The sequence below is a fragment of the Azospirillum sp. BE72 genome, from assembly GCF_031455875.1.
Taxonomy (GTDB): domain Bacteria; phylum Pseudomonadota; class Alphaproteobacteria; order Azospirillales; family Azospirillaceae; genus Azospirillum.
This window is the reverse complement of record NZ_JAVDTO010000001.1, coordinates 165132-221488: the sequence shown is the minus strand read 5'-3', so window position 1 is coordinate 221488 and position 56357 is coordinate 165132. Positions and strand designations below refer to the sequence as shown.

Annotated in this window: 50 protein-coding genes and 1 tRNA gene (2 of these 51 cut by a window edge); 25 read left to right on the top strand and 26 right to left on the bottom strand. The window is 69.5% G+C overall.

Features of this window, described 5'->3' with window-relative positions; translation table 11 throughout:
* Positions 1–508, top strand: partial view of an AraC family transcriptional regulator gene (locus J2Y49_RS01105; protein WP_310111130.1) — the 3' portion only. Its footprint begins 344 nt before the window's first position; only the last 508 of its 852 coding nucleotides appear in the window; its start codon lies off the left edge, out of view; the stop codon is at positions 506–508.
* Between the two features lie 42 nt (positions 509–550).
* A complete protein-coding gene (locus J2Y49_RS01100; RefSeq protein WP_310111128.1) occupies positions 551–1024 on the top strand; it encodes a DUF2000 domain-containing protein in 474 nt (157 codons plus the stop codon).
* A gap of 22 nt (positions 1025–1046) precedes the next feature.
* On the opposite strand, the gene J2Y49_RS01095 is transcribed toward J2Y49_RS01100, so the two are convergent.
* Positions 1047–2243: a cyclic nucleotide-binding domain-containing protein gene (locus J2Y49_RS01095; protein ID WP_310111125.1), complete on the bottom strand. Its 1197-nt coding sequence runs from the start codon at positions 2241–2243 to the stop codon at positions 1047–1049.
* Positions 2244–2311: 68 nt separating this feature from the next.
* Positions 2312–2809 (bottom strand): low molecular weight protein-tyrosine-phosphatase, encoded by a 498-nt coding sequence (locus tag J2Y49_RS01090; protein ID WP_310111123.1) that lies wholly within the window; start codon positions 2807–2809, stop codon positions 2312–2314.
* Positions 2810–2917: 108 nt separating this feature from the next.
* Between J2Y49_RS01090 and J2Y49_RS01085 the strand changes: the two genes are divergently transcribed.
* Complete coding sequence (locus J2Y49_RS01085; protein ID WP_310111121.1) at positions 2918–3658, top strand: NAD-dependent deacylase; 741 nt, start codon at positions 2918–2920, stop codon at positions 3656–3658.
* A 4-nt stretch (positions 3659–3662) separates the two neighbouring features.
* A complete protein-coding gene (locus tag J2Y49_RS01080; RefSeq protein ID WP_409017794.1) occupies positions 3663–4262 on the top strand; it encodes a uracil-DNA glycosylase family protein in 600 nt (199 codons plus the stop codon).
* A 38-nt stretch (positions 4263–4300) separates the two neighbouring features.
* On the opposite strand, the gene J2Y49_RS01075 is transcribed toward J2Y49_RS01080, so the two are convergent.
* On the bottom strand, positions 4301–4651 hold the full coding sequence (locus J2Y49_RS01075; protein WP_014249055.1) for a metallopeptidase family protein: 351 nt from the start codon (positions 4649–4651) through the stop codon (positions 4301–4303).
* A gap of 142 nt (positions 4652–4793) precedes the next feature.
* Between J2Y49_RS01075 and J2Y49_RS01070 the strand changes: the two genes are divergently transcribed.
* Positions 4794–5096, top strand: coding sequence for a 4a-hydroxytetrahydrobiopterin dehydratase (locus J2Y49_RS01070; RefSeq protein WP_194910044.1), 303 nt, complete (start codon positions 4794–4796; stop codon positions 5094–5096).
* 69 nt (positions 5097–5165) lie between these two features.
* On the opposite strand, the gene J2Y49_RS01065 is transcribed toward J2Y49_RS01070, so the two are convergent.
* On the bottom strand, positions 5166–7169 hold the full coding sequence (locus tag J2Y49_RS01065) for a HAMP domain-containing methyl-accepting chemotaxis protein (protein ID WP_310111112.1): 2004 nt from the start codon (positions 7167–7169) through the stop codon (positions 5166–5168).
* Positions 7170–7378: 209 nt separating this feature from the next.
* Positions 7379–9226 (bottom strand): extracellular solute-binding protein, encoded by a 1848-nt coding sequence (locus J2Y49_RS01060; RefSeq protein ID WP_310111110.1) that lies wholly within the window; start codon positions 9224–9226, stop codon positions 7379–7381.
* A 164-nt stretch (positions 9227–9390) separates the two neighbouring features.
* Between J2Y49_RS01060 and ppa the strand changes: the two genes are divergently transcribed.
* The gene (ppa, locus tag J2Y49_RS01055) at positions 9391–9948 is read left to right on the top strand and encodes an inorganic diphosphatase (protein WP_310111108.1); all 558 of its coding nucleotides are present in this window, start codon (positions 9391–9393) and stop codon (positions 9946–9948) included.
* Between the two features lie 23 nt (positions 9949–9971).
* Here ppa and J2Y49_RS01050 read toward each other — a convergent pair whose 3' ends face one another.
* Positions 9972–11039 carry an NAD(P)H-binding protein gene (locus J2Y49_RS01050; protein WP_310111106.1) on the bottom strand — a complete coding sequence of 356 codons (1068 nt, stop codon included), beginning with the start codon at positions 11037–11039 and terminating at the stop codon, positions 9972–9974.
* Positions 11040–11127: 88 nt separating this feature from the next.
* Between J2Y49_RS01050 and J2Y49_RS01045 the strand changes: the two genes are divergently transcribed.
* On the top strand, positions 11128–12033 hold the full coding sequence (locus J2Y49_RS01045) for a LysR family transcriptional regulator (RefSeq protein WP_310111105.1): 906 nt from the start codon (positions 11128–11130) through the stop codon (positions 12031–12033).
* Positions 12034–12035: 2 nt separating this feature from the next.
* On the opposite strand, the gene J2Y49_RS01040 is transcribed toward J2Y49_RS01045, so the two are convergent.
* Entirely contained in the window at positions 12036–12986 is a 951-nt protein-coding gene (locus J2Y49_RS01040; protein WP_310111103.1) for an L-lactate dehydrogenase, read from the bottom strand.
* 267 nt (positions 12987–13253) lie between these two features.
* Between J2Y49_RS01040 and J2Y49_RS01035 the strand changes: the two genes are divergently transcribed.
* Positions 13254–15950 (top strand): bifunctional acetate--CoA ligase family protein/GNAT family N-acetyltransferase, encoded by a 2697-nt coding sequence (locus tag J2Y49_RS01035; RefSeq protein WP_310111101.1) that lies wholly within the window; start codon positions 13254–13256, stop codon positions 15948–15950.
* A gap of 363 nt (positions 15951–16313) precedes the next feature.
* On the opposite strand, the gene J2Y49_RS01030 is transcribed toward J2Y49_RS01035, so the two are convergent.
* Genes J2Y49_RS01030 through J2Y49_RS01015 form a run of 4 tightly spaced genes read right to left on the bottom strand, consistent with a single transcriptional unit; the run spans position 16314 to position 18841 of the window.
* Positions 16314–17309 carry a magnesium transporter CorA family protein gene (locus tag J2Y49_RS01030; protein WP_310111099.1) on the bottom strand — a complete coding sequence of 332 codons (996 nt, stop codon included), beginning with the start codon at positions 17307–17309 and terminating at the stop codon, positions 16314–16316.
* A complete protein-coding gene (gene folD, locus J2Y49_RS01025) occupies positions 17306–18211 on the bottom strand; it encodes a bifunctional methylenetetrahydrofolate dehydrogenase/methenyltetrahydrofolate cyclohydrolase FolD (RefSeq protein WP_310111096.1) in 906 nt (301 codons plus the stop codon). The genes J2Y49_RS01030 and folD overlap by 4 nt, the downstream gene beginning before the upstream one ends.
* A 1-nt stretch (position 18212) precedes the next feature.
* Positions 18213–18554, bottom strand: coding sequence for a DUF167 family protein (locus J2Y49_RS01020; RefSeq protein WP_310111093.1), 342 nt, complete (start codon positions 18552–18554; stop codon positions 18213–18215).
* A 2-nt stretch (positions 18555–18556) separates the two neighbouring features.
* Positions 18557–18841, bottom strand: coding sequence for a YggT family protein (locus J2Y49_RS01015; protein WP_149223829.1), 285 nt, complete (start codon positions 18839–18841; stop codon positions 18557–18559).
* Between the two features lie 294 nt (positions 18842–19135).
* Between J2Y49_RS01015 and J2Y49_RS01010 the strand changes: the two genes are divergently transcribed.
* Positions 19136–19211 (top strand) — tRNA-Ala (locus J2Y49_RS01010).
* A 180-nt stretch (positions 19212–19391) separates the two neighbouring features.
* Here J2Y49_RS01010 and J2Y49_RS01005 read toward each other — a convergent pair.
* The 5 genes from J2Y49_RS01005 to trpB all read right to left on the bottom strand — a co-directional run bounded on the left by J2Y49_RS01005 (position 19392) and on the right by trpB (position 25138).
* On the bottom strand, positions 19392–20450 hold the full coding sequence (locus J2Y49_RS01005; RefSeq protein ID WP_310111089.1) for a DMT family transporter: 1059 nt from the start codon (positions 20448–20450) through the stop codon (positions 19392–19394).
* A gap of 55 nt (positions 20451–20505) precedes the next feature.
* A complete protein-coding gene (locus tag J2Y49_RS01000) occupies positions 20506–21867 on the bottom strand; it encodes a folylpolyglutamate synthase/dihydrofolate synthase family protein (RefSeq protein ID WP_310111086.1) in 1362 nt (453 codons plus the stop codon).
* Between the two features lie 33 nt (positions 21868–21900).
* Complete coding sequence (gene accD / locus J2Y49_RS00995; RefSeq protein ID WP_310111083.1) at positions 21901–22926, bottom strand: acetyl-CoA carboxylase, carboxyltransferase subunit beta; 1026 nt, start codon at positions 22924–22926, stop codon at positions 21901–21903.
* A gap of 155 nt (positions 22927–23081) precedes the next feature.
* Positions 23082–23924, bottom strand: a complete 843-nt coding sequence (gene trpA, locus J2Y49_RS00990; protein ID WP_310111081.1) for a tryptophan synthase subunit alpha — start codon at positions 23922–23924, stop codon at positions 23082–23084.
* Positions 23921–25138: a tryptophan synthase subunit beta gene (trpB, locus tag J2Y49_RS00985; RefSeq protein WP_310111078.1), complete on the bottom strand. Its 1218-nt coding sequence runs from the start codon at positions 25136–25138 to the stop codon at positions 23921–23923. The genes trpA and trpB overlap by 4 nt, the downstream gene beginning before the upstream one ends.
* A 235-nt stretch (positions 25139–25373) precedes the next feature.
* On the opposite strand from trpB, the gene J2Y49_RS00980 reads away from it, so the two are divergent.
* Complete coding sequence (locus J2Y49_RS00980; RefSeq protein WP_310111076.1) at positions 25374–26249, top strand: response regulator; 876 nt, start codon at positions 25374–25376, stop codon at positions 26247–26249.
* Positions 26250–26264: 15 nt separating this feature from the next.
* On the opposite strand, the gene J2Y49_RS00975 is transcribed toward J2Y49_RS00980, so the two are convergent.
* Together J2Y49_RS00975 and J2Y49_RS00970 are read right to left on the bottom strand one after the other, a co-directional pair.
* Positions 26265–26474: a cold-shock protein gene (locus J2Y49_RS00975; RefSeq protein WP_109152670.1), complete on the bottom strand. Its 210-nt coding sequence runs from the start codon at positions 26472–26474 to the stop codon at positions 26265–26267.
* A 289-nt stretch (positions 26475–26763) separates the two neighbouring features.
* The gene (locus tag J2Y49_RS00970) at positions 26764–28185 is read right to left on the bottom strand and encodes a sigma-54 dependent transcriptional regulator (RefSeq protein WP_310111063.1); all 1422 of its coding nucleotides are present in this window, start codon (positions 28183–28185) and stop codon (positions 26764–26766) included.
* A 237-nt stretch (positions 28186–28422) separates the two neighbouring features.
* Here J2Y49_RS00970 and coaBC point away from each other — a divergent pair, with 237 nt between their 5' ends.
* The 5 genes from coaBC (at position 28423) to J2Y49_RS00945 (ending at position 36898) form a co-directional block, all read left to right on the top strand.
* Positions 28423–29646 (top strand): bifunctional phosphopantothenoylcysteine decarboxylase/phosphopantothenate--cysteine ligase CoaBC, encoded by a 1224-nt coding sequence (gene coaBC / locus J2Y49_RS00965; protein ID WP_310111060.1) that lies wholly within the window; start codon positions 28423–28425, stop codon positions 29644–29646.
* 158 nt (positions 29647–29804) lie between these two features.
* The gene (gene dut / locus J2Y49_RS00960; RefSeq protein ID WP_310111057.1) at positions 29805–30260 is read left to right on the top strand and encodes a dUTP diphosphatase; all 456 of its coding nucleotides are present in this window, start codon (positions 29805–29807) and stop codon (positions 30258–30260) included.
* Between the two features lie 131 nt (positions 30261–30391).
* Positions 30392–34066 (top strand): ATP-binding protein, encoded by a 3675-nt coding sequence (locus J2Y49_RS00955; protein ID WP_310111054.1) that lies wholly within the window; start codon positions 30392–30394, stop codon positions 34064–34066.
* Between the two features lie 173 nt (positions 34067–34239).
* Entirely contained in the window at positions 34240–36516 is a 2277-nt protein-coding gene (locus J2Y49_RS00950; protein WP_310111051.1) for a PAS-domain containing protein, read from the top strand.
* A 70-nt stretch (positions 36517–36586) separates the two neighbouring features.
* Entirely contained in the window at positions 36587–36898 is a 312-nt protein-coding gene (locus tag J2Y49_RS00945; protein WP_310111048.1) for a polyhydroxyalkanoic acid system family protein, read from the top strand.
* A gap of 230 nt (positions 36899–37128) precedes the next feature.
* Here J2Y49_RS00945 and J2Y49_RS00940 read toward each other — a convergent pair whose 3' ends face one another.
* Genes J2Y49_RS00940 through J2Y49_RS00930 form a run of 3 tightly spaced genes read right to left on the bottom strand, consistent with a single transcriptional unit; the run spans position 37129 to position 40253 of the window.
* Positions 37129–38133 carry a site-specific tyrosine recombinase XerD gene (locus J2Y49_RS00940; protein ID WP_310111045.1) on the bottom strand — a complete coding sequence of 335 codons (1005 nt, stop codon included), beginning with the start codon at positions 38131–38133 and terminating at the stop codon, positions 37129–37131.
* Between the two features lie 28 nt (positions 38134–38161).
* Positions 38162–40132, bottom strand: coding sequence for a hypothetical protein (locus J2Y49_RS00935; RefSeq protein ID WP_310111042.1), 1971 nt, complete (start codon positions 40130–40132; stop codon positions 38162–38164).
* Positions 40113–40253: a hypothetical protein gene (locus J2Y49_RS00930; protein ID WP_167331734.1), complete on the bottom strand. Its 141-nt coding sequence runs from the start codon at positions 40251–40253 to the stop codon at positions 40113–40115. The genes J2Y49_RS00935 and J2Y49_RS00930 overlap by 20 nt, the downstream gene beginning before the upstream one ends.
* Before the next feature lie 421 nt (positions 40254–40674).
* On the opposite strand from J2Y49_RS00930, the gene J2Y49_RS00925 reads away from it, so the two are divergent.
* From J2Y49_RS00925 to J2Y49_RS00905, 5 genes are all read left to right on the top strand, one after another.
* A complete protein-coding gene (locus J2Y49_RS00925; protein WP_310111038.1) occupies positions 40675–41322 on the top strand; it encodes a shikimate kinase in 648 nt (215 codons plus the stop codon).
* A 51-nt stretch (positions 41323–41373) separates the two neighbouring features.
* Positions 41374–42519: a 3-dehydroquinate synthase gene (gene aroB, locus J2Y49_RS00920; protein WP_310111035.1), complete on the top strand. Its 1146-nt coding sequence runs from the start codon at positions 41374–41376 to the stop codon at positions 42517–42519.
* Between the two features lie 132 nt (positions 42520–42651).
* Positions 42652–43143, top strand: coding sequence for an SRPBCC family protein (locus J2Y49_RS00915; RefSeq protein ID WP_310111032.1), 492 nt, complete (start codon positions 42652–42654; stop codon positions 43141–43143).
* 167 nt (positions 43144–43310) lie between these two features.
* A complete protein-coding gene (locus tag J2Y49_RS00910; protein WP_310111029.1) occupies positions 43311–43772 on the top strand; it encodes a CBS domain-containing protein in 462 nt (153 codons plus the stop codon).
* Between the two features lie 126 nt (positions 43773–43898).
* Positions 43899–44519 (top strand): DUF2889 domain-containing protein, encoded by a 621-nt coding sequence (locus J2Y49_RS00905; RefSeq protein ID WP_310111026.1) that lies wholly within the window; start codon positions 43899–43901, stop codon positions 44517–44519.
* Positions 44520–44588: 69 nt separating this feature from the next.
* Here J2Y49_RS00905 and J2Y49_RS00900 read toward each other — a convergent pair whose 3' ends face one another.
* Both J2Y49_RS00900 and J2Y49_RS00895 read right to left on the bottom strand, forming a co-directional pair.
* Positions 44589–45068, bottom strand: a complete 480-nt coding sequence (locus J2Y49_RS00900) for a ribbon-helix-helix domain-containing protein (RefSeq protein WP_310111023.1) — start codon at positions 45066–45068, stop codon at positions 44589–44591.
* 254 nt (positions 45069–45322) lie between these two features.
* Complete coding sequence (locus J2Y49_RS00895) at positions 45323–45598, bottom strand: BolA family transcriptional regulator (protein WP_085087049.1); 276 nt, start codon at positions 45596–45598, stop codon at positions 45323–45325.
* Between the two features lie 194 nt (positions 45599–45792).
* On the opposite strand from J2Y49_RS00895, the gene J2Y49_RS00890 reads away from it, so the two are divergent.
* The 4 genes from J2Y49_RS00890 (at position 45793) to cobT (ending at position 49917) form a co-directional block, all read left to right on the top strand.
* On the top strand, positions 45793–46377 hold the full coding sequence (locus J2Y49_RS00890; protein WP_149223810.1) for a DnaJ domain-containing protein: 585 nt from the start codon (positions 45793–45795) through the stop codon (positions 46375–46377).
* A gap of 74 nt (positions 46378–46451) precedes the next feature.
* The gene (gene cobS / locus J2Y49_RS00885; protein ID WP_310111015.1) at positions 46452–47456 is read left to right on the top strand and encodes a cobaltochelatase subunit CobS; all 1005 of its coding nucleotides are present in this window, start codon (positions 46452–46454) and stop codon (positions 47454–47456) included.
* Positions 47457–47568: 112 nt separating this feature from the next.
* Positions 47569–47964, top strand: coding sequence for a GxxExxY protein (locus tag J2Y49_RS00880; protein ID WP_310111013.1), 396 nt, complete (start codon positions 47569–47571; stop codon positions 47962–47964).
* Positions 47965–48045: 81 nt separating this feature from the next.
* Positions 48046–49917, top strand: coding sequence for a cobaltochelatase subunit CobT (cobT, locus tag J2Y49_RS00875; RefSeq protein ID WP_310111010.1), 1872 nt, complete (start codon positions 48046–48048; stop codon positions 49915–49917).
* A gap of 258 nt (positions 49918–50175) precedes the next feature.
* Here the strand turns inward: cobT and J2Y49_RS00870 are convergent, their stop codons facing one another.
* Positions 50176–52230, bottom strand: a complete 2055-nt coding sequence (locus J2Y49_RS00870) for an adenylate/guanylate cyclase domain-containing protein (RefSeq protein ID WP_310111006.1) — start codon at positions 52228–52230, stop codon at positions 50176–50178.
* Between the two features lie 106 nt (positions 52231–52336).
* Positions 52337–53809 carry a M48 family metalloprotease gene (locus J2Y49_RS00865; protein ID WP_310111003.1) on the bottom strand — a complete coding sequence of 491 codons (1473 nt, stop codon included), beginning with the start codon at positions 53807–53809 and terminating at the stop codon, positions 52337–52339.
* Positions 53810–53861: 52 nt separating this feature from the next.
* On the opposite strand from J2Y49_RS00865, the gene J2Y49_RS00860 reads away from it, so the two are divergent.
* On the top strand, positions 53862–54725 hold the full coding sequence (locus tag J2Y49_RS00860) for a thermonuclease family protein (protein WP_310111002.1): 864 nt from the start codon (positions 53862–53864) through the stop codon (positions 54723–54725).
* Between the two features lie 187 nt (positions 54726–54912).
* Here J2Y49_RS00860 and ptsP read toward each other — a convergent pair whose 3' ends face one another.
* On the bottom strand, positions 54913–56357 hold the 3' portion of the coding sequence (gene ptsP, locus J2Y49_RS00855) for a phosphoenolpyruvate--protein phosphotransferase (protein ID WP_310111000.1). Its footprint extends 415 nt past the window's final position; 1445 of the gene's 1860 nt are visible here — the last part of the coding sequence; its start codon lies off the right edge, out of view; its stop codon occupies positions 54913–54915.

Sequence of the window (56357 nt, the reverse complement as noted above, 5' to 3'; positions counted from 1 at the left end):
TTCATTGGGTTTCCGCGACACGCTGGCCGACGATCCCGGACTTGCCGCGACGATCCTGTCCGCCTTCCTGGCCCTTCACCGCGGGGAGGGGCGGCTTGCCCGCGACCTGTCGGTGGACCGTCTGGCGGCGAGGCTGGCCGGCCATCTCGCCCCGCCGCCGGACCGCCAGCGCCTGCGTCCCGACCGCGCCGCCGCACTGGCACGCGACCTGCTGCACGCCCGGATGGCCGAGGATGTCGGTCTGGACGTGCTGTCGGCCGCGGCCGGCGTCGACCGCTTCCGTCTGAACCGCGCCTTCCGCGCCGCCTTCGGCCTGTCGCCGCATGCCTATCTGGTCCGGCTGCGCCTGCGCGCCGCCCGCCGCCGGCTGGCCGACGGCGAGGCACCGGCCCTGGTCGCGGCAGAGGTCGGGTTCGCAGACCAGAGCCATCTCGGCCGCTGGTTCCGCCGCGCCTACGGCATGACGCCCGCCGCCTACCGCGATCTGTGCACGAACGTTCCAGACTGAGACGCGATCATCCGGCATCTGGATGGGCGAAGGAGACCTCCCATGATGCCCGACAGTTCGATGTTCGACAGCCTGATGACAGAAACCACGCCCCCCGACGCACCCGTCCGCTTCGACACCAAGGTCGCGCTGGTCATCCGCGCCGATTTGGCCGTATGGCAGAAGCTGAACGTCGCCGCCTTCCTGGCCACCGGCATCGCCGCCGCGGCCCCTGAAGCGCTGGGCGAGCCCTATGTCGACGGTGCCGACCGCCGCTATGGCCGGATGCTCGGCCAGCCGATCCTGATCTTCGCAGCCGATGGCGACCAACTCCGGGCCGTCCGCGACGGCGCCTTGGAACGGGGACTGACACTGGTGCCCTATGTCGCCGCGATGTTCGCCACGGGGCACGATGCCGCCAACCGCACCGCTTTCCGGGCCGAAGACCCGGCCGCCCCCGATCTGGTCGGGCTGGCCCTGCGCGGGCCGAAGAAGGCGATGGACAAGACGGTGAAGGGGCTCGCCCTGCACGGATAGGAGACGACGGCCTTTTCCGCCCTCACAGCTCCTGCGGCAGGGTGATCGTCACCGTCGTGCCGGCCCCCGGCGCGCTGTCGAAGGCGATCCGGCCGCCGAGCGGGCCGGTCACCGTGTTGAAGACGACGGCCAAACCCAAACCCTTGTGGCCGCGGGCGCGGGCGGTGGTGAAGAAGGGGTCGGTCAGGATCGGCAGATGCTCCGCCGGGATGCCGGCGCCTCGGTCGCGGACGATCAGGTTCCAGGCCGGCACCGCATCCAGCGTCGCCGGCTCCACCGCCACCTCGGCGACACCGGGACCGCCGGAATAGCCATGGGCGGCGGCGTTGGCGAACAGGTGGTGCAGCACCCGCTCCAAAGGCTGGGTGCAGCCTAGCCAGGGACAGGGGGCGCCCGGCATCACCCGCAAGGCCAGCGGCAGGTCCGGATGCTGGACGGCGAACAACGCCGCGATGTCGGCCGCCGTCTGGCGCAGGTCCAGCGCCTCCAACGGTTCGGCGTTCTGGCAGGCGGCGATGGCGGAAAACGCCTCCACCAGGTCCACCGCGCGGGCGAGGTTGGCGTCGAGCAGGGCGGCCGGCTCCCGCAATTCCTCGGTCGCGAGCGGGCCGTTTCCGGGACGGGCCAACTCCTGCAGGTGGCTGGCGGTGGTGACGCAGACGCCGAGCGGCGTGTTCAACTCGTGCGCCAGCCCGGTCACCGCCTGGGTGATGGCGCGCTGGCGGGCCAGTGCCGATTCGGCGATGCGGGTGCGGCGTTCCAGATCCTCGCGCACCACCCGTTCCGACACCTCGCGGATCATCCGGCTGAGTTCGCGCAGCAGCTTCGCCAGCAGATCGGGCGAGGGGGAGATCAGCGCCAGGAACAGCTCGCGTTCCAGCTCGAACACCGTCACCGGCGTGGCGGCGATCACCGAGGCGGAGCGGGCGCCGCCGTCGATCAGCGCCATCTCACCGAAACAGTCGCCGGCGCGGCGGAATCCGACCTCCACCTGACCGCCGAACTGGTCGTTGCGCACCACCCGCACCGTGCCGTCCAACAGCACGTAAAGCGAACTGGCGCCGTCGCCTTCGCGCATCAGCACCGTGCCGGCCGGTGCATCGAACACCCGCCCGCGCGAGGCCACTGCCGCGCGCTCCTCCGGCGAGAAGGCCTCGAACAGGACGATGCCGTCGAGGATTCCGCCGGGCGTGGTGGTGCCGGTGGCTGCGCTGGTCATGGCGGACGGATGCTCCGAAAGGGCTAATCCCGGCAGCATAAACCAAGCAACCGGGGCACAGCGAGACGTTAACCGATGCGTTCGCGAATCGGAAACTTGCTTTCGCGCATCAGGCGGTCCAACAGGCCGCGCGACCCGGCCTCGCACAGGTCCAGCACCTCTTCGAAGCCGTCGGGGCCGCCGTAGTAGGGATCGGGAACCTCGCTTCCCGCCAATCCAACTGAATCGTCCAGGAACAGGCGGAGCGCCGCGGTGGTACCCGGCGGAGCGATGCGGCGCAGCTGGGCCAGATGGCCGTGGTCCATCGCCAGAATATGGTCGAAGCCGGTGAAGTCGGCCACAACCACCTTGCGGGCACGCAGAGCCGACAGGTCGACCCCGCGGGCCAGCGCCGCGCGTTGCGTGCGCTGGTCGGGCGGCTCACCGACGTGGTAGCTGTGGGTGCCGGCGGAATCGGCGATCACATGCGGCCCGAGGCCGGCGCGCTCGGCCAGATGGCGGAACACCCCCTCGGCAGTCGGCGAGCGGCAGATGTTGCCCGTGCAGACGAACAGGACCTTGACCACCTGCGGTATCCCCCTTCTTTCTTTTCAGCGGCTTTACTTCCGGGCGCGACGAGCGTACGCCGCAGCAGTTTTCCACATGACCGGTTTCCGAACCGCTAAGGGGATGCAATGCCCTCACCCGCGCTGACCAACCGCCTGCGTCCGACCGACTCCATCGTCATCCTGACCGGGGCCGGGATTTCCAAGGAATCGGGGCTGGACACCTTCCGCTGCGCCGGCGGCATCTGGAGCCAGGTCGATCTGGAGGATGTGGCGACGCCGCAGGGCTTCGCGCGCAACCCCGACCTCGTCCACCGCTTCTACAACGACCGCCGCCACGGCCTCGCCGACCCGGCGGTGCAGCCCAACGCCGCACACCGGGCGCTGGCGGAGCTGGAGCGGCGCTGGAAGGGCGATGTCCTGCTGGTGACCCAGAACATCGACGACCTGCACGAGCGCGGCGGATCGACGGCGCCGCTGCACATGCATGGCGAGCTGCTGAAGGCCTTCTGCCTGCATTGCCGCACGGTGACGGAGGTACAGGGCGACCTGTCGGTGCACGACCATTGCCTGACCTGCGGGCGCAAGGGCGGCATGCGGCCGGACGTGGTTTGGTTCGGCGAGATGCCCTACCAGATGGAGCGCATCCAGCGGGCGCTGGAGGAATGCGACCTGTTCGTGTCGATCGGCACGTCCGGCCATGTCTACCCCGCCGCCGGCTTCGTGGCGGAAGCGCGGTCGGCCGGCGCCTATACGGTCGAGCTGAACCTGGAACCGTCGGAAGGAGCTTCCTATTTCCACAGCTCGATCAACGGTCCGGCGACCCAGGTGGTGCCGGCCTTCGTTCAGGATTTGCTGACGCTTGTCTGATGACATGGTTGAGGGCGGTTCCGACCTGGACCGCCTGTTCGCGACGGTGCGCGCCTGCACGCTGTGTGCGGGCGTCCTGCCGCATGGCTGCCGCCCGGTTCTGCGCGGCACCCCCACCGCCCGCCTGCTGATCGTCGGGCAGGCACCCGGCGCGCGGGTTCATGCCAGCGGAATCCCCTGGGACGACGCGTCCGGCGACCGGCTGCGCAAGTGGCTGGCGATGGACCGGACCGCCTTCTACGACGAATCCTGCATCGCCGTGGTGCCGATGGGGCTGTGCTATCCCGGAACGATGCCGAAGGGCGGCGATTACCCACCGAGGCCCGAATGCGCCCCGCTGTGGCACCCACCTGTGCTGGAGGCGCTGTCGGGCGTGCGGCTGACCCTGCTGATCGGACAGTACGCCCAGGCGCGCTATCTGGGCGACCGCCGCAAGGCGACGATGACGGAGACGGTGGCGAACTGGCGCGACTACGGCCCGGCCACCATCCCGCTGCCGCACCCGAGCTGGCGCAACACCGCCTGGCTGAACCGGAACCCCTGGTTCGAGGAGGAGTTGGTGCCGGCGCTGCGCCGCCGGGTGGCCGAGGCGCTGGAGGGCTGAGGCGCGACGCCCCTACTCCGCCCCCCTACTCCGCCCCCCTACTCCATCGTCTCGATCCGCTCCATGTCATCGTCGGAAAAGCCGAAATGGTGGCCGATCTCGTGGATCAGGACATGGCGGACGATGGCCGGCAGTTCCTCCCCCGTCTCGCACCAGTAATCCAGGATCGGACGGCGGTAGAGGAAGATCATGTCCGGCCCGCCGCGCAGGTCGGCGACGCTTTGCCGCGTCAGATCCACCCCCCGGTACAGCCCCAGCAGGTCGAATGGGCTTTCCAGCTCCATCTCCCGCTCGGTATCCTCATCGGGAAAATCCTCGACATGGATGACGAGGTTCCCGACCGGGGCCAGAAGCTCCGCCGGGATGGTTTCAAGCGCTTCTTCGGCCATGCGCTCCAGGTCTTCGACCGTGGGCGGAACCGTATGGGGACCTGAAGGTTTCCGTATCATGCCGCAGAAGGTAGCGGACCGCCGTCCGTTCGCCAAGAAGCTGCGGGCGGCAAAAGTAGGGACGGAAGAAAGGGAGGTCATCATGTCCGATCGTTTGGTCGGCGCGCATCGCCAGACGGCGCTGAAGGAACTGCACGGCTGGTCGGAGGTGCTGGAACGCGACGCCATCCGCAAGACCTACCATTTCGCCGATTTTCCGGCCGCCTGGGGGTTCATGAACCAGGTCGCCCTGCTGGCCGAGAAGACCGGCCATCACCCCGAATGGTTCAACGACCTCGGCCGGGTGGAGGTGATCCTCTACACCCGCAGCGCCGACGCCGTGACCCCGGCCGACATCGACTTCGCCCACCGCCTGGACCAGATGGCTCCGCTGCACGACCGGTAGGGCCGAAATGAAAAGCCCTTCTCCCGCCTTTGGGAGAAGGGCCCGCCTTGAGAGAAAGGCCGACGACGGTCAGGCGGCGCGGATGCCGGCCAGGAAGGTCTCCACCTCGCGGCGCAGGTCATCAGCCTGACGCGACAGACCGGTGGAAGCGTCGAGCACCTGCGACGCCGCCCGGCCGGTCTGGGCGGCGGCCTCGTGCACCTGCGCGATGTTGCCGCTGACCTCGCCGGTGCCCTGGGCCGCCTGCTGGACGTTGCGCGAGATCTCCGACGTGGTGGCGCTCTGCTCCTCGATGGCGGCGGCGATGGTGGCGGCGATCTCGTTCATCGTGCCGATGGTGCCGCCGATCCCCTCGATGGCGTTCACCGTGCCGCGCGTGGCGTTCTGCACGCTGTTGATCTGGGCGGAGATGTCCTCGGTCGCCTTGGCGGTCTGGTTGGCCAGTTGCTTCACCTCGCTCGCCACCACGGCGAAGCCCTTGCCGGCCTCACCCGCCCGCGCCGCCTCGATGGTGGCGTTCAGCGCCAGCAGGTTCGTCTGGCTGGCGATGTCCTGGATCAGCTTGACCACCTCGCCGATGCGCGCGACCTCCTCGGCCAGATTGCGAACGGAGCCGGTGGTTTCCTGCGCCTCGCGCACCGCCTGGGCGGCGACGCCGTTGGAGCGGGAGACCTGCTCGCTGATCTCGCGGATCGAGGCGGTCATCTCCTCTGTCGCCGAGGCCACGGTCTGCACGTTCACCGAGGTCTGCTCCGCCGCGGAGGTGGAGGCGGAGGCCTGACGGCTGGTCTCCTCCGCCAGCGCCGCCATGGATTCGGCCGTCTCGCTCAACTGGGCGGAGGCACCGGACACGCTGGTCAGGATGGCCGACACCGTCCGGTCGAAGCCCTGCACCATCCGCTCGACAGCGGCGGCGCGCTTCTCGCGGGCGGCGCGCTGGGCCTCCTGTTCGGACTCCAGCCGCACGCGTTCGATGGCGCTTTCCTTCAGCACCTGGATCGCACGCGCCATCGCGCCGATCTCGTCCGGCAGCTTGGAATAGGCGATGTCGACGCCGAGATCGCCGTCGGCCAGCCGGACGACGGTGGAGGTGAGGGAGCCCAGACGCCGCGTGACCTGGGCCGACAGCACGATCAGCACGATGCCGAAGGTGATGCAGACCGCGGCCAGGACCACCGCGGCGAGGATCAGTTGGGTCCAGGCCTGGGACACGCTCTCCCGGTTCGACTCGTGCGCCACCGCCAGGGCGGCATCGCGCATCACCAGGATGTTGTTCAGCATCGGCGTCACCCAGGGGCGCCACTCGGAAAGCTGCAGGGGTGGCGGCGCGCCCTTGCGTACGGCGTCGATCACGCTCTGGAAGCGCTTTTCGCCCTCCGTCATCATGGTGGCGCGCACATGGTCCAGCGCCCTGGTCAGCTCCGGCGGGTTGCCGAGGTTGAGCACCGCCTGCTGCATCATCTGCCAGAGCCCGCCGATCCTGCCGGTCATCTCGGTCGCCGCCTGCAGCCGCTCCGGCCCGAAGACCATGCCGCCGACGAACAGCCCGACGGAGGCGGAGCGGGTGCCGCCGACGTCGCGCATGTCCTGGGCCAGCCGCGCCAGATTGACGTGCCCGAACAGGTCTGGACCGTTGACGATGGTGGAGCGGTAGGTCTCGTCGATGGCCTTGCCGACATTCTGGTTGGCTGCGGCGATGGCATCGACCGTGGCCGCGGCGATGGTCGCCGGTCGGGCCGGTTTGGCCTGCTCCGCCGCCTGACGGGCGGCCGTCCGTGCCGCCTTCAACTGGTTGGCGGCGGTGACGATCGGGGTAGGGGCCAAGCCCGAGGCTTCAATTTGCTCGCGGGCCTTGGTCAGAGCCGCATCGCTGGCGGCGATGGCGGCCTCCAGCGGCTGGGCCGCGGCGGCGTCCAGCGGCTTGTCGCTGTCGAAGGCAACCGCCCAGCGCCCCCGTTCACTCGCCAGCAGGGGGCCGACCTGCAGCGTCGCCTCGAATGCCGAAAGCGAGTTCTCCGTCCGGTGGCGCTGCCGGAGATCGCCCACGGCGTTCCAGGCGAGAACGACAGCCATGCAGATCGGAAAGGCGGCGATCAGAACATTTGCGCACAAAATTTTCGTGCGAATATTCATCCTATGTCCCCTGCGCGGCGCGACGTATGCAATCAGGGTCGACAATAGCAATGATCTATTACCGAACATCAGTCAGGGGCCATCCTGATCGCCCGTCCGCCAGAGATTGCGCCGAAATCCATTTGGACGCCCGCGCGATCGGCAAGGAGTCAGGGCGCCACCCACCAGCTTTCCACCATCGGCCCGTACAGCGGTGTGTTTGCCGGACGGTGCAGGGTTGACCGGCGGGCGATCCGGTCCACCGGACTGTGGAACAGCGGGACCATGTAGTGCCCCCACAACAGCACCCGGTCCAGCGCCCGCACCCGACCGACCAGTTCCGCCCGCGTTGTGGCCGCGGCGATGGAGCGGGCGAGCGCGTCGACCACCGGATCGCGGATGCCGGCCAGATTGCGGCTGCCCTCCTGCCCGGCGGCGTCGGAGCCATAATAATAGAGCTGCTCGTTGCCGGGAGACAGGCTGGACGCCCACCAGCGCATGGTCATATCGAAATCGAAACGGTCCAGCCTCCCTTGGAACTGGGCGCTGTCCACCGTCCGGACGCGCGCGTCGATGCCCAGAGGCTCCAGCGAACGGGCGAACTCCAGCGCCACCCGCTCCTCCGACGTATCGGCAAGAAGAATTTCGAAGTCGAAACGATTTCCGGCCGCATCGGTCAGCCGGCCGTCGCGCACCCGCCAGCCGGCCTGCTCCAGCAGCCGCAACGCCTCGCGCCGGCTGGCGCGCAGGCCGGCCGGGCCGTTGCCGGTCCCGCCATCCGGCAGGGCGAAAGAGTGGGTGAACAGGTCCGGCGGCAACCGGTCGCGGAAAGGCTCCAGCGCCCGCAACTCCTCCCCCTCCGGCAGGCCGCGGGCGGCAAGGTCGGAGTTGGGGTAATAGCTGGCGGTGCGGGTCAGCAGGCCGTGGAACAGGCCGCGCCCGATCCAGTCGAAGTCGGTCGCCATGCCCAGCGCCCGGCGCACCCGCAGATCGGCGAAGATCGGCCGGCGGGTGTTGAAGATTAGGCCGCGCGCCGGTTCCGGCCGCCGGTTCGGCAGTTCCTCCCGCACAATGCGGCCGTCGCGCAGGGCCGGACCGTCGTAGCCGGTGGCCCATTTGGCCGGATCGCTCTCGTAACGAACATCGCCCTGCCCGGCCTTGAACGCCTCCAGCGCCACGGAATCGTCGCGGTAATAGTCGAATTCCAGCCGGTCGGCGTTGAACTGCCCGACGCGGGTCGGCAGGTCGCGGCCCCAATAGTCGCGCACCCGCTCGTAGACGATGCGGCGGCCCGGATCGACGGCGGCGATGCGGTAGGGACCGCTGCCCAGGATCGGCTCCAGCGTCGTGCGGTTGAAGTCGCGGCCGGTCCAGAAGGCTTTCGAATGGATCGGCATCAGCCCCATCAGCAGCGGCATCTCGTGGTCGATGGCTCCGTCCGGGTTGGAGGCGAAGGCGAAGCGGACGGTCTGCGGATCGGGCGCTTCGGCCACCGCGACCTTGGCGTAGAACAAACGGCGGTTGGGCGTGCCGTGCCGCCGCTGCATCTCCAGGGAGAACAGCACGTCGTCGGCGGTCACCGGCGTCCCGTCATGCCAGCGCGCCTTGGGATTGATGCGGAAGGTGACGGCGGAGCGGTCGCCGGCTACTTCCACCCGGTCGGCCAGCAGGCCATAGAGCGAGAAGGGCTCGTCCCACGACCGCGTCAGCAGCGTCTCGAACACATAGCCCAGCCCCAGCGCCGGGACGCCCTTGACGATGTGCGGGTGGAGGCTGTCGAAGCTGCCGGTCACCGCCTGCCGGATGGTCCCGCCCTTCGCCGCGGCCGGGTCGACATAGGGGAAGGCGGTGAAATCCGGCGGCAATGCCAGATCGCCATGCATGGCTATGCCATGCGTTGCACCGGCGTGCGTGGCGATGCCGTGCGTCGGCGTGCCGTGTTCGGGGGCCTCCGCGCTGGCCGAACGGAGCGCCGGCAGAGCCAGAAGGATGAGGAGCAGGATGATCGGGCGGGCCATGCCCGGCAGGGTTGCCCCTTTGCCGCACCTGCGCAAGAGCCCACGCAAGTTCCTTGGCCTTGATCGGCGTTCCGCCTAAACTCCGGCCCCGCGTGGCGCCGGACCGGGCATCGGCGCCGAAACAAGAACGTGCCCTGAATACGCCAGTCGAAGGAACGCGATACATGGATCTGAGCAAGCTCGCCGCGGGTAAGAATGCCCCCTGGGACGTGAACGTCGTCATCGAGATTCCGATCGGCGGCCAGCCGGTGAAGTACGAAGTCGACAAGGAATCGGGCGCGGTTTTCGTCGACCGTTTCCTGCACACCGCGATGTTCTATCCCTGCAACTACGGCTTCATCCCGCACACCCTGTCGGGTGACGGCGATCCGGTGGACGTCTGCGTCGTCGGCCAGCACGGCGTCGTCCCGGGTGCGGTCCTGCGCTCGCGTCCCATCGGCGTCCTGTACATGGAGGACGAGGCCGGCGAGGACGAGAAGCTGCTGGCCGTTCCGGTCGACAAACTGCACCCCTTCTACACCGACGTGAAGAACTACACCGACCTGCCGTCGATCGTGATCGAGCAGATCGCCCACTTCTTCGAGCACTACAAGGATCTCGAGAAGAACAAGTGGGTGAAGGTCCGCGGCTGGGGCGACGCCAACGAGGCCGCCAAGAAGATCGAGGAAGGCTTGGCCCGCGCCCAGGAAGCCAACAAGGGCATCCCGGGTCCGGTGGTCTGAGGATTGGTTTGAACCCTGTGGTCTCAGCCCAGGCGGCTTGAGGCCACGCGGTCGGGTATGCATCTCCCTGCCTCCGGCGATCCCGCCGGCTGTGCGGGGAGATGCCCCAGCTCGAGATGCCCCAACCCGGCAAGCGTCCTGCGCACCGCCAGATCCAGCAGGGTGTGCGGTTCCTCGCCCAGGAAGGTAAGAAGGCGGCGGTTGTCGAGCCGCACCGGTTCCTGCCACAGATAGCGCATCTCGCTGAGTTCGCGGAACAGCGGCACTGCCAGACCGGCCAGCCGCAGCACCCACCAGGGCATCCGCCGCACCGGCAGATCCGGCTCGCCCAATGCGCGGACGATGGCCGCGACCATCCGGCCGCCATCGGCATCCCAGTGTCCATCCATGTGGAACATCGCGTCGTCGCCCAACTCCGCCTCGCGGTCGAGCAGGCGCATCGCGGTTTCCGCCACGTCGGGCAGATAGGCCCATTGATGGCCGATCCCCGGCCGGCCCGGTTGGTTGATCCGGGTCGGCGGCTTGCCGGGTGTCAGCAATCCCTGGCTGAACCAACTGTTGCCCGCCTGCGGACCGAAGAAGTCGCCGCAGCGCAGGATCAGCAGCTTCGTCCCCTGCCCCACCGCGCGATGCAGGCGGCGCTCCATCTCTACCCGGATGGCACCCTTGCGGGTGAGCGGGTTCTGCGCTGCAGTCTCCGGGATCAGCGGGAAGACGTCGGGGCCGTAGTTGTAGACGGTGCCGGGCAGCAGGATGCGGGCATCGTTGGCACGGGCCGCGGCGATGCTGTTGTCGAGCATGGGTAGAACCAACCGGTCCCAATGCCGGTAGCCCGGCGGATTCACCGCATGGACGATCAGCGCGGCGCCCTTGGCTGCCGCCGCCACGTCGGTGGCATTCATCGCGTCGCCGAACATCCACTGAATTCTGTCCCGTTGCAGCCGCTCCGCCGGTTTGCGGCGCAGACCGCGCACCGTCCAGCCGCGTGCCCCCAGCGCCCGCGCCATCTCGCCGCCGATTCCGCCGGTCGCACCCAGAACCAGGGCAGTCCTGCCCGTGCCGGTCGCCTGCCGCTCCATCGCTGTCTCCATCGCTTCTCGCTTCATGATGGCAGAAGGATGGGGCCGGTAGCGGATAAACGGAATTGTCGAACTCCGGCTAATCGTTATACTGAAATCGATGAACCAACCACCACCCAGTTGGGACCTCTACCGCAGTTTCCTGGCGGTGATCCGTGAAGGGTCGCTGTCTGCGGCGGCACGCGCCCTGGGGTTGACGCAACCCACCCTCGCCCGCCATGTCGCGGCGCTGGAGGAGGCGGTCGGCGGCACGCTTTTCGTGCGCTCTCCACGCGGGCTCGATCCGACCGACGCGGCGCTGGCCTTGCGTCCGCAGGCGGAGGCATTGGACGCGGCGGCGGCCAGCCTATGGCGCACGGCGTCAGGCTGGGGAGCGGAGGTGCGCGGCACGGTGCGGGTCACCGCCAGCGAGGTGGTGGGCGCCCGCCTCCTGCCGGCGATCCTGGCCGGCCTTCGGAGCCGCCACCCAGCGCTGGAGGTCGAGCTGGTGCTGTCCAACGGCATCGACAATCTGCTGCAACGCGATGCCGATGTCGCGGTGCGGATGGTGGAACCGGACCAGCAAGCGCTTCTGGTGCGGCGGGTCGGCAGCATCGCGCTAGGTCTGCATGCCCATCGGCGCTACCTGGAGCGCCACGGCACGCCACGCAGCCTGGAGGAGCTCGACAGCCACAGCCTGATCGGCTTCGACCGCGAGACGCCGGACATCCGCGCATTGATGCAGCGTGTGCCGGGCCTCAGCCTGCCCCGCTTCGCGCTGCGCACCGACAGCCATCTGGCGCAGCTGGCGGCGATCGAGGCCGGGTTCGGCATCGGCATCTGTCAGGTCCCGCTGGCGCGGCGGAACCCTGAACTGGTCCGCCTGCTGGCCGACCGCTTCGAGTTGCCTATGGGGGTGTGGGTCGCCATGCACGAGGATCTGCGCACCACCCCCCGCTGCCGTGCCGTCTTCGACGGGTTGGCGGCGGGCCTGATGGATCATGTGTCAGCGAATCACGTGACGTAGCGTCAACTGGTCCAGCCCATGCGGCGCTCCACCCCGTCGGCGGCCTCCTTCAGGATTTCGGCGCTGCGGCGCAGGGCCGCTTGCTCCTCCGCAGACAGGTTGGGCAGCACGGTGTCGAGCACGCCGCCGGCGCCGATGACGCGCGGCAGGGACAGCACCACCTGCGGCACCCCGCAGACATCGTCGGTCAGCATCGCGCAGGTCGCCACCATGCGTTCGTCGGCGCCGATGGCCGATACCAGCCGGGCCAGCCCGCCGGCGATGCCGAAAGCGGTGTGGCCCTTGCCGTTGATGATGCGGTAGGCGGCGCGGCGCACCCCCTCGTCGATGGCGGCGCGGTCCTCCGCCGTCAGGCTGCGGCGGAACTGGTCGGCCGCCTGCTCCACGGGCAGGCCGGCGACGGTGGCGCTCGACCACAGCAAAACCTCCGAGTCGCCGTGCTCGCCGACGACATGGGCGTGGACGGAGCGCGGGGTCACCGCCAGCTGCTCGGCCAACAGGGCGCGGAAGCGCGCGGTGTCCAGCACCGTGCCCGACCCGATGACCCGGTTGCGCGGAAGGCCGCTGATCCGCGTCGCGATCTGCGTCATCACGTCCACCGGGTTGCTGGCGACCAGCAGAACGGCGTCGGGGGCGGCCTTCAGCACCTCCGGAATGATGGCGCCGAACACCTTGGCATTGCGCTCCAGCAGTTCCAGCCGGGTTTCCCCCGGCTTCTGGGCGACGCCGGCCGACAGCACGACCACCCCTGCCCCCTCCAGCGCGGCATAGGAGCCGGCACGGACGGTGACCGCGTGGGTGAAGGGCACGGCATGGGCGATGTCCTGGGCCTGGGCCTGGGCCAGCGCCTCGTTCATGTCGACCAGCACGACCTCGCTCGCGGCGCCGGTGGTCACCATGGCGAAGGCCGCGGTGCTGCCGACGAACCCCGCCCCAACGATTCCGACCTTCATGAACAGGCTCCTTTACGCAAGTTGGCGTCCGGTGGGCCGACAGCTTGGCGACGGTCGGCGTCCCGCCGCAAGTGCGCATCGCGTCGGTTGGGCGGTTTTGCATAGGCGCGACGAAACGCCCCTTGCCCAATGGTCATACCAGCCCGTAATGTTGCGGCGCAGCAAATGGCGAGGATGAAAGTCCGGGCCGGCGCTGTTCGTCATCAAAACCGTCGGCGACCCGTGGCAGACTGGGGCCGGCGCCTTTTCCCAGCACCGGATCCGGTCATGACCGTTCGCAACCTCGACAAGCTGTTCAAGCCCGCCTCGATCGCCCTGATCGGCGCCAGCCGAAAGCCCGGAACGGTGGGGGCCGTGGTCGCCCGCAACCTGTTCCAGGCCGGATTCGACGGGCCGGTGATGCCGGTCAACGCGTCCGAGCGGGCGGTCGAAGGGGTGCTGACCTACAAGACGGTGGACAGCCTGCCGATCACGCCGGACTTGGGCGTCATCTGCACCGCCCCCGACACGGTGGCGGCAACCATCGACGCGCTGGGCAAGCGCGGGACCAAGGCCGCCATCGTCATGACCAACGGCATGTCGGCCGAACAGACGCAGGCGATGCTGGACTCGGCCAAGCCCTATCTGATGCGGGTGCTGGGCCCGAACAGCCTGGGCGCCATGGTGCCGGGCCGCGGCATGAACGCCAGCTTCGCGCCGGTGGCTCCCCGCAAGGGCGACGTTGCGCTGGTGGCGCAAAGCTCGATGGTGCTGACCTCCATCGCCGACTGGGCGACCTCGCGCGGGATCGGCTTCTCGCATCTGGTGTCGCTGGGCGACCGCGGCGACGTCGATTTCGGCGACCTGCTGGACTATCTGGCCTCGGACGTCACGGTGCGCGCCATCCTGCTCTACATCGAGAGCATCACGCACGCCCGCAAATTCATGTCGGCCGCCCGCTCCGCCTCGCGCCAGAAGCCGGTCATCGTCATCAAGGCCGGCCGCTCCGACGAGGCGCAGGAGGCGGCGGCCTCGCACACCGGCGCCTTGGCCGTATCGGATGCGGTCTATGACGCGGTGTTCCGCCGCGCCGGCGTGCTGCGGGTGAACGATCTGGCCGAACTGTTCGACGCCGCCGGCACGCTGGGCACCGGGGTGCCGATCACCGGCGACCGGCTGGCGATCCTGACCAACGGCGGCGGTATGGGCGTCATGGCCACCGACAAGCTGATCCAGGCGGGTGGCCAACTCGCCGCCATGGCGCCGGAGACGCAGGAGGCGCTGGCTAAGGCTCTGGGTCCGCAGCCGGGTGGCGCCCCCTTCCGCAATCCGCTGCGCATCGGTGCCGACGCCACGCCCAAGCGCTATGCAGAGGCGCTGAACGCGCTGATGCAGGACACCGGCAACGATGCGGTTCTGGTCCTGCACTGCCCGTCGGCCTTGACCGACAGCGAGGCCATCGCCCAAGCGGTGGCGGAGACGGTGCAGGCCAACAAGGCCCGCCGCCATCCGGTGCTGACCAGCTGGATCGGCGACCAGTCGGCGATGGAGGCGCGCAAGCTGTTCGCCGACGCCCGCATCCCGACCTACAACGGCCCGTCCGACGCGGTGCGCGCCTTCATGCATCTGGTGCGCTACCGCCGCAGCCAGCAGCTTCTGATGGAGACCCCGCCGTCCGTGGCGGAGGATTTCCAGCCCGACGAGATCACCGTGAAGAAGGTTGTCTCCCGCGCCATGGCGGAGAAGCGCGAGTGGCTGAGCGAGTATGAGGCAAAGCGCGTGCTTGCCGCCTATGGCATTCCGGTGGTCGACACCCGTGTCGCCGAAACGCCGGAGGAGGCGGCGAACGCCGCCCGCGTCATCGGCGGCCCGATCGCGCTGAAGATCCTGTCGCACGACATCACGCACAAGTCCGACGTCGGCGGCGTGGCTCTCGGCCTGACCAGCCCGGAGGACGTGAAGGCGGAGGCCGAAGCCATGCTGGCCCGCGTCGCCGAACTGGCGCCCGATGCGAAGATCGAGGGCTTCACCGTGCAGGAGATGGCCGTCAGCCCCGACGCCTACGAACTGATCGTCGGCATGACCGAGAACGAGATGTTCGGCCCGGTCCTGCTGTTCGGCGAGGGCGGCATCGGCGTGGAGGTGGTGGAGGATTACGCACTGGCCCTGCCGCCGCTGAACATGAAGCTGGCGGCCGAGCAGATGAGCCGCACCCGCATTCACCGGCAGCTGCAGGGCTTCCGCTCGCGCGCGGCGGTCGATCTCGACGCGGTGGCGCTGACGCTCAACAAGGTCAGCCAGCTGGTGGTCGATTTCCCCGAGATCGCGGAGATGGACATCAACCCGCTGCTGGCCGACGCCAACGGCGTGATGGCGCTGGACGCCCGCATCAAGGTCGGCGTACCGGCCTTGGCCGGCGCGGCCCGGCTGGCAATCCGGCCCTATCCGAAGGCGCTGGAGGACCGCATCACCATCAAGGACGGCCGCCAGTTCTTCGTCCGCCCGATCCTGCCGGAGGACGAGCCGCTGGTGCATCATCTGGTGGAGAACCAGACGGCCGAGGATCTGCGCCTGCGCTTCTTCGCGCCGCTGAAGCGCCTGTCGCACCAGGCGGCGGCGCGCCTGACCCAGATCGACTATGACCGCGAGATGGGGCTGATCGCCGTCGGTCCAGACCCGCAGACCGGCGACACCATTATGTACGGCGTGGTGCGCATCACCGCCGACCCCGACAACCGCCGCGCCGAATATGCGGTGATGGTGCGGTCCGACATGAAGGGCCAGGGGCTGGGCTATATCCTGATGAACAAGATCCTGGATTACGCCCGCTCGCGCGGCATCCGGGAAGTCTATGGCGAGGTTCTGCGCGAGAACACCAACATGCTGAACATGTGCCGCGCGCTCGGTTTCGTCCGCAAGGAGAACCTGGACGAGCCCGGCGTGGTGGAGGTCCGCATCGAACTAGGCGGCGGGCTGGCGGCCTGAGCGTCCCGTGTACCGGCGGTTGACTAAGAGCGTGGATAGGGCAATATCAGGCTTGGCGGGCAGGGGGATTCCGCCCCCCTGCCCGCCTGCCCGATGCTAGCTGAAGAGATCAAGCAAGCGCTTGACGATCTCCAACGCCAGGATCAGGAGTTGGAGGATTTCCTTCATCCTCTGTTCTCCTTGTGCGCAGCGGGGATGGCGGCCAGTCCGCCATCCCGTCCGCGCCGCAACTGTGGCGCACGCATAGGTATTGCGGAAGCGCTTTCACTCTCAAAATCAGGAATTCCGGTGACTGCGACCTGCCGTCGCGGGCGCCCCCACCGGCGTCGAATTTGGTGAGGAGCGCAGGCAACCTATCCTTACCTACAGCCAGCCGCGCCGACGGAAGTACCAGAGCGGGACCACCGCCGACAGCACCATCAGCAGGATGGCCAGCGGATAGCCGAAACTCCACTCCAGCTCCGGCATGTGCTTGAAATTCATGCCATAGGCGGAGGCGATCAGCGTCGGCGGCATCAGTGCCACCGAGACGACCGAGAAGATCTTGATGATGGCGTTCTGCTCGATGTTGATCAGACCGAGCGTGGCATCCAGCAGGAAATTCGCCTCGTGCGCCAGGAAGCCGGCATGCTCGGTCAGCGACCGCAAGTCGCGCGTCATCGTCTTCAGCGCGGTCTTCTGTTCCTTGTTCAGCCGGCCGCCGCTGACCGAGGTCATGAACACCACCAGCCGGTCGAGCCCGGCCAGGCTGTCGCGCACCTTGTGGGTCAAGTCGCCGGCGCGGCCGATGCCGCGCAGCACATCCTGCAGTTCGTCCGGCTTCTTGGCCGCCTTGCCGAAGCCGCCGCCGTCCAGCGAATCGTCGAAGACGCGGGCCGACAACTCGTCAATGCGGCCGCCGACCAGTTCCAGCACGTCAGCCACCCGGTCGATCACGGCGTCGAGCAGGCCGAACAGCGCGCTTTCCCCCGTCGCCAGCAGTTCCGGCTGGCGAACGCAGCGGGCGGCGAAGGTGATGACCGGCAGCGGTTCGGTGTAACGCAACGTGATCAGGTGCCGCGGGGTCAGCACGAAGGTCAGCTCGCCCTGCTCCGGATGGGGCGAGGTCGCGCGCGAGATGATGGGAGAGGTCATGTAGATCCCCTCTCCTTCCACATAGAGCTGGCTGGAGGCCTCGATCTCCTTCATCTCCTCGCGCGTCGGGAGATCGAAGCCGGTCAGCGCGCCAACATGGGCGCGCTCCGCTTCCGTCGGGCGCAGAAGGTCGATCCAGACCGCGCCGACCGGCAAATCCTCGCCGAGTTCGAGCGGCTGGCGCACCACCCGCCCGTCTTCGGCACGGGCATGGACGGTGATCAAAGGGCCGCCTCTTCCGGCACCGGCGCGCCGGCGGCGCGGCAGGCGGCCGCCAGCGTGTTCAGCATCAGGCAGGCGATGGTCATCGGGCCGACACCGCCGGGCACCGGCGTGATGGCGCCGGCGATCTTCACCGCCTCGTCGAAGGCGACGTCGCCGACCAGCTTGGTCTTGCCGGGCTCCGCCGCCGCGACGCGGTTGATGCCGACGTCGATCACGGTGGCGCCGGGCTTGATCCAGTCGCCGCGCACCATCTCCGGCCGGCCGACCGCCGCCACCAGGATATCGGCGCGACGGCATTCCTCCGGCAGATCGGCCGTGCGGGAATGGGCCATGGTCACCGTGCAGTCGGCCTGCAGCAGGAGCTGCGCCATCGGCTTGCCGACGATGTTGGAGCGGCCCAGCACAAGGGCGCGCTTGCCCTTCAGGTCGCGGCCCAGCGCGTCGCGGATCAGCAGCAGGCTGCCCAGCGGCGTGCAGGGCACGATGGCGCCCGGCTGGCCGGTGGCGAGCAGGCCGGCATTGACGACATGGAAGCCGTCGGCGTCCTTTTCCGGCACGATGCGGGCCAGCACCTTCTGGCTGTCGATGTGCTTGGGCAGCGGCAGTTGGACCAGGATGCCGTGCACGGCCGGATCGGCGTTCAGGCGGTCGATCAGGGCCAGCAGGTCGGATTCGGCCATGTCGGCCGGCTCGTGATGGTCGAAGCTGTTCATGCCCAGTTCGACCAGGGCCCGTTCCTTGGAGCGGACATAGACCTGGCTGGCCGGATCCTCGCCCACCAGCACGACGGCCAGACCGGGGGTGACGCCATGGCTGGCCTTCAGCGCCGCCACACCGTCCGCCACCCGCGACCGCAGGCCAGCCGCAAAGGCCTTGCCGTCGATGATATTCGCGTCCGCCATGCTACTCTCCACCCTCGGTGCCCACATCGTCGATCAGGGCCGACAGCCGCGGCAGCAGAGCCGCCGGGTCGCCGGCCACATGCAGTATCTTGTTCCGGTCGGTGGCGCCGGCCACCACCGTCAGGCTGGTCTTGGGCAGTTTCCATGCCTTCGACAACAGTTTTATGACAGCCTCGTTGGCTTTGCCGTTTTCCGGCACCGCCGTGACCGCCAGCTTGAGAACCTTCCCGCCTCCGGCGGTCTCGGCCGTGCCGGTCACCGCGTTGCGCGACGCCTTGGGCGTCACCCGGAGTGCCACCCGCAGGCCGTCGGCCACCGCCTCGAGCGGAGAGGACGCCGCCACGGTCAGAAGCGCGGCCAGTACTGGGCCATCAGGTTCTGGATGAAGGAGATCGCCAGCAGAACCACGATCGGCGACAGGTCCAATCCGCCCATGTTGGGCAGGACACGGCGGATCGGGCGCAGCACCGGTTCGGTGATGCGATACAGGAAGTCGCCGATCACATAGACCGCGCGGTTGCGCGTGTTCACCACGTTGAAGGCCACCAGCCAGCTGAGGATCGCCGACAGGATGAGGACCCAGAAGAACAGGTCCAGAATGGTGTTGATGAGCATATACAGCGCGATCATGCCGGCCCAGCTCCATAGCGGTTCTTTGGGATGGCCGCGCGCAACGCAGTGCGAAGCGGGCGCCAGCCTTTTCCGGGCACCCTAAGCATAAGCGGAGAGACCTGTCCAGTACGGCGGCCCGCCGATAGGCCGGGTGGCCTGCGGCGCATAGACCGGTACGCCGCCGACGCAGGGGTCGGGCCAGGCCCTTGCGCCGGCGCTTCATTTTTTCTGAATCAAGCGCTTGACAGCACCCCCCGTCATGGACAATATCCGCGCCACGCCGGGGCAACGAAGACGCCACGGTGTGAGTGTGGGGCCGTAGCTCAGCTGGGAGAGCGACGCGTTCGCAATGCGTAGGTCGGGAGTTCGATCCTCCTCGGCTCCACCATTTTTCCCTTTGCTGGAAGGGTGAGACAAGTTTATTGGTTGTCAGCGGGCGTTGCCGGGAACGGCATCTGGCCCGCTTTTTTGTTTTTTCCGATTGCGTCCGCCCCGACAATGTTCCCGACGGCAAGCCGACGCTCCCGCGCTTCCCATAAGCTTCCCCGCCGGTGTTCCGGCCCACGCTTCAGTGCGTATGGACGTGGTGCGCATCCGGGTAATGGGGGTGGCGGTGCCGCAAACGTCCATGACGGTGCCGGTGGCTGTGCGGCTCGGTCACCGGGCCGTCGTGACCATGCTGGTGATGCGCGTCATGGACATGCGGGTGGTCGTGCTCGATCTCCTCATGCACATGCTCATGGTCGTGATCCTCGGTCAGGTGCAGCCAGACACCGATTCCCATCAGGACCGCCGCGGCGATCATCCCGGCCGTCAGCGGCTCTCCGAACATCGCCAGGGAGGCGATGCCTCCGACGAAGGGGGCGGTGGAGAAATAGGCACCCGTCCTGGCGGTGCCGATGTGCCGCAGGGCGAACACGAACAGGACGAGGCTGACGCCGTAGCCCAGCAGCCCGACCAGCATGGCCGCGATCATCGTCGGCACGGCGGGCATCCCGTCGCCCAGCGCGAGGGCGATCCCCACATTGACGCCGCCGGCGACCAGCCCCTTGATCGCGGCGATGTCCATGGGGTCGGCCAGCGAGACCTTGCGGGTCAGGTTGTTGTCCACCGCCCACATCAGGCACGCGGCGGCGACCGCGGCCGCTCCCCATCCGCCGGCCCAACCGCTTTCGATGTCCACCGGTCCGCCCCAGGACAGCACGACCGCCCCCGCGACGATGGCGATCATGCCGGCGACGAGCCGCCGGTCGAAGCCTTCATGGAAGACGAACCACGCCAGGAGAGCGGTGAACACCCCTTCCAGATTGAGCAGAAGCGAAGCGCTCGATGCCGGCGTGGCCGCCAGGCCGGACATCAGCAGCACCGGTGCGGCGATCCCCCCGGCCAAGACGGCACCCAGCAGCCAGAACCACTCGGTGCCGCGGATGCTCCGTTCGCTCCGCTCCGCCGAGACCACCAGCCCACGGACCAGCCGGACCAGCCCCAGGCCGGTTCCGGAGCCGAGATACAGCAGGCCCGCCAGCATCCAGGGCGACAGGTCATGGACCAGCAGCTTCGCCATCGGCGTGCTGACGCCGAAGAGCACGGCAGCCAGAATCGCGGTCGTCGAACCTGTTCGAACCATGGGAGCTTCACCCGTCCGGTGGCTGGAAAAACCCGCCTCCCGACAATGACGGATCTCAGCCGTTCTCCGCCAGCACCGTCCCGGCCAGATAGAGCGAGCCGCAGATCAGGACGCGCGCCGGTCCCGGACGATTGGCCACGAGGTCTGCCAGGGCGGACTCCACGCCATCGGCGGCCGCATGGTCGCGGATGCCGCAGAGTTTGGCAGTCTCGCAGGACTCCTCCGCGGTGAAGCTGGCTTCCTCGCCGGGGATCGCCACTGCGCGCAGGGAATGGGTGAAGGGAGCCAGCGGGCCGAGGAACTCGAACGGGTCCTTGCTGGACAGCATGCCGTAGATCACGAACAACGGCAGGGCAGGAAAGTCCTCCGATCGACCGTTGCCGGGCTGGCCGCGCGACCAGTCGACCGCCTGCCGGGCCAGCACCTCACCCGCCGAATCGTTGTGGCCGCCGTCCAGCCAAAGTTCCCAGCCCGGCGGCAGGCTTTCGGCCAGCGGGCCGCGGGTCAGGCGCTGCAGCCGGGCCGGCCATTCGACGGTGGCGAGCCCCCTGCGCACCGCCTCGTCGTCCACGGCCAGCGGCAGGTGGTCCAGACAGGCGATGGCGACGCCGGCATTGGTGATCTGGTGGACGCCGGCCAGCCCCGGCATCGGCAGGTCGAGCTGCCGTTTGGCGCTTTCGAAACGGAAGCCGTCCGGTCGCTCCTGCACAGACCAGCTCTGGATGGGGGCGGCGATGGCGTTGGCGCGCAGCTTCAGCGCTCTGAGCGCGTCGGCCTCCGGCTGCGGGGCCAGCACGACCGGGACGCCCGGCTTGAAGATGCCGGCCTTCTCGCTGCCGATCTCCAGCAGCGAGTCGCCCAGGAACTGGCGGTGGTCGTAGGAGATGCGGGTGATCGCCGTCACCGCCGGCTTCGCCACCACATTGGTGGCGTCCAGCCGCCCGCCCAGCCCGGTCTCCAGCAGGACCACGTCGGCCGGGACGCGGGCGAAGGCGAGGAAGGCGGCGACCGTCGTCACCTCGAAGAAGGTGATCGGGTTGCCGGCATTGGCGATCTCGCACTCCTCCAGCAGGGCGGCCAGATGGTCGTCGTCGATCAGCCGCCCGGCAAGCCGGATGCGCTCGTGAAAGCGCACGAGGTGCGGCGAAGTGTAGACATGGACGCGGTAACCGGCCGCCTCCAGCATCGCGCGCAGGAAGGCGACCGTCGATCCCTTGCCGTTGGTACCGGCGACATGGACCACCGGCGGCAGCTTCCGCTCCGGATGGTCCAACGCCGCCAGCAGACGGTGCACCCTATCCAGCGACAGGTCGATGACCTTGGGATGAAGCCCCTTCAACCGGTCCAACACCGGGTCGGAACGGGTCGCGGCCGGCCGGGCGGGCGGATTGGCCAGCGGAAGGGAGGCGTCGGTCATGATCGTCTCTGGTCGGGGACTGGGGGTTGGCGGTCAGTCGTCGCCGGCCTGGACCGGAGCCGCCGGCTGGGAAGACGCCTGCTGCGTCGCGACCGGCTGGGCCGCGGTGGCCTGCGTGGCCGGCTGCGTCGCCAACTGGGGCATCTGGGCCGGCTCGCCGTCGGCCGCCTGGACGGCAGTCAGGTCGAGGTCCTCCACCACCGCGTCGATGCGCGGGGTCATCAGCAGGCCGATGGTGCGGACCAGCGTCGGCCGCAGGTCGCGACGGTGGACGACCATGTCGACCATGCCGTGTTCCAGCAGATATTCGGAGCGCTGGAAGCCTTCCGGCAGGGTCTCGCGGATCGTGCTCTCGATCACGCGGGCACCGGCGAAGCCGATCTGCGCGCCCTTCTCGGCGATGTGGATGTCGCCCAGCATGGCGAAGCTGGCGGTGACGCCGCCGGTGGTCGGGTCGGTCAGTACCACGATGTAGGGCAGGCCGGCTTCCTTGACCATCTCCACGGCGATGGTGGTGCGCGGCATCTGCATCAGCGACAGGATGCCTTCCTGCATGCGGGCGCCGCCCGACGCCGGAACCACGATCAGCGGCGCGTTCTTCGCCACCGCCAGACGGGCGGCGGTCAGCAACCCTTCGCCGACGGCGATGCCCATCGACCCGCCCATGAAGCCGAAGTCGAAGGCGGCGACCACGGCGGCATGGCCGCCGATCCGCCCCTCGCCCACCACGATGGCGTCGGTGCGGCCGGTCTTGGTCTGGGCTTCCTTCAGGCGGTCGGTGTAGCGCTTCTGGTCGCGGAACTTCAGCGGATCGGCGACCGACTTCGGCAGCTCGACACCCTCGTAGGCGCCGTCGTCGAACATCGACTCCAGACGCTTGATGGGGTCCAGCCGCATGTGGAAGCCGCAATGCTGGCAGACGTGCAGGTTCTCTTCCAGCTCGCGATGGAACAGCATCGACTCGCAGCTCGGGCACTTGTGCCAGAGGTTGTCGGGCACTTCCTTGCGGGCGTAGAGCGCGCGGATCTTGGGACGGACGTAGTTGGTAAGCCAGTTCATGGAACGCCTTTCAACGACATGGCGGTATGCCGAAGCCCGGCGCCGGCTGGACATCGGGTCCGTGCCGCACCGGGCTCTTCAGCCGTTCGTCGCCATGAGCGATCGTGTTGCAGGTGTCGTAAAGCTGTTTGTCGTCGTTGTAAACCGTCCGTCCCTCACCCCCGCGCCGCGCGCACCCCGGCCGCCAGTTCGCCGACGAAGCCAAGCACGTCCTCGACCGCCACCGCCCCGTCGACCCCGGCGGCCAGGCTGTCGGCCAGACGGGTGACGATGGCCGAGCCCACCACGGCGGCATCGGCGACGCGGGCGACCTCGGCGGCCTGGTCCGGCGACTTGATGCCGAAGCCGACGGCGACCGGCAGGTCGGTGTGGCGCTTCAACCGGGCGACCGCCGCGTCGATGGCGGTGTTCGACGCGCTGGCAGTGCCGGTGATGCCGGCGATCGACACGTAATAGACGAAGCCGGAGGTGTTGCGCATCACCATGGGCATGCGCGCCTCGTCGGTGGTCGGCGTGGTCAGGCGGACGAAGCTGATGCCCGCCTCCACCGCCGGGATGCACAGCTCCTCGTCCTCTTCCGGCGGCAGGTCGACGACGATCAGACCGTCCACCCCGGCCTCGCGCGCGGCGGCCAGGAAGGGCTCCACCCCATAGGCGTGGATCGGGTTGAAATAGCCCATCAGGATGATCGGCGTGTCGGCGTCCTGCTTGCGGAAGCCGCGCACCATCTCCAGCGTCTTGCGCACCGTCATCCCGGCCTTCAGCGCACGCAGCGAGGAGGCCTGGATCGCCGGGCCGTCGGCCATCGGGTCGGTGAAGGGCATGCCGAGTTCGATCAGGTCGGCGCCGGCCGCCGGCAGGCCGTTCAGCAGTCCTTGCGAGACGGCGGGATCGGGGTCGCCGGCGGTGATGAAGGTGACCAGACCGGCGCGGCCCTCCGCCTTCAGCGCGGCAAAACGGCGGGCGATGCGGCCATCGGCCAGGATGTCGGCACTCACAGTTCCACTCCCAGATGCTTGGCGACGGAGAAGATGTCCTTGTCGCCGCGGCCCGACAGGCACAGCACCATCAGGTGGTCCTTGGGCAGTTTCGGTGCGCGCTTGATCACCTCGGCAAGGCCGTGGGCGGATTCAAGCGCCGGAATGATGCCCTCGGTGCGGGCGCAGAGCTGGAAGGCGTCCAGCGCCTCCTGGTCGGTGGCATAGGCATATTCGACGCGGCCGACGTCATGCAGCCAGCTGTGCTCCGGCCCGATGCCGGGATAGTCGAGGCCGGCGGAGATCGAGTGGCCTTCCAGGATCTGGCCGTCGTCGTCCTGCAGCAGGTAGGTGCGGTTGCCGTGCAACACGCCGGGACGGCCGCCGTTGATCGAGGCGGCATGGTCGAGCGGCCCCTTCTCGATCCCGCGGCCGGCGGCTTCGACGCCGATCATCTGCACCGACGAGTCGTCCAGGAAGGGGTGGAACAGGCCGATGGCGTTGGACCCACCGCCGACACAGGCGACGAGGCTGTCAGGCAGGCGGCCTTCCTGTTCCTGCATCTGGGTGCGCACCTCGTCGCCGATCACCGACTGGAAGTCGCGGACCATGGCGGGGTAGGGATGCGGGCCGGCGGCGGTGCCGATGATGTAGAAGGTGTCGGCGACATTGGTGACCCAGTCGCGCAGCGCCTCGTTCATCGCGTCCTTCAGCGTACCGCTGCCCGATGTCACGGGGCGGACCTCGGCGCCCAGCAGCTTCATGCGGAAGACGTTGGGCTGCTGGCGGGCGATGTCGGTCTCGCCCATGTAGATGACGCAGGGCATGTCGTAGAGCGCGCAGACCGTCGCGGTCGCCACGCCATGCTGGCCAGCGCCCGTCTCGGCGATGATGCGGGTCTTGCCCATGCGGCGGGCCAGCAGGATCTGGCCGATGCAGTTGTTGATCTTGTGCGCGCCGGTGTGGTTCAGCTCCTCGCGCTTGAAGTAGATCTTGGCCCCGCCCAGCTGCTCGGTCAGGCGCTCGGCGTAATAGAGCGGGTTGGGGCGGCCGACATACTGCTTCAGCTGCTGGCGCATCTCGCCTTCGAAGGCGGGATCGGCCCGCGCCTCGCGATAGGCCTTCTCGACCTCCAGGATCAGGGGCATCAGCGTCTCGGCGACGAAACGGCCGCCAAAGATTCCGAAATGCCCGCGCTCGTCGGGACCGGAGCGGTAGGTGTTCAGTTTGGTCATCGTCTGCGGCACTGCCTGAAGTCGAAGGAAAGCCGGGATAGGGCTCGGTCTTGCGGGCGGCATCGGGTCCGGACGCCGGCCAAGCGCGCCACCATACCGGTGGGACGCGCCGATTTGAAGCGCCGGGCCACGGAAATCCGTGATTTCCACCCGTCCGCAAACATGGAGCGGGGCTTTGCATGGACAAGGCCGCGCCCTTACACTGGCGCCTCCTTTATTGCGGAGCATGCTTCCGATGACGCAGCGGACGCCGCCATCGCCTCTCCCCACGGAGCTCCAGCCGGTTCCCCGCCGGATTCTGGTGGTGGAGGACAGTCCGCTGAACCAGATGCTGGTCACCGCCATCCTCGCCCAGGCCGGCCACCGCGCCGACACCGCCAACAATGGGCTGGAAGCGGTGATGGCGGCGCAGGCCGGCGGCTATGACCTGATCCTGATGGATTTGTCGATGCCGGAGATGGACGGGCTGACCGCCACGCGGCTGCTGCGCGACCTGCCGGGGCCGGCCGGCCGGGTGCCGGTGGTCGCCATGACCGCCGACACCGAGGAGGCCGACCGCGTCCGCTGCCAGGACGCCGGCATGAACGACCATGTCGCCAAGCCGGTGGACCGGGCGTTGCTGCTGGAGACGGTGGAGAAATGGCTGCGCGCGTCCCAGCGCTCCGAGCCGTCCGCCGACGGATCGGCCGGCTTCGGCCCCTGCGCAGCGGCAGCTCCCGAAGCGGCGGGCGAGGTGCTGGACCGCGAGGTGCTGGCCCAGCTGGCCCAGGATCTGGAGGCGGACCTGCTGGCCGACGTGCTGCGGCAGTTCGTGGAGGAAACGCAGGAACGGGTGGCGCGCATCACGGAGGAGACCGACCGCGCCGTGCTGACACGCGAGGCGCACACGCTGAAAAGCACCGCCGGGACCTTCGGCGCCCGCGCCCTGTGCAGCGCCGCCCGTGCGTTGGAGATGGCCTGCCGGGCCTCGCTTGGTGCGGAAGGGGCGGAAGGGCAAGGGGGCGGGGAGGGAGACGGGGCGGCGGACACGGTGGAGAGGCTGCGCGGCGAGATTCCCCGGCTGGCCGGGGACGCCATCGCGGCCTACCGCGCCGCCGGGTATCCGGTCTGACTCAGCGGGGATCCGTCACTCGACGACGCTGATGTTCACCGCGGAATCCTTGCCGTTGTTGCCGCGCTCCACCTCGAACTGAACGCGCTGGCCTTCCGACAGGGCATGCAGGCCGGAGCGCTGGACCGCGGTGATATGCACGAACACGTCCTTCGAACCGGCCTCCGGCGCGATGAAGCCGTACCCTTTGGTGGTGTTGAACCATTTTACGGTGCCGTTGGTCATGAGCCTCCCCCTAGTCACTGCGAGACAAGTCTTTAGCAAAACGGATTGGTCCGGAATCGCCGGCATCGGCCGCGCCATGAGGTCTGCCGGGCAAGCGGAACCAAGACATTGTGCGGGGAGGCTAGCCGCATGCTGTGGTTGCGGGCAATTCCATCTCACGGCATAGGACTAACGACGGCCAAGTCCGGAGTGGAATTACGACCAAGGCGACGGTGCTTTGTCGAAGGGTATTAGCCCGTTTCTTGGGGGGCCGTGAGAGCCGGCCGCATATCCTTGCCGAAATAAAGGCTTAGAGTTTTCCTTCGGCTTGCCAGGCAAGACGTTTGCGGTAGATCGTCGAGGCGCTGATCTGCAACAGGGCGGCGGCGCGCGGGATGTTGCCCTCGCAGGCGGCGATGGCGTCCTCGATGGCGTCCTTCTCCACCTCCCACAGCGGCTTGATGGAATCCGGAGAGGGCGGGACATGCGGGCGCGGCGCAGGGGCGGCACCGGCCGTGGCCGGGACGGGCGCGGCGGCGGGAACCAGCGGCTGCGGCGCGCCCAGCGGCGGCGGCAGCATCTCCGGCGTCACCGTGTCGCCGTCATGCAGGACCGCGACGATGCGCACGACATTCTGCAGCTGCCGGACATTGCCCGGCCAGTGGTAGTGGCGCAGCGCCTGTCGCGCTTCGGGGGAGAAGCTGGTGAAGCCCTTCTTCTCCTCCTTCGCGAATTCCGCCAGATAATGGCGGGCGATCTCCAGCACGTCGTCCTCGCGCTCGCGCAGCGGCGGCAGGTGGATGGGAATCACATGCAGGCGGTAGTACAGATCCTCGCGGAACCGCCCCTCCTCCACCTCGCGCAGGGGGTCGCGGTTGGTGGCGCAGACGATGCGCAAATCGACCTTCTCCAGCTTCGACCCGCCGACGGGGGTGAAGGTGCCGGTCTGGATGAAGCGCAGCAGCTTGGTCTGCAGGTCGGGCGCCAGTTCGCAGATCTCGTCCAGGAACAGGGTGCCGCCGTCGGCGCGCGCCGCCGCGCCCTCGCGGTCGGACACCGCCCCGGTGAAGCTGCCCTTCACATGGCCGAAGATCTCGCTTTCCATGAGATCCTTCGGGATGGCGCCGCAGTTGATGGCGATGAAGGGCCTTGCCGCCCGCTGGCTCTGGCGGTGGATCGCCTCGGCGCAGACCTCCTTGCCGGTGCCCGACTCGCCGGTGATGAAGACGGTCGCGCGCGAGGAGGCGGCGCTGTCGACGATGCGATAGACCGCCTGCATCGCCAGCGACGAACCGATGAAGCCGTGGTAGCGGGCGCGGTTCAGATCCTTCTCGAAGGTGTCGACCAGCTGGGCCAGCCGCAGCCGCTCCATGGCGTTGCGGACCGTCACCACCAGCCGGTCGGCGGAGAAGGGCTTCACCAGGAAATCATAGGCGCCGTAGCGCATCGCCTCCACCGCCGCCTTCACCGAGCCGTGGGCGGTGATGACGATGACCGCGCAGGGCAGGGCCTGGGTGTCGATGCGTTTCAGCACCTCCATCCCGTTCATGTCCGGCAGCTGCAGGTCCAGCAGCACCACCTTGGGCGCGCCGTCGTTCAGCTGCGCCAGCGCGTCGGCCCCCGTCTCCACCGAGATGACGGTGTGGGATTCCTTCTTCAGGTATTCCGCATAGACACGGGCCAGCGACGGCGTGTCTTCGATCAGCAGGACGGGGATGGAACCGGGCGGCATGCTGTGGTCGACACGCAGAGGTAGGGGCGGGGCTGCCCGTATTGTCTAACAGATATTTCTGAAAATCCCACCCCCACGCGCATGCGCGGGCCGGTGAGTGCATCGATATCACCGCCGGGATATCTCTGCCGGACCGGATATGTCGCGGTGCCGCCGCTTGCCGGGGGAGGCGCGATGAACTATCAGCAGCGGGCATCAGGGCGTCCGGAAGGGGCGTCGGGAAGAGGGGGGGTGGCCATGGCCGATCACGCCATTCTGGCCGGCAAGCGCGTGCTGCTGGTCATCGCCGGCGGCATTGCCGCCTACAAGAGCCTGGACCTGATCCGTCGCCTGCGCGAACGGGGCGTGACGGTGCGCGTGGTGCTGACCGAGGCCGGCGCCCGCTTCGTCACGCCGTTGTCCGTGCAGGCGTTGACCGAGGACACCGTCTACCGGGACCTGTGGTCGCTGACCGACGAATCGGAGATGGGCCACATCCGCCTGTCGCGCGAGGCCGACCTGCTGGTGGTGGCGCCGGCCACCGCCAACCTGCTGGCGCGCATGGCGGCCGGCATGGCCGACGATCTGGCCGCCACCGTCCTGCTGGCCACCGACAAGCCGGTGCTGGTCGCCCCCGCCATGAATGTGCGCATGTGGCAGCATGCCGCGACCCAGGCCAACATGGCACTGCTGGAAAGCCGCGGCGTGCGGAGCGTCGGCCCGAACGAGGGTGTGATGGCCTGCAACGAATACGGCCCCGGCCGCATGGCCGAGCCGATCGAGATCATCGACGCCATCGCGGAGATCTTCGCGGAGGACGCGCACCGCCCCCTCGCCGGGCGCCGGGCCATCGTCACCAGCGGCCCGACGCACGAGCCGATCGACCCGGTGCGCTACATCGCCAACCGCTCGTCGGGCAAGCAGGGGCATGCCATCGCCGCCGCCCTGGCGAAGCTGGGGGCGGCGGTGACGCTGGTCAGCGGCCCGACCCGCCTGCCCGACCCGCCCGGCTGCAGCGTCGTCCATATCGAGACGGCGCGCGAGATGCTGGCGGCCTGCGAGGCGGCGCTGCCCGCCGACATCGCGGTCTGTGCCGCCGCGGTCGCCGACTGGCGCGTCGAGGGCGCGTCCGACCGCAAGATGAAGAAGGACGGCGGCGGCCCGCCGGCGCTGGCCCTGACCGAGAACCCCGACATCCTTGCCACCCTGTCCCGGCCCGGCGGGCGCCGCCCTGTGCTGGTGGTCGGCTTCGCGGCGGAGACCGGCGACGTGCTGGCCTACGCCACCGCCAAGCGCGCCCGGAAGGGCTGCGACTGGATCGTCGCCAACGACGTCTCCCCCGGCACCGGCACCTTCGGCGGCAGCGACAACACCGTCCACCTGATCCGCGCCGACGGGGTCGAGTCCTGGCCCACCATGCCCAAGGACGCCGTCGCCGCCCGGCTCGCCGAGGCGGTGGCGGGGCATTTCGCAGGAAAGTAGCGTCTACCCAGTGCCCCCTCCCCGACCCTCCCCCCGCCCAGCTCTCGCACAAAGCTTCGCTTTGTGCTGACGCGGCAGGCGGACCGTAGGTCCGCTGAGAGCGGGGGAGGTTAGGTGGGGCATCGTAAGCCTGAACCTCACCAACCACAGGATCCCCCATGTCCCCCACCGTCGCCTTCCTCCGCCTGCCCGGCAACGACGACCTGCCGCTCCCCTCCTATGCCACCGAGGGAGCGGCGGGGTTCGACCTGCGCGCCGCGGTGCCGGCGGATGAGCCCGCCGTTCTGGATCCTGGCAAGCGGATGCTGGTGCAGACCGGCTTCGCCGTCGGGCTGCCGGCGGGATGGGAGATGCAGATCCGGCCGCGCTCCGGTCTGGCGGTGAAGAACGGCGTCACGGTGCTGAACACGCCGGGCACCGTCGACTGCGACTATCGCGGGCCGGTCGGCGTCTGCCTGATCAATCTGGGGGAAGAGCCCTTCACCATCGCCCGTGGCGACCGCATCGCCCAGGCGGTGATCGCCCAGGCCCCCCAGGCGGCGCTGGTGGAGGTCGGATCTCTGGACGAGACCGCGCGCGGCACCGGCGGGTTCGGGTCCACCGGCGTCGCCTGAGAACTCCATCCCCCGCCTTCGTTTCTGTGGCATGATCGCCGCGCCGGAAGGGGTATGACGCAGCGGGCGAAGCACCCCCTCCGGCACTGGCGGCGGGCGAGGGGGTGGTCATGCGGAGTCCCCGGCGGAGCGTGGCGTTCCGCATCCTGGCGGGATTGACGGTCATCGGCGGGCTGGCCGCGGCGACCAGCGTCGTCGCCGTCTCGCTGTTTTCCCGCTTCCACCAGGGGTACGAGCAGATCGCCACGGCCAAGGTGCCGGGGCTGGTCGCCGCCGCGCAGCTGGTGCAGCAGAGCGGCGCCGTGGCCGCCATCGCCCCCGCCCTGGTCGCCGCCCCGGACCAGACCGCGCGCGAGGCGGTGATGGCGCGGATGGGCGACCAGATCGTCCGGCTGGAACAGTTGATGGCCCGGCTGATCGCACACGGCGGGCAAGGGAGCGGCGGCCAGGGAAATGCCGGCCAGACAAATGGCGGTCAGGCCGATCTGGGCGAACTCGACCGCCGCAAGAACGAACTGGTCGGCACGCTGCTGACCCTGAACGCCCAGGTCCGGCAGCAACTTGCCCTGACCGCAGAGACCAACGCCCGCGCCCAGGCCCTGGCCGCCCTGACCGGCCGGCTCGGCGCTGCCGAGTCGCGGGAGGAGGAGGCGCCCTGGCCGATGGAGACGCGCTCCGGCCTTCCGGATGCCGAGGCGGCGGAGCGCAGCCGCGACGCGCTGGAACGCTGGCGCCGGGACCTGACCGCGGCGGCCACCACGCTGCTGGCCGCCCTGCGCGCCGACCGAGACGGCCAGTTGGACGGATTCCAGGCCGAGACCCGCATGGCGCTGGACAATGCCGCCGCGGCGCTGGCCCTGCTGCCGCCGGACCGCGCCGCCCGGCTGCAGCCGCTGCAGCGCGAGGTGGAGGAGGCGGCCTTCGGGCGATCCCCCCTGTTCACCCTGCGCGCGGCGGAGCTGTCGTTGCAGCGGGCGGTCAAGCGGTCCGCGGCCCGCAATCAGGCGGTGTCGGACCAGTTGGTCGGCATCGTGTCCGACTATTTCCTGGCGGTGGAGCAGGACGTCGCCCATCGCTCATCCGAATTCGAGCGGGTGATCCGCGACGGCGAGCGGGCGGTGGTCGCCATGGCGCTGCTGTCGATCCTGGGCGCCGCCGCGATTTTCGCCTACATCCACCGCAACGTGGTGGCGCGGCTGCGCCGGCTGCGCAGCGCCATGCAGGCGGTGGAGACGGCCGAGCCGGCGGCGATGCCCGACCTCGACCTGCCCCCGGCCACCCCGTCCGGCAGCCGGGACGAGATCGGCGAGATGGCGCGCGCGCTGGCCTATTTCGTCACCACCATCCGCGCCCGCGAAAGCGCACTGGCCGACGGCGAGCGGCGGCTGCGCACCATTCTGGAACAGAGCCCGGTCGGCGTCTCCATCGGCCGCACCGACGGGACCGTCGCCTTCGCCAACGCCCGCGCCGCCGAGCTGGCCGGCCGGCCGCTGGACGCGTTCATCGGCAGCCGCCACGCGCTGGCCCTGCCGGGCGCCAGCATCAGCCGGGGCGGAGCGGGGCGGTCCCCAGGGCAGGAGGTGGAGGCAGAGGCCGGCGGCGTGGTGGTGCGCGACGCGGAGGTCGCGGTCGACCGGCCGGACGGCAGCCGGGTCTGGGCCCTGCAGACGCTCCAGCGCACCAGCTTCGAAGGTGAGCCGGCGGTGCTGGCCTGGAGCTACGACATCACCGCGCGCAAGCAGGCGGAAGAGGCGCTGCGCGCCGCCAAGGAACAGGCGGAGATCGCCGCCCGCTCGAAGGCGGAATTCCTGGCGACCATGAGCCACGAGATCCGCACGCCCATGAACGGCGTGCTCGGCATGCTGGAGCTGATGGCGCTGACCCCGCTGGACGAGGAGCAGCGCACGCTGGTCTCCACCATGCGGGAGAGCGGGGCCGCACTGCTGCGGATCATCGACGACATCCTGGATTTGTCGAAGATCGAGGCCGGGAAGCTGGACCTGGAGGAACTTGACCTGCGCCCGGCCGAACTGGTGGAGGGGGTGGCCGACCTGCTGGCGCCCCAGGCCCACCAGAAGGGGCTGGCGCTGATCTGCGACATCGACCGGTCGGTGCCGGCGCGGCTGCGCGGCGATTCCGGCCGGCTGCGCCAGATCCTGTTCAACCTGGCTGGCAACGCCATCAAGTTCACCGACCGCGGCCGGGTGGTGCTGCGCGTCGATGCCGCCGGGTCCACATGCCAAAACCAAGTGCGCCTGCATGTGGCGGTGGAGGACACCGGCATCGGCATCGGGCCGGAGGGGCAGGCCCGGCTGTTCCAACCCTTCAGCCAGGCCGACAGCTCCACCACCCGGCGCTTCGGCGGCACCGGGCTGGGGCTGGCGATCTGCACCCGGCTGATCGAACGGATGGGCGGACGGATCGGTGTCGAGTCGGTGCCCGGCCGAGGGTCGACCTTCTGGTTCACGGTGGACCTGCCGCGGGGGGAGGATCCCACCTTGCCGGCCCCGGCGCCGCTGGCCGGACTGGCCGTGCTGGTCGCCGACGAGGACGAGGTGCAGCGCGACGTGCTGGCCCGCTACCTGGAGCAGGGCGGGGCGACGGTGACCGACGCCGCCACGGTGGCCGATGCGGCCTCCCGCCTGGGACGCGGGGGGGTGGGGCTGCTGGTCACAAGCGGGGCGATGGCCGGACGGCTGGAACCGCTGGCCGGTGCCTGCGGACCCGGACTGCCGCGGCTGCTGCTGGGCGACGGACGGGGGAACGGCCCCGCGGTCGCTTCGCCCCACGGCGGACCGGGCGGGCTGGCCCAGCCGGTCCACCGCGCCGCCCTGATCCGCGCCGCCGCCCTCCTGACCGGCCGTGCCGCACCCGACGCCGACCGGGCCGGTGTCGTGGATACCGAAGTGGAGCGGTCAGGTCCGCCGCTCCTTATCCCGGCCCGCACCGGAGCGGGAGAGCGGGACAGTCCGCCGGCCCACGGCCCGGTCCTGGTGGCGGAAGACCATCCGACCAACCAGCAGGTCGTCCTGCGCCAGCTGCGCCGACTGGGCTGCGCGGTGGATTTGGCCGCCGATGGGGAGCAGGCGCTGGCGGCATGGCGCGCCGGCCGCCACCGGCTGGTCATCACCGACTGCCACATGCCGGTGATGGACGGCTACGAGCTTGCCCGCCGCATTCGGGCGGAGGAGGACGGGACCGGCCGGCGCACCGCCATCGTCGCCATGACCGCCAATGCGCTGTCCGGCGAGATGGAGCGCTGTCTGGCCGCCGGCATGGACGATTACCTCGCCAAGCCGGTGACGCTGGCCCAGCTGTCGCAGGTTCTGGCCCGGCGGCTCGACGCCCCTCCCCGCCCGCCGGAGACGAAGGAGCCGCAGGGACCGCAACCCACCCGTCCGCCGGACGAATCGGCCCTGCCGGTGCTCGACCTCGACCATCTGCGCGAGACCTTCGGCGGAGGCCGGGAGGACGGCATCGATGGCGGCACGCTGGACATGATGGACTTCTTCATCGAAACGACGCGGCCCACCCTGGACCGGGTGCGGCAGGCGCTCGACGCCGGGGAGATGGAGGAGGCGCGGGCGGCCGCCCATTCCGCCGCCGGGGCGGCACGCACCGCGGGCGCGCGGCTGTTGGCCGCCGCCTGCACCGCGCTGGAGCGCGCGATCGTGAACGCGCAGCTGGAGGAGGTGGAACGCCATGCCCACGCGATGGCAGCGGCCTTCCCGGAGGTCGAAAAAGCGATTCACGCGCTGCGCCACACGAAAGAGACGGTGCCCCAGCCGGAAGAGAGCATGGCGTGACCGGACGTGTTGGGGCGAAATCTACCTGGACGGGAGCGGCAACCCGAAAAGACGCACGGTGGACGCGAGTTGCTTGTCGGTGGGGTATGGCTGAACTACTCTGGATATCCTGATTCATTTCGACTGATTCAGCCGGGCCATCGCCAAGCCCCGGCGATCCGGGGGTGGAAAGCGTGGTCGGTTTCGCTGGCTTCTTTTGGAACAAGGAAACCCGGCGCGAGGCCGAACATGCAGCCGCAGACCGCGACCGCTGGCGGGCGATGCTCGCCGCCTCTCCCTACCCCTGGTGCGCCTGGACCGAATCGGGCGGGGGCGCCCTGTCGGACGAGGCGGCGGCCCTGCTGGGCATCTCCAAGGCCGACGCCCTGCCGGACGCGGTGTCGTCGCCCGATTTCGCCGCCGCCCTTGCCTGCCTGCGCCGCGATGGCGAGCCTTTCCGCTGCGAAGGATTGGCGCCGGATGGCCGGCGGCTGATGCTGACCGGCCGGCGCGGCTGTGCCGGCGACAGCTGCTGCGACGTGGTGTGGGTCGAGGACGTCACCGTCGCCCGCGACGCCGTTCAGGACGCGAACCGCCGTCACGAGACGGAAACCGGGGTCGCCCGCTCCCGCCTTGCGGAGCTGCAGGCGATGGCCGACGCCCTGCCGATCCCGGTGTGGATGCGCGACCGCTCGTTACGGCTGTCCTGGTGCAACCGCGCCTATGCCCGCGCCGTCGACAGCGATCCGGACAGCGTGGTGACGGAGGGGCGGGAACTGACCGCCACCGGCCCGGCTCTGGCCGAACGGGCGCGCAGCGGCGGCTTCGCCCAGTCCGACCGCGCACCCGTGGTGATCGGCACCGAACGCCGCCTGCTGGAGGTGACGGAGGCGCCGCTGCCGCTGACCGACGGCGGCGGCACGCTGGTGGTCGGCTATGCCCTGGACCTGACCCCGCTGGAGGAGCTGCGCGGCGAACTGGACCGCCACCTGACGGCGCATGCGGAGGTGCTGGAGCGGCTGGGCACCGCCATCGCAATTTTCGGCCCCGACACCCGCCTGACCTTCTTCAACCAGGCCTATGCCCGGCTGTGGGACCTGGACGAGGCGTGGCTGCGCACCGAGCCCACCAATGCCGAGTTGCTGGAGGAGCTGCGCGCCCGCCGCCGACTGCCGGAATACGCCGACTACCAGACCTTCAAGCGCGAACGCCTGACCCGCTACACCCATCTGGTGGAGCCGGTGGAGGAGATGCTGCACCTGCCCGACGGCACCACGCTGCGCCATCTGGCCGCCCCCCACCCCCAGGGCGGGCTGATCACCATCCTGGAGGACGTGACCAACACGCTGGCGCTGGAATCCTCCTACAACACGCTGATGGCCGTGCAGCAGGAGACGCTGGACAATCTGGCGGAGGGCATCGCGGTGTTCGGCGGCGACGGCCGGCTGAAGCTGTCCAACCCGGCCTTTGCCCGCATCTGGGATTTGGCGGACGGCGACCTGCATGGCGAACCGCACATCGCCGATGTCTTCGAGCGCATGCGCCCGCTGTTGGAGATCGCGCCGCCGGACAAGCCGGGAGAGGCCGCCTCCGGCTGGGAAGCCCTGAAGGAGGAGCTGATCGGCGCCACGCTGGAACGCAGCGTCCGCTCCGGCCGGGTGGAGCGCAGCGACGGGTCGGTGGTGGAGTTCTCCACCCTGCCGCTGCCCGACGGGGCGGTGCTGAACAGCTATCTGGACGTGACCGACGGCGCCCGGCTGGAGACGGCGCTGCGCGCCTCCAACGCGGCGCTGGAGGCCGCCGACCAGCTGAAGAGCGAGTTCATCGCCAACGTCTCCCACCATCTGCGCACGCCGCTGAACGGCATCATCGGCTTCGCCGAGGTTCTGGCGAACCAGTATTTCGGCGAGCTCAACGCCCGGCAGATGGAATATGTGCGCAGCATGCTGACGGCCGGGGAGCGGTTGCTGGAACTGATCGACGACGTCGTCGACCTGACCAGCCTCGGGGCCGGCGTGACCACGCTGGAGCGTGAGACGGTCAGCCTGCCCGACCTGCTCGACTCGGTGGCCAGCCTCACCCGCGAATGGGCCCGGCGCGAAGGGCTGCGCATGGAGGTCTTGGCGCCGGAGGCGCTGGGCGAGATCGAGGGCGACGGCAAGCGGCTGAAGCAGGCGCTGTTCACCCTGGTGGTCGGCGCCATCCGCAACCCGCCGGCCGACCGCCGCATCCGGCTGGCCGGCGAACGGCTGAACGGCAGCATCACCCTGTCGGTCAGCGGCGCCGCCCCGCCGGACGCCGATCCGCAGGGCGCGGCCGCACTCGGCGTCTCTCTGGCGCGCAACGTGATGGAGCTGCATGGCGGCCGGCTGGAGCTGGACGAATCGGGCGGCACCGGCGTCTACCGCAGCGCCCATGTCCGCTGCATCATGCCGGTGCGCGCGCCCGCCAACGGCGTGAAGGCCGGGTGACCGGGACCCAAGACCCGCCGCCGGCGTTATCCTTGTCCACCCGATCCCGTGCAGTGCGGAGCCGCCGACGATGCCCAAGCCCCTGACCCTGTCCATCCCCCATTCGCTCGGCCGGGCGGAGGCCAAGCGCCGGCTGGTCGACGGCATGGGCGAGGCGAGGGCCCGTCTCAGCGCCGTGGCGGCCAGCGTCGACGACAGCTGGACCGACGACCGCCTGAACTTCCGCGTCGTGGCGCTGGCCCAGACCATCGCCGGCCACATCGACGTGCTGGACGACAGCGTCGAGATGGAGGTTCAACTGCCCTGGGCGCTCGCCCTGCTGGCCGACAAGATCAAGAACAAGGTGTCCCGCCAGGGCACGCTGATGCTGGAGAAGAAGTAAGGAGCGGGGGAGGTGTCGGCTGACGATGCCCCACCCCAACCCTCCCCCGCTCTCAGCGGACCTATGGTCCGCCTGCCGCGTCAGCACAAAGCGGAGCTTTGTGCGAGAGCCGGGCAGGGGAGGGAGCAAGTGCTTGATCAGGAAGGCGGCGGCAGTGCCTCCCCTGCGAAGCGGGGGAGGTTAGGAGGGGGCAATCGAAGCCCGCACCTCCCACCCCATCCTTACCTCCATCACCCCTCCGAAGGCTCTTCCACCCTGCGGCGTGCGAGCGGGTGGTGGTCGTGCATGACCTTCTTCAGCCGTTCCGTCACCACATGGGTGTAGATCTGCGTCGTCGCGATGTCGGCATGGCCCAGCATCTTCTGGACGGAACGCAGGTCGGCGCCATGGTCCAGCAGATGGGTGGCGAAGGCGTGGCGCAGCACGTGCGGACTGACCTTCTCCGGATCGATTCCGGAATCGATGGCCAACTGCTTCAGCAGCTGGGCGAAGCGCTGGCGGGTCAGGTGCCCTTCGGCGGAGATGCGTGACGGGAAGAGGAAGGGGCTGTGCCCGGCCTCGGCACCGGCGGCCGGCGGAATGAAGTGGCCGCGCAGCGGAATATAGGCGGCCAGCGCCGCCAGCGCCGGGTCGGACAGCGGGACCATCCGCTCCTTGCCGCCCTTGCCGCGCACCAGCAGGCCGCGGCCGTCGCGCATGATGGCGGCCATCGGCAGGCCGACCAGTTCCGACACGCGCAGGCCGGTGGCGTAGAGCACCTCCAGCAGCGCCACCAGCCGCAGCCCCTCCGGCCCGCCGCGCGCCTCGGCGGTGGACAGCATGGCGCCGACCTCCGCCTCGGTCAGGATCTTGGGCAGCGGCCGGCCCTGCTTGGGACTGTCGAGCGGGGAGGCGGGATCGTCGACCCGCCGGCCTTCCGACAGCAGGAACCGGTAGAACTGCCGCATCGCCGACAGCCGACGCGCCACCGTCCGCGGGGCGCCGTCCTTGCTTTGCACCGCCAGATAGGCCCGCAGATCCTCGGTGCCCGCCGCTTCCAGCGCCACGCTGCGCTGGGCGAGCCAACGTCCCAGGTCGGCAAGGTCGCGCTCATAGGCCAGCCGCGTGTTCACCGCCGCCCCGCGCTCCGCCGTCAGCATGTCGAGGAAGGCGTCCAGATGCGGGGAGGTGGCGAGCGGGCGCGGCTTGCATGGCCGGCCCCGCCGCTTGTTGGCGGGACTCTTGGGGGCGGTCATCGTGGTGGCAGGCTTTCGGTGCATGAGGTCATTGCGCGCCCCGGTCGGAAAGGGCGGGGGCGGAAAGGGCGGGATCGGGTGCGGCGGGTCCGGCGATGGCCGCCATCGCCTCGCGGACAAGGGCGCGGGCGTCCTGCTCCAGCCCCACCGCCTTCAGGTTGGCCGCCACCCGCGCGGTGACCACCGGAGGCAGGCCGGCAGGCCCGGCCTCCCCCAGCAGGAGCAGGGCGGCGACCACCGTCTCGCCGACCCGCCCGCCGGCGGCGGCATCGCCCAGCCGCTGCCACAGCGTCGGATCGACCCCGGCATCGCTGCCGCTGGGCGGACCGGCGCCGTCGGTGGCCTGCATCCAGGCCTCGTCCGGTACCATCACGCCCGTCGCCTGCAGAAGGGCGAGCTGTCCGGCGATGCGGCTGCGGGCCTGCGTATCGGCACCGCGCAGCGCCTCCTCCAGCCAGGCGGCCAGCGCGCGCGGATCCTCGGCGCCGCGCCCTGTCGCCACGACCGCCAGCGGCCACAGCCAGGCGGTGTCGGCGCTCCGCCCGCTGCGCAGGGCCAGATCATGCCAGCGCCGCGCCTGATCGAGCCGGCCCTGCGCGTAATAGAGCCGTGCCGCCGCCGGGGCCAGGGGCGCGGCGTCCCCGCTTGGCGACACGGTGTCGAGCAGCCCGGCCGCGGCGCCGCCGACCGGCCCGGCGCGCAGGCGCGGGTCGACCAGCTCCACCGCCAGGGAGGCCAGCGCGAGGCGGCGCTGCCCGTCCATCGCCGCCGCCATCGCCTGATGGACCAGGGCGCGGGTGCGGGCGCCGCGGTCGCGCCGGGCGATATCCCTGATCCGCAGCAGTTCATCGCCTGACGGCGGCACCTGGACATAGAGGTCGAGCAGCTGGCGGGCGTCGAGGAACAGGGAAGCCGCCGCCCGTTCCCCGGCAGCGGCGCGGGTGGCGGGATCGGTGGACGGGTTGGTGGCGATGGCGGCCAGGGCCGGCAGGTTGTCCAGCGGCAGCCGGTCGGGCGGAATCCCGATCCGCGCCGTCCGCATGGCGGCCAGCGTCAGCGCCAGCCCCTCGGGGTCGCCCTGCAGGATCAGCGTGCGGGCAGGGGGCGGGGCGGCGCCGGCCAGGGCGTCGGCCACCATCAGGAACGGGTCGGACCGCCGGCCGCCGCTCCGCAGGGTCGTCAACGCTTCGTCCGTGCCGGCGCGGTTGCCGACACGGGCGTGGCAGAACAGCGCCAGCCTGGTCCAGTAGGCGGAGGCGAAGCTCTTGCCGCGGGCGAGCGCGCGCGTGCAGTCCAGGCCGCCGCGCACCAGTTCCGCATCGGTCAGCGCCTTCGCCGCCGCCTCGTCCGCCGCCAGCGCCGCGGGCAGCAGGGCCGCCAGATCGGCCGCCCCGGCGGGATCGCCGATCCGCGCCAGCTTTTCGATGCGGAGCGCGCCGAACCGGCGGGGTGGCGGCACCTCTCCCTCCGCGGCGGCGGGCGACCCGGCGCTCAGCAGCAGCCGGCGTTCCAGGGCCTTGACGGCGGGGGAGGGGGTGTCGACAGGAAGAGCGGCGATCAGCGGCAGAAGCTCCGCGCGGCCGATGCCGCGCCAGGGGTCGGCACCCAACCCCTGCAGTCCACCCAGCGTGCCAGCCCCGTCGGGATCGGGTGCACCCAGCGCCTCGCGGGCGACCGGCGCCGGCCGCGCCACCACGGGGGAGACGGCGGGCGGCGGAGTGACCGCGGGCGGGTAGGCCGGCACGACGGCGGGCGCAGCCGCAGGTGCCGCGGCAGGGGTCGGAGAGGGAGACCGGGAGGAAGCAGGCGCCTGCATTCCGGCATCAGGCGTCAGCCGGATCGGCGGGCCGACGACCTGTGCCGCGGCGGACGCCATCCAGCCGGTGGCCGTCCAGCCGGCCGCCAGCAGTCCGGCCAGCAGCAGGGTGGCCGAAAGCGGGGGGCCCGAATGCGGAACGGCCCCGGCCGATGGTCGGGGTTCAGCGCGGGAAGCGCTCATCCGGCAGAACCTTCTCCACCGTCTTCGATGGAGCCGGCAGGTCCCACGAGGCGAGGAAAACCATGCCACCGGCGATCACCAGCAACAGCAGGACGATGAGGATCGAGAGAAACCGGCTCATGGCACCAAGGACGCGTTGTGTCGGAAAACAGCGGATCGGAGCGGAGCTACCACGCCCCGCGGTCGCAGGGCTTGGGACAAGCAATGGCTTTTCTGCTAAAGCATCCGCACCCCGGCCGCAGGCGGACCCGGCGACCGGGAGCACCGCCGACGGAGACACCGTTCGGCGGCGGCGCAGTGTAGCCACAGGTTGGACCGCCGCGCAACCCGCCCACCCGGCTTTCGGGCCGGCTTTTCGGACCAGCCAACGGGGCCGGCTTTTAGGAAGGGCGCCTGGGAGCGCGCTTGTGCCGGCCAGCTTTCGGCGGGTATGAGTGTTGTCTGTTTCAGCGGTATGACGGCTGTCCCGCTGGATCGGGCGGACAGCGGAGTTGCGGGTACGGGTGGCGGATCAGATGGATGTGACGGGATTGCACAAGGCGATGACGGCCCTGCTTCCGGAGACGGGGGGCGGAGCGGCGGAGGACAAGGCACCGCTGCTGCCGCGCACCGTGGTGCTGGTCGGCCTGATGGGCGCCGGCAAGAGCGCCATCGGGCGCCGGCTGGCGACACGGCTCCACCTGCCCTTCCGCGATGCCGACACCGAGATCGAGGCCGCGGCCGGCTGCACCATCGCCGAGATCTTCGCCCGCGACGGCGAACCGGTCTTCCGCTCCGTCGAGCGCCGCATCATCACCCGCCTGCTGAAGGACGAGCCGGTGCACATCCTGGCCACCGGCGGCGGCGCCTTCATGGACCCGGACACCCGCGCCGCCATCCGGCAGTACGGCCTTTCGGTCTGGCTGCGCGCCGAACTGGACGTCCTGGTCGCCCGCACCGCGCGGCGCACCCACCGCCCCATCCTGAACCAGGGAGACCCGCGCGCCATCCTGGGCCGGCTGATGGAACAGCGCTATCCCGTCTATGCCGAGGCCGACCTGACCGTGGTCAGCGACGAACGCCCGCCCGACGTGACGGTTGAACTGGTGATCGACGCGCTGGAGGCCCATTTCGGCGTCCAGCTCCCCCACCGCCAGGGCACGGGTCATGGCCCGCGCGGCGGCCGGACCGCCAAGGCCGACGCCCCCTGAAGGCCGGTCCACACGCCCTTTCCTGAAACTCCAGCTTCGCGGACTGCCCCGATGACCTCCGTCTCCGCCACCACCCCGGCCGCACTCGACACCGTTCGCCTGGAGCTGGGCGCCCGCAGCTACGACATCCTGGTCGGCGACGGCGTGCTGGCCGATGCGGGCGAGCGCATCGCCGCCGTCACCCGCGGCCGGGCGCCCATCGTGGTGACCGACGCCAACGTGGCGCCGCTGCATCTGGATACGCTGAACGCCGCGATGCTGGCGGCGGGGATCGCGCCGCAGCCGGCCATCGTCCTGCCGGCCGGCGAGAAGACCAAGGACTTCGGCCATTTCCAGCAGCTGATGGACGACATTCTGGGCCGCGGCATCGAACGGTCCACCGTCCTGCTGGCGCTGGGCGGCGGGGTGATCGGCGACATCACCGGCTTCGCCGCCGCGTCCGCCCTGCGCGGCATCGACTTCATCCAGGTGCCGACGACGCTGCTGTCCCAGGTCGACAGCTCGGTCGGCGGCAAGACCGGCATCAACAGCCGCCACGGCAAGAACCTGATCGGCGCCTTCCATCAGCCGCGGCTGGTCATCGCCGACACCGCCACGCTCGACACCCTGCCGCGGCGCGAGGTGCTGGCCGGCTATGCCGAGGTGGTGAAGTACGGCCTGATCCGCCAGCCGGACTTCTTCGACTGGCTGGAACGGAACGGCCGGCGGGTGGTGGACGGCGACAGCGATGCCCGGCGCCATGCCGTGACCGTCAGCTGCCGCGCCAAGGCCGACATCGTCGGCGTGGACGAGCGCGAGAGCGGCGACCGGGCTTTGCTGAACCTGGGCCACACCTTCGGCCACGCGCTGGAGGCGGCGACCGGCTTCGGCCAGACCCTGCTGCATGGCGAGGGGGTGGCGATCGGCATGGTGCTGGCCTTCGACCTGTCGGTCCGGCTGGGGCTGTGCCCGGCGGAGGATGCGCGGCGCGCCCGCGCCCATCTGGCCGAGGTCGGGCTGCCGGTGCGCCCGGCCGACATCCCCGGCGTCGCCTGGGACGTGGACGGGCTGGTGCGGTCGATGGCCAAGGACAAGAAGGTGCAGGACGGCCGCATCACCTTCATCCTGGCCGACCGCATCGGCAACGCCTTCACCCGCCGCGACGTCGATGCCGCCGCCGTCCGCGCCGTTCTGGAAGAGGCGGTGACTCCGGCCTGATCCCGGCGCCTCTCATTTGGACATTTGCGGATAGTCAGTCTTTCGCACAATAGCGACCCTCGCCGTTGCCCGCCCATACTCCCGGCCAAGACCGCGGCCGTCCCGCCGCGGCGCAGAATGGGAGGATGGGCGATGAAGGCGATGCTGGGCGTGTCGGCTTTGGGTGCGGTGATGGTGGCGGCGACCGCGCCGGCCATGGCGCTGGAAGTGCGCGAGCAGGCGACGATCAAGGCGCCGATCGAGCAGGTGTGGAAACAGATCGCGCCCTTCTGCGCCATCGCCGACTGGCATCCGGCCGTGGAGGGCTGCACCCTGCGCAAGACCGGCGGCACACAGGAGCGCGACCTCGCCCTGAAGGGCGGCGGCGCCATCCAGGAACGGTTGATGGCCGTCTCCGCCGCCAAGCACCGCCTGCGCTATACGCTGCTGAGCGGACCGCTGCCGGTGAAGAACTACAGTTCCACCATCCGGCTCAGCGCAGTGGACGCCCGCACCACCCGCATCACCTGGTCCTCCAGCTTCGAGGCCAGCGGTGCCCCCGATGCGGAGGCGCGCAAGACCATCGCCGGAATCTACACGAGCGGCTTCGAAGGCCTGCGCAAGCGGCTCGATTCCCCGCAGTAAAACCGGTGGAAGCGAAAACCAATCCGGAAACATGCATAGTTTTTAACAATCAGTTCTATTGACTATCAGAGCATCAAGCTGACAGGATCGGCATTACCGCGTTGCGAAATCGCGGTCGAGTGCATCGTTCGTCCACAAAACCTGCAATCACGAGGGAGATGGGACACATGCCGACACGCCGACTGATGCCGGACGTCATCAAGAACCAGGAGCTGTCCTGCCTGCCGTCGGGCGCCACCGTCCGCGATGCCGCCACGCTGATGGCAGAGAAGCGCATCGCTGCGGTGCTGGTCACCGAAGGGCGGACGCTGAAAGGCATCGTCACCGAACGCGACATGACCGTACGCGTGGTGGCCGCCGGACTCGACCCCGACACCACGCCGCTGTCGGCCGTGATGACCGAGAATCCCGACACGCTGGAACCCTCGGCCACGGCACTCTCCGCGCTCGACCTGATGGAACAGCGCCGTTACCGCCACCTGCCCATCGCGGTCGATGGCGAGGTGGTCGGCATGGTGTCGATCCGCGACCTGTTCGCCGTCGTCCGCGCCCAGCTGGAGGACGAGTTGCGCAGCCGCGAGGCCTACATGTTCGGCAGCGGCTATTCGGCGGAGGCCAGGCTCGGCTGAACGAAACGGTGACCGCAAGGCTGACCTATAGGTAACGCTGCGTTGCGGCGGGGTCGGGTTGACCGGGCGCCCGGCCCCGCCGATAGTCGATGGTGAGCCATCCTACCTGATGAACTGGAAAGCCCGATGTCCGCGCCCTCGCTGTCCGCCCCCGCCGCGCGCGAGCCGATCCACACCCGCCGCGTCACCTGCCAGGGATTCCGGCGCGCCGACGGGCTGTGGGATATCGAAGGGCACCTGACCGACGTCAAGAGCTATGGGTTCCATACCGAGGAGCGCGGGCATCTGGAGCCGGGAACGCCGATCCACCAGATGTGGATGCGCCTGACGGTCGACGACAAGCTGACTGTCCAGGCGGTGGAGGCGGTCACCCAGGACAGCCCCTACAACGCCTGCGGCAGCATCACGCCGCAGTTCCAGAAGCTGGTCGGCCTGAGCATCGGTCCCGGCTGGACCCGTGCGGTCAAGGACCGGCTGGGCGGGTCGAAGGGCTGCACCCATCTGGTGGAACTGCTGGGCCCGCTGGCGACCACCGCCTTCCAGACAATCTACCCTATCCTGGCCCGCGAGGCGGCCGAACGGGCGAAGGCCGCCGGCAAGCCGCCCCACGACGACGGAAAGCGGCCGGTCCTGCTGAACATGTGCCACATCTTCGACAGCAACGGCGAAGTGGTGCGCAGGCATTGGCCTGCCCACTACACCGGCGAGCAAGCCGAAGACTCCGCCCGTGGGGAAGCGGCGGATTAGGCGACGCCGCTCTGCGAAACAGCGGAAGGAAAGGCGGACTGCAGCCGGCGGCCAGGTCGCCGCGCGCCTTTATGCCTCCAGCAGGGTGCTTGGCGACGCGGATTGGCCGCCGGGGGTGGGAAAGTTGCCGCCGGCCGCAACCGCGGACTGGCCGCCGTCGGCGTCATCGACAGTCGGCAGTTCGAATGGCGTGCCGATAAACGGATCGCTGCCGCCGTGGCCGGCGCGCACATGACCATCCTCGGTGCAAGCACGCCGGTAATAGGACGCGATGAAGACACGCACGGCGGAGGTCAGCGTGACGTCCGCCTCCTCCGGATCGATGCCGCGGCGGCGAGCCTGCTCTTCGATCCGTTCCTTGATCTGCGTGCAGAGACGATTGACGGTCAGTCCTTCCCGACGGCCGATATCCTCCAGAGCATCCCACATCGACGGTTCCAGCCGCATGCTCGTGCGATGACCGCCGATCATGATGTTCTGGCTTCTCAACGGTTCCACCCCTGCCTGTGGGGTGTTCACCCGCTTTTTCTTCGGCCCACGCTTCGCCATCCGCAGCCCCTTCCACGAAGCCGCCGGCGGACATGCGAAGTTTGTGTCCGCCACGGCGCGATAAATGGTTGCATATATCGCACTTTACTAAACGCAGCGGGAATTGCAACCACGCACGCGCCTTCCATTCTTATAACATTTTCTAAAATCGACTCGTAGTTGCATTCATATGTATGCAATTTCAGCCCCTCAACCGCGCGTTACTTGAGAGAGGGGAAACGAGTGTTGAGGTGGGGAGGGTGGCGGACCTGCGGTCAGGCTCCGGCTTCGCCGGGAGCGTGGGTGGTCAGGCCCAGCGCGTGCACCCGCTCGCGCAATTCGTCGGCCAGCAGGGCATAGACCATGCGCTGGCGCTCCACCCGCGACTTGCCGGCGAAGGCGGCGGAGACGACGGTAACGTGGAAATGGGTCTCGCCCGCGGCGTCCGCACCGGCATGGCCGGCGTGCCGGGCGGAGTCGTCGACCACCTCCAGACGATCAGGCGCCAGTCCGGCGGTCAGCTTCTCGCGGATGCGGGTGGCGTATTCCATGGCGGGGTTCCGGTTTCTCTCGCATGAGCGGTGGAAGGGCGGCCGGCGGAGGAGCGCTTCCCCCCGGCGATCCGCACCGGAAAGGAGAGGGTGCGATTCATCGTCTGTCAAGCGCCGCGACCCGCGCGTTGCGGATGACGGAAGCCCGATTCGGCATGCTTGCCAGAGGCATCGGCTCTTCCCATACTTGCCCGATGACCAGGAACCGCGCCCGCTCCAGTTACGACAGCTACGCCGCCCCGCGTGCGGCCACCCGTGTGTGCGACCACCCCGAGTGCGTCGCCGCGGGCGAATACCGTGCGCCGAAAAGCCGCAGCAGTCTCAACGAGTACTGGTGGTTCTGCCTGGACCATGTCCGGGAGTACAACCGCGCCTGGGACTATTACGCCGGCATGTCCACCGACCAGATCGAGGCGGAGGTGCGGCGCGACACCACCTGGCAGCGGCCGAGCTGGCCGCTCGGCAAATGGGCGACGCAGGAGCGCTTCATCCGCGAGCGCGTGGTCAACGGCTTCAGCTTCGAATTCGGCCAGGACGCCGGCAAGACGAAGGACGAGGAGAAGGCGCACCGGCGGAGCCACGCCCGGACCGAAGAGGAAAAGGCGCTTGCCGTCCTGGAACTGACGCCGCCCGTGGACTTCACGCGCATCAAGGCACGCTATCGGGAGCTTGCGAAAAAGCATCATCCCGATGCCAACGGCGGCGACAAGGCTGCGGAAGAACGCCTGAAAGAAATCAATCAGGCCTACAATACGCTGAAAGCCTGTTATGCTGCCTGAACCTCCGTTGGCGGGCCGGGTCACTCCCGCGGCCGCTGGACAACCGACACTCGCTGGAACGTAAGAAACCACCCATGGCTTCCCAAGGAGCGACCCAGGCCAGCTCGGCCCTGTTCGACCACAAGCCCGATACGACGGTCTCGGTGCGCGAGGTCTTCGGAATCGACAGCGACATGCAGGTGCCGGCCTTCAGCCAGCGCTCGGAGCATGTGCCCGACCTCGACAGCGCCTACCGGTTCGACCGGGATACGACGCTGGCCATCCTCGCCGGCTTCGCCTACAACCGCCGCGTCATGGTCCAGGGCTATCACGGCACCGGCAAGTCGACCCACATCGAACAGGTGGCGTCGCGGCTGAACTGGCCCTGCATCCGCGTCAACCTGGACAGCCACATCAGCCGCATCGACCTGATGGGCAAGGACGCCATCGTTCTGCGCGACGGCGTGCAGGTCACCGAATACCGCGAGGGCATCCTGCCCTGGGCCCTGCAGCATGCCTGCGCCCTGGTGTTCGACGAGTATGACGCCGGCCGTCCCGACGTGATGTTCGTGATCCAGCGCGTGCTGGAGGTGGAAGGCAAGCTGACGCTGCTCGACCAGAACCGCGTCATCCGCCCGCACCCGGCCTTCCGCCTGTTCGCCACCGCGAACACCGTCGGCCTGGGCGACACCACCGGCCTGTACCACGGCACGCAGCAGATCAACCAGGGCCAGATGGACCGCTGGAACATCGTGGCGACCCTGAACTACCTGCCGGTCGACGCCGAGATGAAGATCGTCCAGGCCAAGGTCGCGTCCTATGACGACGCCAAGGGCCGCGACACGGTGGCGTCGATGGTGCGTCTGGCCGACCTGACCCGCGCCGGCTTCATCAACGGCGACATCTCCACCGTCATGAGCCCGCGCACGGTCATCACCTGGGCCGAGAACGCGCGCATCTTCAACGACGTCGCCTTCGCCTTCCGTATCACCTTCCTCAACAAGTGCGACGAGGTGGAGCGGCCGACGGTGGCCGAATACTACCAGCGCTGCTTCGGCGTCGAGCTGCCGGAGACGGGGGTCCAGGCGAACCTCGTGTGATGATCGTGTCTGGCCGCGGAACTCGTCAGGGCGATGTCCGCCTTGGCGCGAGGTCGCGGCCACGCGCACAAGATTGACACGGATGTCGCGGATTTAAACACGGATGTCACGGATGAAGGTAAGCCTTGGCGACGCGCTGGATGGATTGACCAAGCGTATCGTCGGCGCTGCCTTCGCCGTGCATAACGCCCTCGGTCATGGCTTCGTCGAAGCAGTCTATAAAAAGGCTTTGCTGCGCGAACTGGCGGACTGCGGACTGGAGGCCGCTGCCGAGGTACCGTTCCAAGTCCGCTACAAAGGCGACCCGGTGGGCAGCTATTTCGCGGACATCGTCGTGGAAGGGCAGGTCATCATCGAACTGAAAGCATGCGAAGCATTGGGCGACTCACATGTACGGCAGGTCTTGAACTACCTCCATGTCAGTGGCTTGCCTACGGCTCTCCTTTTCAATTTCGCAGAGCCGCGCCTTGCGATCAGGCGTGTACTGCCGCGGTCAAGACATCCGTGACATCCGTGCCTAAATCCGTGACATCCGTGTCAATCTTGCCCACAGCGCCGTAACTCTCCCAAGAACGAAGACGCCCCCGCGATGACCACCCAGAACGACACCCCCGTCGAGGCCTTCAAGCGGTCCACCACCGCCACGGTGCGCGCCATGTCCCGGCGGGCGGAGGTGCAGGTGGGCTTTTCGTCCGATCCGCCGGGCTTGTCGGGCCAGCGGGTACGGGTGCCGCTGCCGGCGCGAGATCTCAATCCCGTCGATGTCGCCAAGCTGCGCGGGGCGGCCGATGCCGTGGCGCTGCGGCTGCGCTATCACGACGCCACGGTGCACGCCCACCGCATGCCGCTGGGCGATGCCGCGCGTCAGGCGTACGACGCGCTGGAGCAAGCGCGCTGCGAGGCGTTGGGCAGCCGCGACATGGCCGGCGTCGCCCATAATCTCGAAGCGGCGCTGGACGACCGTTACACCCGCCAGGGCCTCGACCGCGTCGAGGACCGCGGGCAGGTGCCGCTGGCCGAGGCGTTGCGGCTGATGGCACGTGAGGCGATGACCGGTGCCGCGCCGCCGCCCGCCGCCGCCCATGCCGTCGACCTCTGGCGCCCCTGGATCGAGGAGCGGCTGGGCCGCGACATGAAGGGGCTGGCCAATTACGCCGGCGACCAGGAGGCCTACGCCAAGGCCGTGCGCCGGCTGCTCGCCGACCTCGACATGGAAGTCGGTCAGGAAGCCGACCAGGAAGAGGAGGAGGACCAGCAGACCCAGTCCTCCGAGGATGAGAATTCGCCCGAGAGCGGCCAGACCCGCGGCCAGGACGAGGACCAGTCCGAGTCCGAATCCATGGCCTCGTCCGAGATGCAGGACTCCTCGGAAGCCGGCGACAGCGCCGAGGAAGGCGCCGGCGAGGAAGGCGACATGGAGATGGGCGAAGGCGAGGGGGCGGAGGAACCCGCAGGCCCCGGCCAGCCCTGGCGCAACGACGCCAACCGCCGCAACGAACCCGATCCCAACGCCTACAAGGCCTTCACCACCCAGTATGACGAGGTGGTGGACGCCGCCGACCTCTGCGACCCGGCGGAGCTGGAGCGGCTGCGCCACCTGCTGGACCAGCAGCTGCAGCATCTGCAGGGCGTGATCTCCAAGCTGGCGAACCGGCTGCAGCGCCGGCTGATGGCCAAGCAGCAGCGCTCCTGGAACTTCGACCTGGAGGAGGGCATCCTCGACGCCGCCCGGCTGGCCCGCGTCGTCGCCAACCCGGTGCTGCCGCTCTCCTTCAAGGCAGAGAAGGAGATGGATTTCCGCGACACGGTGGTGTCGCTGCTGATCGACAATTCCGGCTCGATGCGCGGCCGGCCGATCTCCATCGCCGCGATGAGCGCCGACATCCTCGCCCGCACGCTGGAGCGCTGCGCGGTGAAGGTGGAGGTGCTGGGCTTCACCACCCGCGCCTGGAAGGGCGGGCAGGCGCGCGAGGCCTGGGTCGCTGCCGGCAAGCCACCGCATCCCGGCCGCCTGAACGACCTGCGCCATATCGTCTACAAGGCCGCAGACATGCCGTGGCGCCGCGCCCGCAAGAATCTGGGCCTGATGCTGCGCGAAGGCATCCTGAAGGAGAACATCGACGGCGAGGCGCTGCAGTGGGCGCACAACCGCCTGCTCGGCCGGCCGGAACAGCGCCGCATCCTGATGGTGATCTCCGACGGCGCGCCGGTGGACGACTCCACCCTGTCGGTGAATGCCGGCAATTATCTGGAACGCCACTTGCGCCAGACCATCGAGCAGATCGAGACCCGGTCGCCGGTGGAGCTGGTGGCGATCGGCATCGGCCACGACGTGACCCGCTACTACCGCCGCGCCGTCACCATCGTCGATGCGGAGCAGCTGGGCGGCACGATGATGAACAAGCTGGCCGAACTGTTCGACGAGGACGACCGCCGCGGTGGCCGCCGCGGCTGGCGTTGACGTAAGGATAGAGGCAAGGGTGTTTTCAGAATTATCAATGGGTTATCTGAAAACACCAGCTCTGTTCAGGGCGCATCCTTACCTGGAAACCTGAAAATGCCCTCTCCCGTCCCGGGAGAAGGAGGGACTCGCCGCAGGCGGGAGGGTGAGGGGTGACAAGAGAAACCAGTACCGCATGGTTTCTCGGGTCACCCCTCACCCTTCCCAAGCTCCGCTTGGGCCCCGAAGTCGCTCGCAAGTCTCGCGACTGCATTCCGCCTACGATCGCCCTTCGGCGCTCGTCCGGCCTGCGGCCGTCGGCTCAATGCCCTTCTCCCGGGGCGGGAGAGGGAGTGATATCGCCGGCGTTGCCTTCTCCCCCGCCGGCTTCGCCGCGTCCTTCTTCTCCTCTTCCGGCACGAGGCGCCAGAGTTCGGTCATGCCGGTGCGGCCACGCAGGGAGCGGCCACCCTGGCGGACCAGCGGAACGGCATCCTTGCCCTTGGCGGCGGTAACGCCGCTGGTCAGCACAATCACCTCGGCATCGCCCTGGAGTCCGCCCGACAGCTCCTCGATGCGGGCGGCGACGTTCACCGTGTCGCCGACGATGGTGTAGTTGATCCGGCTGTCGGAGCCGATGTTGCCCACCACCACCGGGCCGCTGTGCAGGCCGACGCGGACATGGATCGGCGCCTGCCCGGCGGCGACGCGGCGGCGGTTGTCGGCGCGGATCGCGTGATGGATGGCAAGGGCGGCGCGCAGCGCGCGGACGGCATGGTCCTCCTGTGCCTCCGGCGCCCCCCAGAAGGCCATCAGGGAATCGCCGATGAACTTGTCCACCGTGCCGCCTTCCGCCTCGATGCAGGCGGCGAGCAGGGTGAAATGCTCGTTCAGCAGGGCGGCGGTGTCGGCGGCGGCCATATGCTCGGCCATGCGCGAGAAGCCGCGGATGTCGGTGAACATCACCGTCACCTCGCGCTGCACGGAATCGAGCCCGCCCTCGGTCTCGCGCTGGCGCATCAGGCGCAGGACCAGCGCCTTCGGCACATAGGTCTCGAACCAGCGCAACCCGGCGATCATGGCGTTGAAGGCGGCGGCGGCGCGCGCCATCTCGCGCAGGCGGGAATCCGGCAGATCGGGGATCGCGCGGAATTCGAAGGCGCGGACACGGTCGGCGGCCTCCGCCAGCCGCGCCACCTGCCGGCTGATCCGCCGCCCGACCAGCAGCGCCACCCCGACCGACACCAGCAGGATGGCGAGCCCCACCGCGCCGGTGATGTAGAGCCGGCGGATCTCGACGCCCATCTCGCCGTCGCGATAGCCGATGCCGATGATCCAGTCCTGTTGGCCGTATCCCGCCATGCTGCGGGTCAGGAACATGTAGTCGCTGCCCAGCACGCGCACACCGCGCGCCTCCACCCGCTTCTTCAGCGACTGGACCGGGACGCCGCTGGTCCACAGCGCCGCCAGCGCCGGGTCGTCCACCTGATCGATCCGCGGCAGCGGCGGTCCGTCGAGCTTGCCGGAAAAATCGAAGCTGCGGCCGACCAGCGCCGGATGGGCCAGCACATGGCCGTGGTCGTACAGCACGAAGGCGTTCAGCCCCTGCTCCACATACAGCACCGACAGGAAGCGCGACAGGTCGCCCAGCGACACGCCGACCGCGACCTGCCCCAGATAGCGGCCTTCGCGCCGCACCGGCTGGTACAGGGTGAGGAAGCTGTTCTGCGCCTCCTTCAGCCAGCGCGGATCCGCCCAGGTGGCGGCGCTGCGGTTGGGGCCGTCCAGGATTTCCGGCGGAATGTCGCTCTCGCCCTGCATGTCGAAGGGCTCGGCCACCAGCCCGCCGTTCAACCGGCCGACGCGCACCCCGGTCAGGTCCGGCCGGATGAAGGCCAGTCCCGTCACGTCCGGCGCACCGGCCAGCGCGCCGCGCAGCGTGTCGGTCATCGCCGTGCCGTCGTTCGCCTGCAGGTCGCCGCGTTCGACCAGCCCGGCGACGAAGCGTGCCATCTCCCGCGCGGGGTCGAGCTGGTGGCGCACCCGCACCTCCACCCCCGTCAGCGCCAGATCGGCCTTGTCGTTCAGCAGGGCGAAGGTGTTGGTGCTGGCGCTGACCAGCCCCAGGACCAGCACGCTGGCGACTGCCGCCAGCATCAGCGACCCGAACCCCGCCACGAGAACCGCGGCGATCGGCAGCCGCAGCCGTCGTCGTCCGGCCGGCTCCGGCGCCAGCTTCGCCCGCGCCCTGGTGCCCGCCTGCCCGGCCGATTTCGCGGCCGGCGCCGGAGCGGGCAGAGGCAACTGTACGCGTGCTGAAGGGCTGTCGGGCATGCGCCGCAGCCTACCCGCACGTACGTTCCGGAGCAACCCGCCGGGCTGTATCCTTACGCGGATTTCATGCGGCCAAGCTGATGTTTGCGGGCACCCTTGTGCGCCCCTATTCGCCGACGATCACCTTCACCCGCTGCCCCGGCTGCAGCGGCGTGCCGGGGGGCAGGTCGTTGATGATCCGGAACAATTCCTCGGCATAGGGCTCCTGCGGCATGCGGCGGACGAAGCCGGCGACGCTGTCGCCGGGCTGCACCGTTGCAACCTGGACGCGGCGCGGGCGGTAGCGGGCGGCCTCCTGCGCGGTCAACTGATGGAAGCTGTTGGCCGTCGCCTGGAAATCGGCATCGAAACGAGCCAGGTTTCCCGCGGGCGCCAGGAAGGTGAAGCGGTACATCCGCCCGTCCGGCATGCGGATCGCCACCAGCCGGATGTCTGCGCTCTCGCCCTCCGCCTCGCCGCGGGTGGTGGCGGTGGCGGCCGGCATGCCGCCGATGGTGATGCGCTGCAGGTTGGACAGGTTGGCCCCTTTCCCCCACACCCCGGTCAGGAAGGACGCCGGGTCGGAGACGCCGGCCGCCGATCCGCCGTCGAAGGCCATGGCGGCGCCGTTCTGCCCCTTGGCGATCACCTGTTCCGCGCCGTTCAGCAGGGAATAGCCCTTGGGCACGGTGAAGGTGATGCCCAGCTGCGGGTGGGCGAAGGTCCGGTCGCGGACATAGCCGTTCTCCGGGCTGTCGCCATAGATCATGCCGTCGACCGCCGCCAGGTAAGGATCGCGCGGGCGGGCACCGCCCTGCGGGATCGCGCGGGCAAGCTCGGCGGCGCGGCGCACGCGCTCCTCGGTCGCCGGGTGGCTGGCGAAGAAGTCGAAGCCGCCCTCGCCCTTGTTGCCGGCGCGCAGGCCGCCATACTGGCTGTCGCGGCGCAGGGTTTCCAGGAAGGTCGCCATGGCGAAGGGATCGTAGCCGGCGCGACGCAGCGTCTCGACGCCGAGCTGGTCGGCCTCCAGCTCCTGTTCGCGCGAATAGCTGGCGACCACCGCGGTGCCGCCCAGGCCGGCCAGCTGTGCCAGCGTGTCGTTGCCGAACACCAGCCCGACGCCAGCGGCGAGGATGCCTGCGATGGTCTGCCGGGTCTGGCGCTGCGCCGAATGGCGGGCGGTGACGTGCCCGATCTCGTGCGCCAGCACGCCGGCCACCTCCGCCTCGTCCTTCGCCAGCGCCAGCAGGCCGCGGGTGACGTAGACATAGCCGCCGGGCACGGCGAAGGCGTTGACCACGTCGCTGTCCAGAACGGTGAAGGTCCAGGGTTCGCGCGCCCGCGCCGTGGTGGAGGCCAGCTTGCGGCCCAGCTGCTCGACATAGCCCTGCAGCCGCGCGTCCTTCACCGCCCCGCCGAACTGCGCCAGAATCTTGGGATGCTCCTGCGCGCCCAGCGCCGACTCGTCGCCGGACAGGACATTGTCCAGCAGCCCGGCCGTTGCCGGGGCGGGGGCAGTCAGGGCGGGCGCCGTGACGGCCAGACACAGGGCTGCCAGCACGGCACGGAACGGCTTGCGGAAGGGGGCGTGGATCGGCATACCGGACAAAACCCCGCACGGCGGCGGTTGTTCCGCAAAGACGGCGATCTCCATGCGACTTGTCCCGCTCCCGCTTGTGGGCCTGCCGGCTTTGCTGCTGAGCTGGCTGTTGCTGGCTGCTTCCGCGTCGGCGGAGCCGTTGCGCGTCACCGCCGTGCTGGACGGCGACACTCTGGAGCTGGAGGATGGCCGCCACGTCCGGCTGGCGGGGATCGAAGCCGCCAAGCCGCCGCGCAACGCGGGTCCCGCCGACGGCCGCGTCTGGCCGCTGGCGGAGGCGGCGACCAGGGCGCTGTCCGAACTGGCGCTCGGCCGCCGCGTCGCCCTGCACGGGCCGGCGCCGGTCGACCGCCATGGCCGGCTGCTCGCCCATCTGGTGCGGGAGGACGGCTTGTGGCTGCAATCGGCCCTGGTCGTCCGCGGGCTGGCCCGCGTCCACACCCGCCCCGACGCCCGCGCCTATGCCGCCGAACTGCTGGCGGGCGAGGAAGAGGCGCGCACCGCCGGGCGCGGGCTCTGGCGTAGCCGGGTCTATGCCGTGCGCGACGCCGCCGATCCCGACGACCTCGCCCGCGACCGCGACGGCTTCCAGCTGGTGGAAGGGGTGGTGCTGGCCATTTCCAAGAGCGGCGGCGAGGCCTGGCTGGATTTCGGCGCCGACTGGCGGAGCGACGTCACCGTCCATATCGGCCGTGCCGCGATGCGCGAGGTCACCCGCGCCGGCATCGACCCGCTGTCCTTAGAAGGGCGGCGCGTGCGCGTGCGCGGCTGGATCACCCTGCGCAACGGCCCGATGATCGAGATCACCCACCCCGAGCAGATCGAACGGCTGGAGCGGGAGACGGTGCGAAACGCGGCGGTGTCGCCGACGCCGGAGGGGGAGGATGATTGGGAGGACGAGGAGGATGACGAGTGAGGGAACCTTGCGAAGTCAGACCCCCACCCTAACCCTCCCCCGCTGGGCGGGGGAGGGGATCAGTGCTTGTTGCGGCGGCAGTCCCTCCTCCGCCCAGCTCTCGCACAAAGCTGTGCTTTGTGCTGACGCGGCAGGCGGACCGTAGGTCCGCTGAGAGCGGGGGAGGTTAGGTGGGGGTCTAACGCCCTCACACGGTCGCGTTGAAGTCGTCCAGCAGCGTGGCGATGCGGCCGCTGTCGCTCTGGTCCATGATGACGCGGGCGCGTTTGCTCGCCTCCATCAGGTCGAGCGAGCGGATGCGTTTCTTCACCGCCGGCACCGCCAGCGGCGCCATCGACAGCTCGCGCACGCCGAGCCCCAGCAGCAGCGCGGTGTAGCGCGGGTCGCCGGCGATCTCGCCGCAGACCGACACCGTGATGCGGGCACGCAAGGCCGCCTCGATGGTGAACTGGATCAGGCGCAGCACCGCCGGGTGCAGCGGGTCGTACAGCGTGGCGACCTGTTCGTCGGCGCGGTCGATGGCCAGCGTGTACTGGGTCAGGTCGTTGGTGCCGATGGCGAAGAAGTCGGCGGCATAGGCCAGCGCGTCGGCCGACAGGGCCGCTCCCGGCACCTCCACCATCACCCCCACCGGCGGCAGCGGGTCGGCGATGGCGATGCCGCGGCGCCGCAGGCGGCGGGCGACCTGCCCCATCATCTCCCGCACCTTCTGCACCTCCGCCACCGATGCGATCATCGGCAGCAGGATGCGCAGCGGCCCGTGCGCCCCGGCACGCAGCATGGCGGCCAGCTGGGTTTCCAGCAGCTTCGGTTCGCGCAGGCCCAGCCGGATGGCGCGCAGGCCGAGCGCCGGGTTGGCCGGCTCGCCATAGCGGCCCGCCATCCAGCCGGCCAGCTTCTCGCCGCCCAGATCCATGGTGCGGGCGGTGACGGTGCGGCCGCCCATCCCCTCGATCATGGTGCGCAGCACGCCGTACTGCTCATCCTCGTCGGGCAGATGGTCGCGGTTCATGAACATGAACTCGGTCCGCAGCAGGCCGATGCCCTGGGCGCCGTGCTCCAGCGCCTGATCCAGGTCGCGGGGCAGTTCCAGGTTCGCCATCAGCGTCACTGCGGTGCCGTCGCGGGTGACGGCGGGCAGCTTGCGCAAGCTCTTCAGTCCCTGGCGCTCGCGTTCGCGCGCGGCGCGGCGCTCGCCATAGTCCGCCAGCACCTCGGCCGGCGGATCGATCAGCACGCGGCCCTGCAGGCCGTCGACGATCACCGTCACGCCGTTGCGCACCCCCGCCAGCAGACCGGGCGCGCCCAGCACCGCCGGCAGGCCGAGCGAACGGGCGAGGATCGCCGTGTGCCCTTCCGCCCCGCCGAGCACGGTGGCGAAGCCGCCGACGACGGCGGGGTCGAGCAGGGCGGTGTCGGCGGGGGTCAGTTCCTCCGCCAGGATGATGCTGCCGGGGGGCAGGTTGCTGAAGGCCCGGTATTCCTGTTTCATCAGGTTGCGGGTCAGCCGCCGCCCGACCTCGCGGATGTCGTCGATGCGGCCGGCCAGATAGGCGTCGTCCATGCCGGCGAAGGTCGCGGCGATGGCGGTGATTTCCGCCTGGATGGCGGCCTCGGCGTTGACGCGGTCCT

Bases quoted from the DNA above. Each gene is read 5' to 3' on its own strand.
- J2Y49_RS01100 (WP_310111128.1), top strand. From the start codon at position 551: ATGATGCCCGACAGTTCGATGTTCGACAGCCTGATGACAGAAACCACG.
- J2Y49_RS01095 (WP_310111125.1), bottom strand. From the start codon at position 2,243: ATGACCAGCGCAGCCACCGGCACCACCACGCCCGGCGGAATCCTCGAC.
- J2Y49_RS01085 (WP_310111121.1), top strand. From the start codon at position 2,918: ATGCCCTCACCCGCGCTGACCAACCGCCTGCGTCCGACCGACTCCATC.
- J2Y49_RS01080 (WP_409017794.1), top strand. From the start codon at position 3,663: ATGGTTGAGGGCGGTTCCGACCTGGACCGCCTGTTCGCGACGGTGCGC.
- J2Y49_RS01075 (WP_014249055.1), bottom strand. From the start codon at position 4,651: ATGGCCGAAGAAGCGCTTGAAACCATCCCGGCGGAGCTTCTGGCCCCG.
- J2Y49_RS01070 (WP_194910044.1), top strand. From the start codon at position 4,794: ATGTCCGATCGTTTGGTCGGCGCGCATCGCCAGACGGCGCTGAAGGAA.
- J2Y49_RS01065 (WP_310111112.1), bottom strand. From the start codon at position 7,169: ATGGCTGTCGTTCTCGCCTGGAACGCCGTGGGCGATCTCCGGCAGCGC.
- J2Y49_RS01060 (WP_310111110.1), bottom strand. From the start codon at position 9,226: ATGGCCCGCCCGATCATCCTGCTCCTCATCCTTCTGGCTCTGCCGGCG.
- ppa (WP_310111108.1), top strand. From the start codon at position 9,391: ATGGATCTGAGCAAGCTCGCCGCGGGTAAGAATGCCCCCTGGGACGTG.
- J2Y49_RS01050 (WP_310111106.1), bottom strand. From the start codon at position 11,039: ATGGAGACAGCGATGGAGCGGCAGGCGACCGGCACGGGCAGGACTGCC.
- J2Y49_RS01045 (WP_310111105.1), top strand. From the start codon at position 11,128: ATGAACCAACCACCACCCAGTTGGGACCTCTACCGCAGTTTCCTGGCG.
- J2Y49_RS01040 (WP_310111103.1), bottom strand. From the start codon at position 12,986: ATGAAGGTCGGAATCGTTGGGGCGGGGTTCGTCGGCAGCACCGCGGCC.
- J2Y49_RS01035 (WP_310111101.1), top strand. From the start codon at position 13,254: ATGACCGTTCGCAACCTCGACAAGCTGTTCAAGCCCGCCTCGATCGCC.
- folD (WP_310111096.1), bottom strand. From the start codon at position 18,211: ATGGCGGACGCGAATATCATCGACGGCAAGGCCTTTGCGGCTGGCCTG.
- J2Y49_RS01015 (WP_149223829.1), bottom strand. From the start codon at position 18,841: ATGATCGCGCTGTATATGCTCATCAACACCATTCTGGACCTGTTCTTC.
- J2Y49_RS01005 (WP_310111089.1), bottom strand. From the start codon at position 20,450: ATGGTTCGAACAGGTTCGACGACCGCGATTCTGGCTGCCGTGCTCTTC.
- J2Y49_RS01000 (WP_310111086.1), bottom strand. From the start codon at position 21,867: ATGACCGACGCCTCCCTTCCGCTGGCCAATCCGCCCGCCCGGCCGGCC.
- accD (WP_310111083.1), bottom strand. From the start codon at position 22,926: ATGAACTGGCTTACCAACTACGTCCGTCCCAAGATCCGCGCGCTCTAC.
- trpB (WP_310111078.1), bottom strand. From the start codon at position 25,138: ATGACCAAACTGAACACCTACCGCTCCGGTCCCGACGAGCGCGGGCAT.
- J2Y49_RS00980 (WP_310111076.1), top strand. From the start codon at position 25,374: ATGACGCAGCGGACGCCGCCATCGCCTCTCCCCACGGAGCTCCAGCCG.
- J2Y49_RS00975 (WP_109152670.1), bottom strand. From the start codon at position 26,474: ATGACCAACGGCACCGTAAAATGGTTCAACACCACCAAAGGGTACGGC.
- J2Y49_RS00970 (WP_310111063.1), bottom strand. From the start codon at position 28,185: ATGCCGCCCGGTTCCATCCCCGTCCTGCTGATCGAAGACACGCCGTCG.
- coaBC (WP_310111060.1), top strand. From the start codon at position 28,423: ATGGCCGATCACGCCATTCTGGCCGGCAAGCGCGTGCTGCTGGTCATC.
- dut (WP_310111057.1), top strand. From the start codon at position 29,805: ATGTCCCCCACCGTCGCCTTCCTCCGCCTGCCCGGCAACGACGACCTG.
- J2Y49_RS00945 (WP_310111048.1), top strand. From the start codon at position 36,587: ATGCCCAAGCCCCTGACCCTGTCCATCCCCCATTCGCTCGGCCGGGCG.
- J2Y49_RS00940 (WP_310111045.1), bottom strand. From the start codon at position 38,133: ATGACCGCCCCCAAGAGTCCCGCCAACAAGCGGCGGGGCCGGCCATGC.
- J2Y49_RS00935 (WP_310111042.1), bottom strand. From the start codon at position 40,132: ATGAGCGCTTCCCGCGCTGAACCCCGACCATCGGCCGGGGCCGTTCCG.
- J2Y49_RS00930 (WP_167331734.1), bottom strand. From the start codon at position 40,253: ATGAGCCGGTTTCTCTCGATCCTCATCGTCCTGCTGTTGCTGGTGATC.
- J2Y49_RS00925 (WP_310111038.1), top strand. From the start codon at position 40,675: ATGACGGCCCTGCTTCCGGAGACGGGGGGCGGAGCGGCGGAGGACAAG.
- aroB (WP_310111035.1), top strand. From the start codon at position 41,374: ATGACCTCCGTCTCCGCCACCACCCCGGCCGCACTCGACACCGTTCGC.
- J2Y49_RS00915 (WP_310111032.1), top strand. From the start codon at position 42,652: ATGAAGGCGATGCTGGGCGTGTCGGCTTTGGGTGCGGTGATGGTGGCG.
- J2Y49_RS00910 (WP_310111029.1), top strand. From the start codon at position 43,311: ATGCCGACACGCCGACTGATGCCGGACGTCATCAAGAACCAGGAGCTG.
- J2Y49_RS00905 (WP_310111026.1), top strand. From the start codon at position 43,899: ATGTCCGCGCCCTCGCTGTCCGCCCCCGCCGCGCGCGAGCCGATCCAC.
- J2Y49_RS00900 (WP_310111023.1), bottom strand. From the start codon at position 45,068: ATGGCGAAGCGTGGGCCGAAGAAAAAGCGGGTGAACACCCCACAGGCA.
- J2Y49_RS00895 (WP_085087049.1), bottom strand. From the start codon at position 45,598: ATGGAATACGCCACCCGCATCCGCGAGAAGCTGACCGCCGGACTGGCG.
- J2Y49_RS00890 (WP_149223810.1), top strand. From the start codon at position 45,793: ATGACCAGGAACCGCGCCCGCTCCAGTTACGACAGCTACGCCGCCCCG.
- cobS (WP_310111015.1), top strand. From the start codon at position 46,452: ATGGCTTCCCAAGGAGCGACCCAGGCCAGCTCGGCCCTGTTCGACCAC.
- J2Y49_RS00880 (WP_310111013.1), top strand. From the start codon at position 47,569: ATGAAGGTAAGCCTTGGCGACGCGCTGGATGGATTGACCAAGCGTATC.
- cobT (WP_310111010.1), top strand. From the start codon at position 48,046: ATGACCACCCAGAACGACACCCCCGTCGAGGCCTTCAAGCGGTCCACC.
- J2Y49_RS00870 (WP_310111006.1), bottom strand. From the start codon at position 52,230: ATGCCCGACAGCCCTTCAGCACGCGTACAGTTGCCTCTGCCCGCTCCG.
- J2Y49_RS00865 (WP_310111003.1), bottom strand. From the start codon at position 53,809: ATGCCGATCCACGCCCCCTTCCGCAAGCCGTTCCGTGCCGTGCTGGCA.
- J2Y49_RS00860 (WP_310111002.1), top strand. From the start codon at position 53,862: ATGCGACTTGTCCCGCTCCCGCTTGTGGGCCTGCCGGCTTTGCTGCTG.